Origin of the sequence: Kitasatospora sp. NPDC089509 (assembly GCF_044749365.1) — a bacterium.
Classification (GTDB): Bacteria; Actinomycetota; Actinomycetes; order Streptomycetales; family Streptomycetaceae; genus Kitasatospora.
On record NZ_JBIVHS010000001.1, the window covers coordinates 1 to 57,671 of the forward strand.

The window sequence follows — 57,671 nt, forward strand, 5'->3', positions numbered from 1 at the left end:
CGGCGCGGGGCCCCGCCCCCCCCCCGGCGGGGGGGGGGGGGGGGGGGCCCCCGCGGGGGCGGGGGGCCGGTGGGGGGGGGGGGGGGGGGGGCCCCCCCCCCCGGCCCCCACCACAGCCGTGTCATCCGGCGGAAGTGCCGGAGCACGCGGAGAATGCGGCAGTGGATCGTCATCGAACCTCCTGGTGGAGCGGATTCGTCGAGTTGTGGTGGACCGTATCCGGTGCCACTGACAATCGACCTCCGACGGGCGATCCTCGCGATCCGGACAAGGTGCCCATCGGGAACCGGGAATGACGTACTGTCACATTAATTCGTAAATGAATTCCCAAAGCAGAATACGGGTGTTAGCGTGCGGCTCGCCGAACTCTCTCGGACCAGAGAAAGTGGGGGAAGGCCATGCGACACGAATTCTCCGGGCGGACGGTCCTGCCCGGCGATCCCCGTTACCGGACGCTGAGTCAGGGCTTCAACCAGCGCTGGCACAGCAGTCCCGCCCGGATCCGGCTGGTGGCCGACGAGGCCGACGCGGTGGCCGAGTTGAGCCGGGTGCTGGACGACGGGCTGCGCCCGACCGTGCGTGGCGGCGGGCACTGCTACGAGGGCTTCGTCGACAACGACCGGGGTGTGATCCTCGACCTCAGCACGATGCGCGGGGTGGCGGCCGCGACCGACAAGTTCGGTCGGCCCACGTACTGCGTCGAGGGCGGCGCCACCAACTGGGACGTCTACACCACGCTGTTCCGGGAGCACGCCGTCACGCTGCCCGCCGGGTCCTGCTACTCGGTCGGTGCGGGCGGCCACATCTGCGGCGGTGGGTTCGGGGTGCTCTCCCGCCGGCACGGGCTCACTGTGGACCACCTCGTCCAGGTCGACGTGGTCACCGTCCGGGGCGGTGCGGCGGTGACGCGGGCGCACCGGGACGACGCCGCCGGCTCGCCCGAGCAGGACCTCTTCTGGGCCCACACCGGTGGTGGCGGCGGCAACTTCGGGGTGGTGCTGCGCTACCACTTCGCGATCGGGGCGCCCGAGCCGCCGCCACGGGTCTGGATCAGCAGCGTCGCCTGGCCCTGGGCCGAACTGATCGACCGGCCGGGTGACTTCGAGACGCTGCTGACCAACTTCGGCGCCTTCCTGGCCTCGCACAGCGGACCGCGCGAGCCGGTCTACGACGGGTTGTTCGCGATCCTCAAGCTGACCCACCGCAGCAACGGGAACGTGGTGCTGTTCAGTCAGTGGGACGGCGACGACCCGGCCCCGCTGGACGACTTCGTGGCCGCCGTCGAGCAGGGGATGGCGACGCGCTCCAGGGCCCAGACCCACAGCGTCGCCGGGCTGTTCCTGCCGTACCCGGAGAAGCGGCGGCAGATGCCCTGGTTCCAGGCGACCATGACGCTCAACCCCTCGGGCGACAACCAGCGCGGCAAGTACAAATCGGCCTACCACCGCGAGCCGTTCGACCAGGACCGGATCGCCACCTTCTGGGACTGGCTGACCAGGGACGTCCCGGGGGTGGACCTCACCAAGACCCTGGTGCAGATCGACTCCTACGGCTGCCGGATCAACGCCCGCCGGCCCGAGGAGACGGCCGTGGCGCAGCGGGACTCGATCATGAAGCTGCAGTACCAGACCTACTGGACCGATCCGGCCGAGGACGCCGACCACCTGGAATACCTGAGCGGGCTCTACCAGGAGGTCTACCGGGACACGGGCGGTATCCCGGAGATCGACACCACGACGGACGGCGCCTACGTCAACTATCCGGACATCGATCTGGGTACGGCCGACCAGCCCGACCCGGCCTACCCGAGGCTCTACTACAAGGGCAACTATCCGAGACTGCAGCGCACGAAGGCGCATTGGGACGGAGAGGAGGTGTTCCACCACGCCCAGTCGATCAGACCGCCCCGGACCTGAGCCGCGACCGACGGTGCGTTGAGCCGCGACCGGGAGCGCGACCGACGTCGCGACCCGGCGCCGCGACCGTAGCCGCGACCGGGAGCGCGACCGACGTCGCGACCCGGCGCCGCGACCGTAGCCGCGACCGACGGTGCGTTGAGCCGGAGAAGGCGCGGAAAGGCGGGGAGTCCGTCCCCGCCTGGCCCGCCCTCCCCGGCCCGCCGTCGCTACGCCGCCTGCTCCGCTACGCCGCCTGCTCCGACTCCGTCTCCACGATCCGACCGTCGTGGAGCTCGATCACCCGGTCGGCGAGCCCCATCAGCGTCGGGTCGTGGGTGGCGACTAGGACGGTGACGCCCTCGCTGCGGACCACCGCCCGCAGCAGCTCCATGATCGAGCGGCCGGTCTCCGAGTCCAGCTGGCCGGTGGGCTCGTCGGCGATGATCAGTCCGGGGTCGTTGGCCAACGCGCGGGCGATCGCGACGCGTTGCTGCTGGCCGCCGGAGAGCTCGCCGGGTCGCTGGTTGGCGTGGTCGGCCAGGCCGACCAGGGCCAGCAGGGTGTGGGCACGTTCCTCGCGCTCGGCCGGCGCGACCTTGCGCAGCCGCATCGGCACGCCGACGTTCTCGGCGGCGGTGAGCATCGGGATCAGTCCGAAGGACTGGAAGACGAAGCCGATCCGCTCCCGCCGCAGGGCGAGCCGGCCGTCCTCGTCCAGCCCGCCGAGGTCGATGCCGTCCAGGACGATGCTGCCGCTGGTGGGCGCGTCCAGGCCGCCGACCAGGTTGAGCAGGGTGGTCTTGCCGGAGCCGGACCGGCCCTTGAGCGCGGTGAGTTCACCTCGCTCGATCGAGAAGTCGATGCCGCGCAGGGCGTGGACGGTCCGCTCGCCGGTGCCGAAGCTGCGCCGGAGATCGGTCACGGCCACCATCGGGCCGGTGGTCGTCAGGGTGGTGTCGGCGGCCTGGTGTTGCGTCATGCGGCGTCCCCCTGTGGGCGGTGACGGTCCGGTTCTGTCCGGGCCAACGGATGTGATGGCTTCACGGGTTCAGTTTCCCGATCGGAGAATTCACGGAAAGGAAGTTCCCAGGTCAAAGGAGTGCGATGAAGCCTGAATCGTGAAGTGTGCATGGCATTTCAGAGGCTCTTCCCCGGGTGGGGATGCTACCAATGCAAGGAATTTGCTCATTGCTTACTTGATTCGCGCAAGTCCCTTCCGTTCGCCGATCGAATCTGACAGCATCGTCCGCTATCCGGCGACCGAATGCCGGTGATCAATGCGCCGGTGTACCCGTGGGGTGTCCGTCCGTGGCCTGTCCGCCCGGATCGGTTCGATGGGTGGGGCCGGGATGCGACCGGGGACGCGACCGGGGGAGGAATTTGATGCTCGGCTTCGTCGTGCGCAGGCTGCGCGGGCGACTGCCGCTGGCTGCTGCCGTCCTGTTGACGGTGCTGGTCACCACGGCGGTGCTGACCGCCTTGGTGACCTTCAACAGCAGCGTCGGTAAGGCCGGTCTGCGGCAGGCGCTCCAGGGGGCGGGCCATGCCCGGACCACCGTGGTGGTGACCGCCGAACACGGCCTCGACCAGCGGCAGAAGGACGAGGAGGCACTCGCCTCCTACCGGCAGAAGCTCTTCGGCGATCTGCCGGTACGCACCGACAGTTTGCTGCGCAGCCGCTCCTACGGTCTGCCGGGTGGCGACGCCACGGCGGCCGGAGGCTCGGCGGCCGGAAGCCCGACGGCCGGATCCTCGGCCGCCGGAGCCCCAGCCACCGGGGCCCCGGGGAGCGGTCAGTCCGGTTCCGCCAAGGCCGACTTGACGGTGCTCGCCGACCTCGACCGGTCCCAGGTGCGCCTGATCGCCGGGGCCTGGCCGGGTGCCGTCACCGGGCCGGTCCGTTCCGCGGCCCCGCAGGTCGCCGTCCCGCAGACCACGCTGACCCGGCTCGGCCTGACCGCCGAGGCGCTGCCCGTGGAGGTCCGACTCGCCGACCGGTTCGACGGCTCGCCGCTGACCGTCCGGATCACCGGCGCCTACCGGGCCGTGGACCCGTCCGCCCCGTACTGGCGCATCGACCCGGTCGGCGGCCACGAGGTCCAGACCGGAGGCTTCACCACCTTCGGCCCGATGCTGGTCGACCAGAGCGCCTTCACCGCCGGCGGTCTGCCGCAGAGCAGCCGCGGTTGGCTGCTCGACGCCGACTTCGCGGGCGTCGACCAGGACAAGGCCGAGGCCATCGGTGCCCGGGCCCGGGGCCTGGGCGACGATCTGCGGAAGACTGCCGGTCTCGCCGCCACCACCGAACTGCCGGACCTGGTCAGCGAATTGTCGGCCAGCCTGATGGTCGCCCGGTCCACCCTGCTGATCGGTGCCCTGCAACTCGCCGTGCTCGCCGCGGCGGCCCTGCTGCTGGTGGTCCGACTGATCGCCACCCGCCAGGAGCGGGAGAACGAACTGCTCGCCGCCCGGGGCGCCTCCGGGGCCCGGCTCGGTGGCTTCACCGCCCTGGAGTCGGTGCTGCTCGCCCTCCCGGCCGCGGTGCTCGCGCCCCTGCTCACGCCCTTCCTGGTCCGCGTGCTGGCCGGCCTCGGCCGCTCCCACCAGGTCGCCCTGGACACCCAACTGCGCTGGACGCTCTGGCCGGTGTCCGTGCTCTGCGCCCTCGGCTGCATCGTGCTGGCCACCGTGCCCAGTCTGCTGCGCGGCGCCGGCGCCGCGCTGAGCCGCCGGGCCGGCCGCCGCCAGGCGCTGGTCTCCGGCATCGCCCGCAACGGCGGGGACCTCGCCGTGCTCGCCCTGGCGGTGCTCGCCTACCAGCAACTCGCCCAGTACGGTGGCGGGCTGTCCACCGATTCCGCCGGCAAGCTCGGCGTCGACCTGCTGCTGGTCGCCACCCCGACCCTCGCGCTGTGCGCGGGCACCCTGGTGGTGCTGCGCCTGCTGCCGCTGGTCGCCCGGCTGGGCGCCCGGGTCGCGGCCCGCGGCAGCGGTCTCGGCCCGGCCATGGTCGGCTGGCAGCTGGCCCGTCAGCCCGCCCGGGCCACCGGGCCGGTGCTGCTGCTGGTGATGGCCGTCGCCACCGGGGTGCTGGCACTCGGTCAGCACGCCACCTGGACGACTTCGCAGCGCGACCAGGCCGCCTTCGACACGGCCGGCGGCCTGCGGATCTCCGGCTCGCACAGCGCGTTGATGGGTCAGGGCGGCCGCTACGGCGCCCTGCCCGGTGGCGACCGGCTGGTTCCGGTGAACCGCGAGGACCAGGCGCTGGCCAACGGCACCGGGCAGGTGGTCGCGCTGGACACCGCCGCCCTGGTCGACCGGGTCCCGCTCCGCGACGACCTGCTCGGCGGGGCCGACCGGGCGAAGACCTTCGGCACGCTCGCCGGGTCGGCGCCGACCGGTGCGAACGCCGGAGTGCCGCTGCCCGGCCGCCCGCTGCGGATCGACGCCGACCTGAGCGTCCGACAGGACTTCAACACCACGCCCCAGTTCCCCGGCATGCCTCCGGTGGCCGTCGTCCCGCCGGAGCTGACCCTCCTGCTGCAGGACCGGTTCGGCTACGTCCACAAGGTCGCGTTCGCCGCGCTGTCGGCCACCGGTGGGGAGCAGCACGCCTCGGCCCCGCTGAGCGCGCTGGTCGATGCGCCGACGGGCTCCGTCGCCGCACCGCTGCGCCTGATCGGAGCGACCGTCACCTTCAGTGACCGGGCCTCGGGCGAGGTGGCCGTCCACCGGCTGGCCGTCTCGGACACCGCCGACGGACCCGCGACCGACGTCCCGGTACCGGCCGGACTCTCCTGGCGGGGCGGCGTGGTCGACGGACCGCCGCCCGACCCCGGCACCCTGCCGCTCGCCACCGTCCGGCCCGAACCGGCCGACACCGGGCGGCTGTTCACCGTCGGCTACCGGCTGGGGAGCAGTACCGACACCTCCTGGCGGGCCGTCCTCCGCATCTCGGGGCCGGTCGTTCCGGACGTCCTGGCCGGTGTCGCCACCCAGGACTACCTGAACCTCGTCGGTGCCCGGGTCGGGGACGTCATCCGGGCGCCGTTCGCCGCGACGCTGCTCCAGGTCAAGATCACCGGGGTGGTCCAGGCCGTGCCGGCGACCGGGCGCAACGCCCTGGTGATCGATCTGGCCACCACCGCACGGCTGTTGGCCGAGCAGGGCCGAGTGCTGCCCGCCCGCGCCGAGTGGTGGCTGCCGGCCACCGGGCCGGGCGACCGCGTCCCGGCCCAGGCGGCCGCCGCCCTGCGGGACGCCCCCGGTTCCCAGGACGTCCAGCTCGACCAGGAGGTCTCCGAAGGAATGCTCCGCGATCCGGTGGGCGCCGCCCCGCAGAACGCGCTGATGGCCATCGCCGTGGTCACCGCCCTGCTCGCCGCGATCGGCTTCGTCGCCGCCGTGGCCGGTTCCGCCCACGAACGCGCTCGGGACTCCGCGTTGCTGCTCGCCCTGGGCGCACCGCGCAAGCAGGTCGCCCGGACCGTCGCGGCCGAACAGGCCCTGCTGGTCGGGCTCGGCGGGACGGTCGGGCTCGCCCTCGGAGCCCTGCTCGTCCACCTGATCGTCCCCTTCGCCGTGCTGACGCCCGCCGCCCGTCGACCGATGCCCGAGGCCCTGATCGAACTGCCCGTCGGCCAGGCCGTCCTGTTCGCGGCCGCGATCGCGGTCGCCCCGCTGCTGTCGGCCTTCCTGATCGGACGCCGCCGTCGAGACGTGGCCAGCCGGCTGCGCCACGTGGAGGAGATGTGACCACCCAGGCCGGCACCCGCGTGCCCACCCCCGATTCCGCCCACCGCCCCGGTCCCGCCCACCGCCCCGCGCGCTGGGTCCGCACCAGGTTGCGGGCGAACCCGCTGGCCGCGGTGCTGATGGCGGCCCTCGCCCTCGTCACCGTGTTCCTGGCGGCGGCCTTCCCCCGTCTCACCGACCGGGGCGCGGACACGGCGCTCCGGGAGTTCGTCAGCCAGGCCGGTCTCAACGCGGCCAGCCTGCAGACCACCTCCAAGACCATGGAGGACGACAAGGCCGTCGACCTCGACCGGGTGCAGCAGCAGGTCACCGAGACGGTCGGCCGGCAGCTGCCGATGGCCCCGTCGGGTCAGGCCTACGGAGCCCGCGCCCTGGTCGAGCGGGGCATGGCCAATCCGGAGTACCTCCGGATCGCGGAGAAGCACACCGATCCGACCCTCGGCCTGCTCTACCTGCACGACCTGGCCGCCCGGGCCACCCTCACCGACGGCACCTGGCCGACCCCCGGCAAGGCCGGCGGGCAGCTGCCGATCGTGATCAGCAAGTCGGCCGCCGAGGCCATCCACATCAAGCTCGGTGACGTCATCGACAACGGCTTCGAGGGGTCGGGCACCCCGCGGACCACCGTGGTGGTCGGCCTCTACCGGGTCAACGACCCCCAGGACCCGTTCTGGGACGACCTCGGCTGCCCGGCCCGCGCCTGTCTGCGCACCGACCCCGAGCACGAACACCTGATGACCAGCGGATTCGTCGACGGCGGCAGCCTGCCCGCGCTCGCCCGGTGGGGGTCGAACGCCGAGAACTTCTGGCGGCTGCCCGTCGACACCACCTCGCTGCACGCCGATCAGCTGGACCGCACCCGGGGCATCCTGAGCTCCTTCCTGACCGGGCGCGACGCCACCGCCATGGCCAACGACACCGGCCGCCTCGACCTGCACACCACCTCGCTCCTGCCCGACCTCCTCGGCCGGGCGGACGACCGCTACCGGGCCTCGCTGCCGCTCAGCACGATCGGCCCGGCCGGTGTCGCGGGCGTCGCCACCGTGGTGCTGTTCCTGGCCGCCGCTCTCAGCACCGACCGGCGCAGTGCCGAGATCCGGCTGCTCCAGGCCCGCGGCGGCTCCCGCACCGGGGTGCTGGGCCGGCTGATCGGCGAGGGCGCGGTCACCGTGCTGCCCGCCGCCGTGCTCGGCACGGTGCTCGCGCTGGTGCTGCTGCCCACCGCCCGGTGGGACCGCGCGGTGCTGGCGGCCCTGGTCGCGACCCTGATCGCGTTGCTGGCCTTCCCGGCCCGCGCGGCCCTGTTGTGGTCGCGTCGCCGGACGGTCGGCGGGCGGCGCCGACTGGTCGGCGAACTCGCCGTGCTGGCGGTCACCGCCGCGGCCGTGGCGGAGGTCCGTCGCCGGGGCGTCGGCACCGGCGCCGGGCTGGACCCGCTGCTGGTCGCCGCCCCGCTGCTGCTCGCCGTCACCGGCGGACTGGTGCTGGCCCGGGTCGAACCGGTGCTGGTCGGCTGGCTGTCCGCGCTGGCCGGCCGGGGCCGCGGCCTGATCGGCTTCCTCGGTCTGGCCCGGGCGGCCCGGGACAACTCGGGCCGCCGCAGGCCTTCGGTACTGCCGCTGCTCGCGCTGCTGATCGCCGTCACCACGACCGGCTTCGGCGCCACCGTGCTGGACACCGTCGAGCACGTCCGGGCCCGCGCCGCGCGCATCGCCACCGGCGGGGACATCAGCGTGTCCCTCCCGGACTACAGCACCCTGTCCGAGTCGTTCACCAAGGCCGCCGCCGCCCTGCCGGGCGTCCGGGCCTCGACCGGGGCCTGGGTCGAGCCCAAGGCCCGCTTCGTCGGCGCCGACCAGGACTACACCGAGGCCTACCTGGTGGTGGTCGAGCCGACGGCCTACGCCGAGATCGCCCGGACCCTCGGGGTCGGCGAGTTCGACCCGGCGAAGCTGGCCGGCACGCCGGGCGGCCAGGACACCCCGGTGCCCGCCCTGTTCAGCCGCGACCTGGCCAAGCGCCTGGCCGCCGGCCCGGCCGCGGTGCGCACGCCCAACGGCAACGACCTGCACACCACCGTGGCCGGGATCGTCGCCGCCACCCCGGCGCTGCCGGACCCGGGCAAGCCCTTCGTCGTCGTCCCGGCCGGTCCCGCCTGGGAACGCCTGCCGGACGTCAAACGGGCCAACAAGTGGTTCGCCGTCGGCGACGTCGACCCCGATCAGGTCCGGGAGACCTTGCGGAACAACGGCGGTGCCCAGCCGACCGGCCTGGCCAAGCTGATCGCGGAGAACGCCGCGGCGGCGGGCAAGGCCACCCACGGGCTGCCTGCCGGATACACGGTGCACAGCAGCCGGGAGACCACCGCCCAGCTCGCCGACGACCCGCTGCAGCACGCCGCCGAGCGGCTGTTCTGGTACGCGGCCGCCGCCGGGGCCGGGTACGCCCTGCTCGCCGTGCTGCTGACGCTGTTCCGGGCCGCGCCCGACCGAACGGCCGTGCTCGCCCGGCTGCGCACCATGGGGCTGCGGCCCCGTCAGGGGCTCGCGCTGATCGTCACCGAGGCGCTGCCGCAGACCCTGGCGGCGGCGGTCGGCGGCGGCCTGGTCGCGGCGCTGGCGGTCGCCCTGCTGGGCGGCGCCTTCGACATCTCGACGCTGGTCGGCGCCAAGGTCGGGGACGCGGTCACGCCCACGCTGCTGCCGGTGCTGCTGCCCACCGCGGGCCTGGCCCTGCTGGTCGGACTCGGGGTGGTGGTGGAGACGCTGGTCGCCGGCCGGCGCCAGATCGCCACCGAACTGCGGGCGGGGGAGCAGGCATGACAGCGGGACCAGTGGCACGGGCCGTGACCGTGCCGACCAGCCGGGCCGGCCGAACCGGCCGTACCGTTCACCTCGTTCACACCGTCGAGACAGGAGACCAGCGGTGAAGAGCATCTCCCAGGAGCAGCCGACCGCCGAGGCCCCCAGCCTCCAGGAACTCCGGCAGCGGGCCCTCGCCGCCGCCTCGCCCAAGGCGTACGGAGCGGGCGCGGCCATCGTCTGCGACCGGCTGGTACGGATCTTCAGCGCCGAGGGGATCGAGGTCCAGGCGCTGCAGGGCCTGGAGTTGACCATCCAGCAGGGCGACCTGGTCGCCCTGGTCGGCGCCTCCGGCAGCGGCAAGTCCACCCTGCTCACCATCCTCGCCGGGCTGGACGTACCGACCGCCGGCACCGCCACCGTCGCGGGCTGCGACCTGCTGGAGATGTCCGCCAAGGAGCGGCTGCGCTACCGGCGAGAGGTGGTCGGCTTCATCTGGCAGCAGACCGCCCGCAACCTGCTGCCGTTCCTGACCGCCGCCGAGAACATCGCCCTGCCGATGCAGCTGCGCGGCCGCCGCTCCGGGGCGCTCGGCTCCAAGCAGCAGGCCGTCCGGGTGGCCGAGCTGATGGAGGCGCTGGAGATCGGGGACCTCGCCCACCGGCGACCCAGCGAGCTCTCCGGCGGCCAGCAGCAGCGGGTCGCGATCGCGGTGGGGATGGCCAACAACCCGCCGGTGCTGCTCGCCGACGAGCCCACCGGTGAGCTGGACTCCGAGACCGCGGGGGTGATCTTCGAGTCCTTCCGCACCGTCAACCGGGAGCTCGGCACCACGGTCGTGATCGTCACCCACGACCCGATGGTCGCGGGCGAGGTGCGCCGCACGGTGGCCATCCGGGACGGCCGGACCAGCAGCGAGGTGCTGCGCCGCACCGTGACCGACGAGCACGGCGAGGAATCGGTCAACGAGCGCGAGTACGTGATGCTGGACCGCACCGGGCGGGTGCAGCTGCCGGTCAAGTTCCTGGAGGCGCTCGGCATGGAGCACCGGGTGGCGGTCGACCTCGCGGCCGACCACATCGAGGTCCGCCCGGACGACGTCACGGAGGGCTGAGGCGCCCTCAGCCGTCGCCGCCCGTCCGCTGGAAGAGGCCGCTGCCCTCGGCGTCCTTCCGGAGGTCGGGCGGCGTGCCCGCGGAGGAGCGCTCCCCCCGGGCGGTGGCGGTGCACAGGGCGAAGACGAGCAGGGCACTGGCCGCCAGGGCGAGGATGCCCAGTGCGGTCAGGACGCGGAGCCAGGTCAAGGGAGTGCCTCCTGGGGACGGTGCGAGGGAGCGCCGCCGGGTGTATCGGCAGCTCGGCCCGCACGGTCGAGTGCCCACGGTCGGTATGCCCGCCGGTCGCGGTGCGACAGGTGGCCCGAGTGGGCGCTCGAAGCAGCGGAGGGGCGTGTCATGCTCCCTTGCGCGCCCCCGTGGGGGTCGCGGTGGCGGCGTGCTCGTCGGCCCGCTCCGCGGCCAGGGCGCGGAGGGCCCGCAGGTCCGGCTTGCCGAGTCCGTCCAAGGGGATCGCCGGCAGGACCAGGACGCTGTCCGGGGTGCACCGGGCGTCCCCGTGCTCCCGGGCCCAGTGGCGCAGCTGGTCCGCCGTCACCCGGGAGTGCGGTCCGACGGTCACCGCCGCGTGCACGCGTTCCAGACGGTCCGGGTCGGCGGTGGCGAACATCACCGCGTCGCGGACGTCCGGGTGGCTCCGCAGCGGTTCCTCGACCTCATGGGGGAACACATTGTGCCCCTCGATGATCGCCATCGGGTCCCGCCGACCGGCCACGGTCAGATAGCCCGTCACATCGAGGCTGCCCAGGTCGCCGGTGTGCAGCCAGCCGTCCCGCAGCACCCGCTCGGTCGACTCCGGGTCGCGCCAGTAACCGGCCATCGCGGTCGGGGTGCGGACGCAGATCTCCCCGGTCCGCCCCGGCGGCAGCGGCACGCCCTCCTCGTCCAGCACGCGCACCTCGGTGTCCGGGTACGGGCGCCCGGCGGTGGTCAGCAGCCGCGGGTCCAGGTGCTCGTCGGGGCTCAGCCGGGAGACCGGCCCGCACTCCGTCAGGCTGTAGGTCTGGTGCAGCACCCGGCCCAGCCGCCGGGTCGCCTCCGCCAGCCGGCGCGGCGAGGGCGGACAGCCGGTGTAGCCGACCCGGCGCAGGCTCCCGGTGTCGGTCGCGGCCAGCAGCGGGTGGTCCAGCAGGCGGTAGAGCAGGTGCGGCGGCAGGTACGCCCGGGACACCCGGTGCCGCTCGACGGCCGCCAGCACCTCCTCGGCGGCGAAGCCCTCCTGCAGCACCACCGTGCCGCCCGCCGCCAGGGCGAGGTCGGCGCTGGTGCCGCCGCCGTGGCTGAGCGGGGTGCAGAGCAGGAAGCAGGACCCGGACAGCAGGGCGGGCCGGGGCGGCCGGGCGAAGCGGCGCAGCACGCCCTTCGGTCGCCCGGTGGTGCCGCTGGTGAACCGCACGGCCATCACGTCCTCGGGGCGGCAGCGCGGCTCCAGCGGGGCGGGGGAGCAGGCCGCGGCGAGCTCCAGCAGATCGGTCCCGAGGGTCGGCCCGCCGAACGGGGTCGGGCCGGGGTAGGGCGCCGTCGGGCCGAGGGGGAGCAGGCCGACGGACGGGAGCGCGACGGCCACCGCCCGGGCCGCTGCGGCGCAGCGGACCGGATCGAACACCAGCGCCGTGGTGTCCGCGAACGCGGTCAGCGCCACCAGGTCGGCGACGGGGGCGTCCGGGTGCGGCATCGCCACCCGGCAGCCCAGCAGGTTCGCGGCCAGTCGTACCAGCAGCGCCTCCGGGGTGTTCCCGGCGAACACGGTGACCCCGTCGCCGCGCCCCAGCCCGGCCCGGTCCAGGGCGCGGGCCATCCGGTACACCGAGTCCAGGCACTCCTGGGCGGTCAGCGCCGTCCCGCCGTGATGGAGGGCCGTCCGCCCGGGATCCCGGGCCAGCCCGTCCAGCACCAGTTCGGTGTACGTCCGCCCAGCCTCGGCCATGCCCGCGCTCCCGCTCGTTTGACGACGCGTCAGCCTAGTGGTCGGCGGCCACCGGGCGGGTGGGCGGGGGCGGTCAGTCCGTCCGGGTCGCCGCGTAGGCGTGGGCGACGGCGGTGAAGGCGGCCTTGGGCGTGGTGCGTCCGTCCGGCCAGGAGCGGACCAGGCCGTAGCCGACCGTGTCGAGGTCCGCCGCCGGATCGTCGGTGGTGGGGTAGGCGGGGGTCACATAGGTGAAGACGAACGCGCCGGCCAGTCCGGCGGCGGTGAACAGGTCGAGCAGCGAGGACAGTTCACGGGCCTGGGCGTCCTCGTCACGGACCAGGCCGGCGCGCGGCCGACGCGTTCCGTCCGAGCGGTCGACCAGCGTCCAGGCGGCGCTGCCGTGGGCCTCCGCGCCGGCGAAGGTGGCGCAGCCGAACTCGGCGGCGACCACCGGCTTTCCGTGCCGGTGGAGCTCTTCGAGGGCCGTGCGGAGGGTGTCGGTGTTGCCCGCGTCCCGGTAGGCGTCCACCGCCACCAGGTCGAAGGGCGTCCAGTCGACGTCCTCCCAGAGTCCGGCGGCGTAGGCGACCGGGCCGGTGAAGTGCTGCCGGGCCGTCGCGACCGCGGTGGCCAGCAGGGCGTTGAACCGGACCGGCGGCGGGCCCGCCGCGAAGAACTCCGGCGGCCAGCCCGTCGGGTCGGCGAGTGCGGCCAGTCGGGCGGCGACGTCGGCGCCGGGGACCAGGCCGGCCATGAAGACGGTCAACTCGCAGCCGACGACCAGGGTGACGTCGCCGCCCGCGCGGTGGAGCTCCCCGGCGACCTCGGCCGCGGCGGTGATCGTCGCCAGGGTGGTCGCCTCGTCGGCGTTCGGCGCCATGGGGGAGAGCCACACCGCCAGGCCCAGCCCGATCGCCGTCCGCGCGGCCAGCCGCAGCCCGGGCAGGTCGTCACCGGTGATCCGTACCGCGGTGCAGTGCAACTCCTCCGCGATGGCGGTCAGTTCCCGCTCGATCGTGGCGGCGGCGAGGTCCGGTCGGGTGACCGAGCCGTCGACGGTCGGGGTGCCGATGTCGTAGGTGACGCCCTTGATCTTCACCGCCCCAGTTCTACCAGGACGATGATCGTCCCGGACGGCGGATCGGCATACCTGCGTACCGGCCGATCCGCCCGCCGACTGTCAGTGCCGGGCGGCATGATGGCCCGGACGGGGAAGGACCGAACGCGGGAGGAGGGAGCGGGCGGATGACGGACGAGGCGGAGCGTGGCGTTCCCGCCGGGGTGGCGGCGGCCGAGCGGCTCGCCGCCCGGCTGGGCTTCGGCAAGAGCTGCACCCGGGAGGTCGGCCGACTGCTGGCGCTCGCCGCCGCGGCCAAGCCGGGCGGGACGGTCGCGGAGAGCGGTACCGGCGCGGGGGTCGGCACGGCCTGGCTGCGCAGCGGCCTGGGCCCGGGCGGTCGGCTGGTCACGGTCGAGCGGGACGGACAACTGGTGCGGGTGGCGGCCGAGTTGTTCGAGGACGACGCACGGGTGCGGCTGCTGCACGGGGACTGGCGGCTGCTGGACGCGTACGCGCCGTTCGACGTGTTCTTCTGCGACGGCGGCGGCAAGCGCGACGACCCGGACCACGTGGTCGAGTTGCTGGCCCCCGGCGGTCTGCTGGTGCTGGACGACTTCACGCCCTCGCCGCACTGGCCGCCCCGCTACGGCGACGAGGTGGACCGGCTGCGGGTGCACTATCTGACGCACCCGGCGCTGGAGGCGAGCGAAGTGCTGACCACGCCGGGCAGTTCGGCCGTCCTGGCGGTGCGGCGGGCATGACGGCGGCGGGCACGAGGAGCAGATGAGCAGGGCCGAGGCGGTACGGGCCGCCAACGCGTTGGGGGAGCGCTGGGTCGGACAGGCCGACCACCGGCAAGGGACGGTGCTGATGCCGGCCGGGATCTGGCCGCTGCTCGGGCTCCTCGCCCCGGCCGGGAGCCCGGCCGTCCAGGGCGAGTTGGCGCAGGCGCTCGGGCTGCCGGGCGAGGCCGCCGCCGAGCGCGCCCGCGAACTGCTCGCGCTGCTGGGCGGCATCCCGGCGGTGCGGTCCGCGCTCGGCGTCTGGAGCGACGACCGGCTGCGGCTGCGCCCGGAGTGGCTGGCCCGCGTCCCGGCCGACCTGGTCGGCCGGCTGACCGGCGAGGCGGAGCGGGACCGCGCCCGGCTGGACGCCTGGGCGGCCGAGCGGACGGACGGCGCGATCGAGGAGCTGCCGATCGCGCTGGACCAGGACACCCGCCTGGTGCTGGCCGCGGCGCTCACCGTCCGGACGGACTGGATCAAGCCGTTCGAGGACCTCGGCGGCTACCGGGAGGTCGATCCGGCGGGCTGGGGCAGGCGGGTCCACCAGCTGTCCCGGGCGACGCGCCTGCTGGACCGCGCCGCGCTGCTGGAGACGCCCGACGGGCCGGTGACCGAGCTGCGGGTGCTCGGCCACGGCGACATCAGCGTGCACCTGCTGCTCGGTGAGCCCGACGCCGCGCCCGGCGCCGTGCTGGCCGCCGGGATCGGCGTGCTCTCGCAGCGGCACCGCCGCACTACCGCCGACCGCCTGCCCGTCGGCACCCCGGGCCCGGGGCTGACGATCGGGACGCACCGGCGCTTCACCCCGGAGGACCTCCTGATCGTGGGCGTCCCGCGGTTCACCGTCGACGCCGACCACGACCTGCTCGCCCGCCGCGGGCTCTTCGGCCTGCAGACCCTCGGCACGGCGTCCGGGACCGAGGACCGGCTGCCCGGACTCGCGGACGGCGGGCCGCCGTTGTCCGTGAGCAGCGCGCGCCAGCGGGCCACCGCGACCTTCGGTGCGCGCGGCTTCCGGGCGGCTTCGGTGACGGCCATGGGGGTCGCGGCCGCCGGCGCCGACACCCGCAAGCCGCCCTACCGGCAGCGGATCGTCGGAGTGGACTTCCACCGTCCCTTCGGCTTCCTCGCCGTCCACCGGCTCTCCGGGCTGGTCCTGGCGGCGGGGTGGGTCACCGAGCCGGACACCGGAGTCGACCCCTGGGAGGCCCTGCTGAACCGTGCGGCGGGGGACTGAGCACAGCTGGATCGCAGCGGCGGCGCGCGGCCGGGGCGGCCGGGGTGACCGGGGGCGGCAGGGCCGGGTGATCCAGGTCGCAGGCCGTACCCGTCCCCGGCACGGTGGCCGCACTGCGAGACTGGGGTGAGCAGAGTCCGTCACGGAGAGAGGTCACACCCCGCATGCCCAGCAGCGCAGCCGTCGACAACCCGTGGTTCCGCCGGTTCAACCCGTCCGACTTCGCTCCCGCCCGGATCGTGATCTTCCCGCACGCCGGGGGCTCGGCCGGCTACTACATGGAGTACGCCAAGGCGCTGGCGCCGTACGCCGATGTGCTCGCCGTCCAGTACCCGGGCCGGCAGAACCGCTTCGCGGAGCCGGCGATCGACTCGGTGCCCGAACTCGCCGAGCAGATCTACCGGGAGCTGCGGGAGTGGGTGGACCGGCCGATCCACTTCTTCGGGCACAGCATGGGCGCGGCGGTCGCCTTCGAGACTGCCCGCTGCTTCGCCCGCGACGGCCTGGCCGGGCCCGAGCGGCTCTTCGTGTCCGCCGGCCGGGCGCCCTCGATGCCCCGGGACACCGCGGTGCACACGCTGTCGGACGACGGCATGCTGGACGAGATCATCCGGCTCGGCGGGACGGACGAGCGGATCCTCGACGTGCCCGCCCTGCGCGAGCTGATCATCCCGGCGCTGCGGGCCGACTACACCGCCATCGAGACCTACCGGGCCGCGCCGGACGCCGTCGTCCCCCAGCCGATCACCGCCCTGGTGGGGGAGAGCGACGTCAACGCCACGGTCGAGCACATGGCCCCGTGGGAGCAGCACACCACCGGCGGCTTCACCCTGCGGGTCTTCCCGGGCGGGCACTTCTACGTGGCGGAGCAGCTGGACTCCGTGGTGCGGCTGCTCACCTCGCACCTGCGCGGCTGAGCGCCCGGGCCGACGGCGCCCGGGTGGATCTCGCGCCCGGGTGCCGCCGATCCGGTCGGGCCCCTGCCCGTGGCCCGGCGACTCGGCTAGTGTGCGTGCTTGACGCGCTCTCACCACACTCTCCGACCACCGGGAGGCCGCCGTATGCGCCGGATCGCCGTCGTCGGAGCGGGCCAGGCCGGCCTGCAACTCGCGCTCGGGCTGGTGGCCGACGGGTACGAGGTGACGTTGGTCGCCGAGCGCACTCCGGAGCGGGTGCGGGGCGGGCGGGTGCTGTCCACCCAGGCGATGTTCGGTCCGGCACTGCGGATCGAGGCGGCGGCCGGGCTGGACCTGTGGGCGGGCGACGCCCCGGCGGTGGACTCGGTCGAGGCGACGCTGGTGGCCCCGCCGGCCACCCGCGCGCTGGAGTTCACCATGACCCTGGACGAGCCCGCCCAGTCGGTGGACCAGCGGATCAAGCTGGCCCGCTGGCTGGAGCTGCTCGCCGAGCGCGGCGGGCGGGTCGAGTACCGCTCGCTGGACCGGGCCGGGCTGCACGAACTGGCCCGGCGGCACCAGTTGACCGTGGTCGCGGCCGGGCGCGGCGACCTGGCCGGGATCTTCGAACGCGACCCCGCCCGCTCGCCCTTCGACCGGCCGCAGCGCGCGCTGTCCTGTCTGTACGCCCACGGCGTCGGCGCGCCCGACCCGGCCGCCGGGCCCCGGGCCCGGATGCACGCCCTGCCCGGCCTGGGCGAGCTCTACCTCCAGCCCGCCCTGACGTTCTCCGGCCCCTGCGACATCCTGCTCTGGGAGGCGCTGCCCGGCGGCCCGCTGGACGTGTTCGGCGACGGGCCCGCCGTCGGCGCCCAACTCGACCGGATCCGAGCCCTGTTGGCCGAGTACCTGCCCTGGGAGGCGGAGCTCTGGCGGGACGCCGAGCCGACCGACCCCGGTGCCGGGCTCTCGGGCGCGGTGACCCCGACGGTCCGCCGCCCGGTCGCCGAACTGGGCTCCGGCGTCGACGCCGTGCACGTCCTGGGCCTGGGCGACGCAGTGGTGGTCAACGATCCGATCACCGGTCAGGGGGCCAACGGCGCCGCCCGGGCGGCCGAGGCGTACCGGCGGGCGATCCGTGAACACGGCGACGCCCCGTTCACGGCGGACTGGATGTGCCGCACCGCCGAGCGGTTCTGGCAGCAGCACGCCCGCCACACCGTCGAGTTCACCGCCGCCATGCTCACCATGCCGGACCACCTCCAGGGCGTCTTCGCGGCCGCCGCCGAGCACCCGGCGGTCGCCCGCCGCCTCGCCAACACCTACGCCGAGCCCGGCGACCACGCCGCCTGGCTGGCCACGCCCGAGCTGACCACCGCGTACCTGTCGTCCCTCTGACCGCCGTTCTACGGTCGGCGAGCCCGGCGCTGGGGGGCTCCGAGGTGGGTGAGGACCGCGAGGACGCGCCGGTCGCCGCTGTCCTCGGGCGGGAGGTCGAGCTTCACGAAGATGTTCCCGACGTGCTTGTGCACGGCCCGTTCGGTGACCACCAGGCGATCGGCGATCTCGGAGTTCCCGTACCCCTGCGCCATCATCGCGAGCACCTCGCGTTCGCGTTCGGTCAGCCGGGACAGCAGGTTGCCGCGGGTGGCGAGCAACTGCCGGACCACGTCGGGGTCCAGGGCGGTGCCGCCGGCCGCGACGCGGTGGAGCGCCTCCAGGAAGTCGTCGACGCGGGCGACCCGGTCCTTGAGCAGGTAGCCGACACCGGCGCCGTCGTCGAGGAGTTCCCGGGCGTAGGTGTCCTCGACGTACTGGGAGAGGACGAGGATCGGCAGGCCGGGGAGCCGTTCCCGGGCGCGCAGCGCGGCCCTGATGCCCTCGTCGGTGAAGGACGGCGGGAGCCGGACGTCCACGATCGCCACGTCCGGCCGGTGGTCGACGGCGGCCGCCACGAAGGACTCGGCGTCCCCGGTGGTGGCGAGCACCTGGTTCCCCAGGGCCTCCAGCAGCGCGGTGAGCCCCTGCGCGAGCAGCGCGTTGTCCTCGGCGATCACGATCCGCACGGGCACTCCACGGTGATCAGGGTGGGGCCGCCGGGCGGGCTCTGGACCCGCAGCGTGCCGTCGACCGCCTCGACGCGCTGCCGCATGCCGCGCAACCCGGTGCCGCCGCCCTCGGCCGCGCCGCCGCAGCCGTCGTCGGTGATCTCCGCGCGGAGCGTGTCGCCGGTCCGGGCCAGGGTGACGGCGACGGATCCGGCCCCGGAGTGCTTGGCGGCGTTGGTGAGCGCCTCGGTGATGGCGAAGTACACGGCCACCTCGGTCCGCGCCGGCACGTCGCCGAGTTCGCCGAGTGTGCCGAGTTCGACGGTGGCGGGCACCGGGCAGCGGGCGACGACCGCCGCGATCGCACCGGCGAGGCCCCGGTCGGCGAGGATCGGCGGGTAGACCGAGCGCAGCACGTCGCGCAGCTCGACCATCGCCTCCTCGGCGCCCTCCCGGGCCCGGGTCAGCAACGGGCCGACGGCGGTCGGGTCCTTGCCCAACGTCCGTTCCGCGAGCCCGAGTTGCATGGCCAGCGTGACCAGCCGGGCCTGGGTGCCGTCGTGCAGGTCACGCTCGATGCGGCGCAGTTCGTCGCCGTGCGCGTCGAGCGCCCCGGTACGGGTCCGGTCCAGCGTCGACACCCGCTCGGCGAGCACCGCGGCGGCCGACGGGGCGAGCAGCCACCGGCTCACGGAGGCCGCCAGCCGGGCGAGCAGCGGCGGGCCGAACAGCGCGAGCAGCACGCTGAGCAGCAACTGCGGCACACCGGCGTAGACCGCCGATCCCCAGCTGTCGATCGGGATGTTCAGGATCAGCCTGATCGGATCGTCCGCGGGGAACAGCCACCACAGACAGCCGAGCACGAGCACGGCCGCCGGGAACAGGAACAGCGCCGTGCCGAGCAGCCCGAGCGCCGTGCCGACGACCACGGTGGCGGCCGCCCACCGCAGGTCCCGGCCGGTCGCCGGATCCGACAGCACCGCCGTCAGGCGCCGGCGCGCGTGCGTTCCGGCCGGTGGCGTGGCCGGCGCCCACCGCCCCAGCCGGGTGCGTTCGCGGTCGGCCAGCCGACGCAGCAGCCGGAGTTCGTGCGGCAGGACGAGCAGTCCCGCACCGACCAGGCAGAGGACGGCCGAGTAGACCAGGACGGGCACCAGCACGGCCAGGGCCAGTGCCTGGCCGAGCACGGTCGCGCAGTACCCGGCGGCCCGGGCGGAACGCGCCGCCCGCGCCCACGTTGTCGACGATTGGTTCACGCCGACCAGTCTTGCCGCTCCGCGGGCCCCGACGCAGTGGAGCGTGCTACACCATCGATCGACGGGCCTGCGCGATCGCCCGGGTCGGCCCGCGGTTCGTAGCGTCACGGCCATGAAATCGACGAGTACGACGAGTTCGGCGGGTTCAACGAGTTCGACGAGTGCGACGGGCTCCACGGGACGTCCCCGCGTCGAGCTCCCGCTCTTCCTGACGATCAGTTTCGTCGGCGCCTGGATCACCATGGTCCGCTCTGGGCGGACGGCCTGCGCCGGACCAGCGCCGGGCAGGGGACGCCCCGGCTCGCCGCGCTGTGCATGGTCCTGATGATGCTGGTGCCCGCACTGACCGCGTTCGGCCTGAGCGCGTTCGGACCGACGGCGCGCGGCCGGGGGCCGCGCCGGGCCGCGCGGGACCTCGGGCTCGCCAGGGTCAACCCGTGGCGGCACGAACTCCGCTCGGTCGCGGTCGCGTTGACGATCCCGCTCGGCCTCACCGCCGCCGGTCTGACCCTGGCCGCGCTGGTCGGCTGGTACGACCCCGCGCACCTGCCGGGGCCGGCCGAGGTGCTGCCGCTGGTGCTGAGCGCGGTGCTGTCCGTCCCGCTGTACTTCGGTGAGGAACTCGGCTGGCAGGGCTACCTGTTGCCGCGACTGCTCCGGTTCGGCAGGATGCGGGGCCTGCTGCTCGGCGGCGCGATCTGGGGGGCATGGCACGTGCCGATGACGGCGCTCGGTGGAAGCTATCCGGGCCATTCGGTGCTGCTGGGCGTGCCCGTGGCCGTGGTGACCGCCATGCTGCTCGGAACGGTGATCGCCTCGATCCGGTTGTCCACCGGATCGGTGTGGGCGGCCGTCGCGGCGCACCTGTCGCTCAACGAGTTCACGCTTCCGCTCACCCGGGTGGTGTCGGGCCGGGTGGTCGACCCGCTGCTCGCGGGCCCGCTGTCCGCCTCGACCTGGCCGGTGACCGGGCTGGCCGTGCTGGGCATCTGGCTCGCCCACCGACGGAGTGCCGGCCGCGCCCCGATGCCGACCGTGCCCCGGTCCTGATCGCCGCCGGTCCCGATCGTCCCTGATCCCGGTTGCCTCCGGCCCGGTCGCGGGACCAGGCTGGAGGGAGGACGGCAGGGGGTGCGGGAGGCGTCGGTCGTGGACGGTCCCCGGCCCGCCGGGCGGTCCGGGCGCGGCCACCGGAGTGTGCCGCACACGGCGGACCTGCGGGTGGAGGCGTGGGCGCCGACGGCCGAGGGCTGCATCGGCGAGCTGGTGCACGCCGTGGTCGGCGGCTTCGCCGACCTGTCCGGGGCGCGGGTCGTCGGCGAGCGCGCCTGTACCGTGCTCGCGGCGAGCGGGCCGGACCTGCTCGCGGGCGTCCTGGAGGAGGTCATCTACCGGATGGACGCCGACGGCGAACTGCCCCTCGCGCTCGCGCTCGGACCGATCCGGGGCCTGGACGGCGCCCTCGGCGTCGAGGTGCGCTTCCGGATGGTCGACACCGCCACCGTCGCGCCGGTCGGCTCGGTGCCGAAGGCCGTCTCGCTGCACGGCCTGGAACTGGCCGAGGGGCCGGGCGGCTGGGCCTGCGCGGCCACCATCGACGTCTAGCCGACGTGAGCCGAGGTGAGCCGGGGTGAGTGGGGTGAGCGAGGTGGAGATCGCACTGGTCGAGGCGGGTCGCTGTCGCTGGCGGATCGAGCCGCGCCCGCCGATGCGGGTGCCGGGCGTGGTCTTCGCGACCGCTGCGCTGCTGCCGCAGGACACCGGGGACCGCGCGCTGGAGCAGGTCGCCAACGTGGCCGCGCTGCCCGGGATCGTCCGCGCCTCCTACGCGATGCCGGACGTGCACTGGGGCTACGGCTTCCCGATCGGCGGGGTCGCCGCGACCGACGTCGAGCGGGGCGGGGTGGTCTCGCCGGGCGGGGTCGGCTTCGACATCTCCTGCGGGGTCCGGCTGCTCGCCGCCGGGGTGGCCCGGGAGGAGCTCGACGCCGAGCGGATCCGCCGCCTGATGGACCTGTTGGACCGGACCGTCCCGCGCGGGCTCGGCCGCGGCGGCCTGTGGCAGCTGTCCGGGCCGGAGGAGCTGGACGAGCTGTTGCTCGGCGGGGCCCGGTACGCCGTCGAGCACGGCCATGGGGTGCCGCGCGACCTGGAGCGCTGCGAGGACCGCGGCGTGCTGCCCGGCGCCGCCCCCGGTGAGGTGAGCACCCGGGCCGTCGAGCGGGGTCTCCACCAGGTCGGCAGCCTGGGCTCGGCCAACCACTTCCTGGAGGTGCAGGCCGTCGACCGGGTGCACGACCCGGCCACCGCCGCCGCGTTCGGGCTGCGGGCGGGCCAGGTCTGCGTGATGATCCACTGCGGCTCGCGCGGCCTCGGGCACCAGATCTGCACCGACCACGTGCGGGCCATGGACCGTGAGCTGCAGCACCACCGGATCGAGCTCCCGGACCGCCAACTCGCCTGCACCCCGGTGGACTCCGCGCGCGGCCGGGCCTACCTGGGGGCGATGACCGCCGCGGCCAACTACGGCCGGGCCAACCGGCAGCTGCTCTCCGAGGCCGCCCGGCGGGCCTTCGCCACCGCGCTGGGCGTCGGGCTGGAGCTGGTCTACGACGTCTCGCACAACCTCGCCAAGCTGGAGACCCACGAGGTGGACGGCGCGCCTCGCAGGCTCTGCGTGCACCGCAAGGGCGCCACCCGCGCCCTGCCACCCGGGGACCCGGAGCTGCCCGCCGACCTGGCCGGGGCCGGGCAGCCGGTGCTGGTGCCGGGGACGATGGGCACCGCCTCGTACGTCATGGTCGGGCTGCCCGGAAACGAGGCCTTCCGCTCGGCCTGCCACGGTGCCGGACGGGTGTGGAGCCGCCACCAGGCGTTGCGCACGGTGCGTGGCGAGCGGCTGCGGGAGGAGTTGGAGGCGCGCGGGGTCGCGGTCCGGCCCGCCTCGCTGCGCGCCCTGGCGGAGGAGACGCCCGAGGCGTACAAGGACGTGGACGCGGTGGCCGTCACCACCGAGGCGGCCGGCCTGGCCCGGCCGGTCGCCCGGTTGGTGCCGCTCGGGGTGTGCAAGGGCTGACCGAGGGTGGGGAAGGGTGGGGCGTGGCGGGGCGTGGCGGGGCGGGCCCGGACCGGCTTCGACCGGTCCGGCCCGCCGACGGGGCTCAGGTCAGGTCGAAGGCGGTCGGCCCCTGGCCCGCCCAGATGGTGCGGGAGGCCTGTTCGGGGTAGCGGACGGTCTCCGAGGGCGCGTCCAGGACCCGGGTGAGCTGCTGCTGCGGCTCGTACCGGGCCCAGCCGGGGTCGCCGGTGGTGACGAAGTCGATCCAGGCCTGCCGGAGTTCCCGGGAGACCTCGACGGTCTCCGGGGTCACCGGCTCGCCGAGGAAGGGCCGGGCCGCCGGGCTGTCCAGGGTGCCGAAGGCGAGCGGGATGTCCAGGCCGTGGCAGGGGCCGAACAGCCCGTCCATGCCGGGGGCGGGGAAGGCGAGTTCGAAGAGGTACGAGGTGCCGCCGGCCGCCGCGTTGCCCTCGGCGAGGTGCAGCGAGGGCATCCGGAACAGGGCGTCGGAGGTGACGGCCGTGAGCAGGTCCTCGGGGGTGGCGCCGGGGAGGGCGGCGCGGTAGGCGTCCGGGCCGGCGGGGCGCGGGGCGAGCTGGTCGAGGGCGGTGCGGGCCTCCGGCTCGGTGAAGCCGCCGTGCCGGCCGGCCAGCACCGCGAACAGCCGGAACTCGTCCCGGGTGTGGCCGACCAGCAGCTCGGTGCCGGCGGCCCGTCCGGCGGCCAGGGCGGTCCAGGGCTCCTCGGTGAGGACCTCGCCGTCGACCACCGGGACGGTGGTGACACCGGTCTGGGCGAGCCGCCCCCAGCGGGGGAGCTGCTCGGGCAGGGTGGCGTTCAGTTCGGTGACCGCGGCCGCCAGCCGCCAGGGGTCGATCTCGGCGAGGGCGGCGGCGGTGGGGGCGGTGCCGACCTGCTTCGCCAGGGCGGCGGTGACCTCGGCGGCCAGCGCGGGGGTGGCGAGGTTGCCGCCGACGGAGTGGGCGACGGCCCGTCGGAACAGGCCGCGGGCCCGGTCCATGGTGAGCAGCGCGGCGACCGAGGAGGCGCCGGCGGACTGACCGGCGACGGTGACCCGGTCGGGGTCGCCGCCGAACGCGGCGATGTTCCGCCGGACCCACTCCAGGGCGGCGACCTGGTCGAGGAAGGCCCGGTTGGCCGGGACGCCGTCGAGGAGGGCGAAACCCTCCGCGCCCACCCGGTAGTTGACGGCCACCACGACCAGCCCGGCCCGGGCCAGCTCGGTCGGGTCGTACAGCGGGTCGCCGGCGGTGCCGGCCATGAAGCCGCCGCCGTGGATCCAGACCAGCACCGGCAGGCCGGCCGTGCCCGGGTCCGGGGTGCAGACGTTGAGCGTCAGCCAGTCGGTGCCGGTGGTCGGTTCGGCGGTCAGCGGCCCGGACTGGGGGACGACGGGGCCGAACTCGAAGGCGTCGCGGACGCCGTCCCAGCGTTCGGGCGGGACGGGTGCGGCGAAGCGGAGCGGGCCGACCGGCGGGCGGCCGTACGGGACGCCGCGGAAGACCGCGAGTCCGCGGTCGAGGCGGCCGCGGAGGGTTCCTTCGGTGGTGTGGGCGACGGGCTGCACGAGCATGTGGGCACTCCTCCCTCGGAATGCCCCCAGCGTTATCGGTCACCTGTATTATGTCAAGTGTATGGGGAAACGCCGGGAGAGCCGGAGGAGTCTGGGAGGAGGGCCGGGCCATGCCCAAGCAGGTGGACCACCAGGAGCGGCGCGAGACCATCGCCCGCGCGCTGTGGCGGGTGGTGGAGCGGCGCGGGGCCCGGCACCTGACGCTGCGCGAGGTGGCGCAGGAGGCCGGGATCTCGCTCGGGCAGCTGCAGCACTACTTCGGCTCCCGGGCCGAGCTGCTCGGCTTCGCGATGGACCTGGCCGGGGAGCAGAGCGGGCGGCGGGTGGAGCGGGCGCTGGCGGAGCTGGGCGAACGGCCGCACCCGCGCGCGGTGCTGCGCGCGCTGCTGGTCGAACTGCTGCCACTGCACGCCGACTCCCGGGTGACCAGCCGGATGAGCGCCGCCTACGTGCTGGAGGCGCTGCACGACGAGGAGGTCCGCGCCCGGGCCCGGAGCGGTCTGCTGCAGGGCCGCGGGACGGTCGAGCAGGTGGTCCGGCAGGCGATCGCCGACGGGCTGATCGGGGCCGACCGGGATCCCGTGGTGGAGACCGACCTGCTGCTCGCGCTCACCGGGTTCACCACCCTGCTGGAGCTGAGCGTGGTCGGGCCGGAGGCGGCGCTCACGGCCGTCGACCGGCACCTGGACGGGCTGTTCGCGGGGGAGGGCGGGTCGGCGGTCCGGTGACGGCGTGGCAGGCTGGGCGGGCCGCACCAGAGCAGCACAGCAGCACAGCACCGCAGAAGGCGCCGCCCGCCGGCCCCGTGACCAGGAGCACCAGCATGGACCGACCCGCCGCCCTCCGCCTCGACGCCACCGCCTCCGGGCACCCGGCCGGCATCCTCGACGCCGCCGAGCAGGCCGAACGCCGGGGCATGGACCGGCTGGTGGTCGCCGAGACCGCGTACGACCCGTTCCTGCAGCTGGCCCGGGCCGCCGACCGCACCGAGTCGATCGAACTGGCCACCGGCATCGCGGTGGCCTTCGCCCGGACCCCGATGACGCTGGCCTACCAGGCCTGGGGGCTGCACGCGGCCTCCGGCGGCCGGGCCGTCATCGGGCTGGGCTCGCAGGTCAAGCCGCACATCGAGAAGCGCTTCGGGATGCCCTGGGACCGCCCGGCGGCGCGGATGGCCGAGTACGTGCACGCGGTGCGGGCGATCTGGCACAGCTGGCAGACCGGTGAACGGCTGCGGTTCCGCGGCGAGTTCTACCGCCACACGCTGATGACACCGGTCTTCTCGCCCGACCCCGTCCCGGGCGGGGTGCCCCGGATCCTGCTGGCGGGGGTCGGGCCGCTGATGACCCGCACCGCCGGGGCGGTGGCGGACGGCTTCCTCAACCACCCGTTCTCCTCCACCGCCTACCTCACCGAGCAGGTGCTGCCCGGGTTGGCCGAGGCGCGCGGGCGGTCCGAGGCGGAGGGGGCCGAGTGGACCGGGCGGCCGTTCGAGATCGTCGGCAACGTGCTCACGGCCACCGGCCGGACCGAGGAGGAGCTGGCGGCCAACCGGGCCGGGGTGCGGGAGCGGCTGGCGTTCTACGCCTCCACCCCGGCCTACCGTCCGGTGCTGGCCCAGCACGGGTGGGAGGGGCTGCAGGAGGAGCTGCACACCCACTCGGTGCGCGGGCGCTGGGCGGAGATGACGGCACTGATCTCCGACGAGGTGTTCGACGCCTTCGCGGTGTCCGGCACGGTCGAGGAGGCCGCGCGGGAGATCCACCGGCGGTACGCGGGGCTGGTCACCCGGCTGTCCGTCAACCTGCCCGAGGACGCGGACCCGGCGCTCGGCCTCGACGTGCTGGCGGCGGTGCGGGCGCTGGGCTGAGCGGAAGCGGTCCGGAGCCATTGCCGCAGGGGCGCTAATCGGTCAGAGACTGATCAAGACCGGGCACATTCGCGCAAGCGGTTCCCCGGCGGTCAGCCCGGGCGGCAGGATCGCGCTGAGCAGGAGGATCGCGCCGGGAGCGGCGCGGGACTGTCATGTCTTGGCCACTCGATGTCGATCACGGGGGTGCCCGGGTGTCCGTGTCCGACGACCGCAGCGCAGCAGGACCGCCGGAGGAACCGTACCGCGCGGACGACCCGTCGGAGCCGGCCGCCGAGGAGCCGTACGGTCCCGCGTACCCGCACCTCGCTGACTACTCGCACACCACCGAGGACCCGTACGGGAGTTGGGGGACCGTCGAGGACGACGAACTGGCGGACCTCGACGACTTCCTGCGCGTCTGCGCCGAACTGACCGGCTTCGACGTCCCCGAACTGCGGGCCACCGGCATGGCGGACGAGCACCACCGCACCGCCCTGTCCCACCGGGTCCGCGACGAACACGCCCTGGTCCACCTCTGGTACGTCGGCAGCTGGCCCGGCGAGGCCCCCTCCTCCGCCCGCGCCCACGACCGGGGCCTGGTCTGGCGCACCTTCCGGGCCGTCCCGCCCGGCTCCGCCGCACCCGGCCACGGCAGTTGGGCCGAGGCGCCGGGCGGGGCCGAGGCCCGGAGGGAGGGCGAGGAGCGGTGAACGGATCCGCGGACACCCCGCACTGGGACGCCGTCGTGGTCGGCGCGGGCTTCGCCGGCAGCCTGGTCGCCCAGCGGCTCGGCGCCCAGGGCTGGCGGGTGCTCGTCCTGGAGGCCGGCCGGACCGCGCCCGGCGCCGCCGAGACCGCCGCCGCCCACCGCGCCGCCGGCGGCGGCCCGCCCACCGCGCCCTACCCGCACAGCCCCGACGCGCCGTCACCCGACGTCACCGACCTCACCGGCCTCCCCGAGGGCGGCTTCACCGTCACCGGGTACCTCCGCCAGTACGGACCGCTGCCCTACGCCAGCGGCTACCTGCGCGCCAACGGCGGCACCGGACTGCTCTGGACCGGCCTCGCCCCGCGGATGCACCCCGAGGACTTCCGCACCGGCGACCTCGGCCACGGCCGCAACTGGCCGATCGGCTACCACGACCTGGAACCGCACTACCGCGAGGCCGAACGGGAACTCGGCGTCGCCGCCGACGCCGAGGAACAGCGCCGGGCCGTCGGACTGCCGATCCCGGACGGCTACGCCTACCCGATGCGGGCCGTCCCGGCCAGCTACCTCGACCGGCAGCTGGCCCGCGCCCTGGACGGCCGCACCGTGCGCGACCCCGCCGCACCCGACCCGGCCCGGCTCGCCGTCACCGCCACCCCGCACGCCCGCAACGGCCTGCCCACCCGGCCCGGCGCCGACCACGGCCCGCCCTGCGCGGGCAGCGCCAGCTGCGTCCCGGTCTGCCCGACCGGCGCCAAGTACACCCCGCTGCGCACCCAGGCCCGCTGGGCGCCCACCGTCGAGCTGCGCACCGAGGCCGTGGTCGGCCGGGTGCTCGCCGACCCGGTGACCGGCCGGGCCACCGGGGTCGAGTACCTGGCCGACGGCACCGCCCACCGGGTCACCGCGGAGCTCGTGGTGCTCGCCGCGCACGCGATCGAGAACGCCCGACTGCTGCTGCTGTCCGGCCTGGCCAACCGCAGCGACCAGGTCGGCCGGAACCTGATGGACCACCCCGTGCTGCTCACCTGGGGCCTGATGCCCGGCCCGGTCGGCCCCTACCGGGGGCCCGGCTCCACCAGCGGACTGGAGGCCTTCCGCTTCGGCGGGGCGCGCCGTCGGCGGGCGCCGTTCCGGATCGAGATCGGCAACTGGGGCTGGTCCTGGGCCGGCGGCGGCCCCGAGGCGGAGACGGCCGCGCTGCTCGCCGCCGGAGTGCGCGGCAAGGAGCTGCGGGAACGGCTCGGCGACCGGCTGGGGCGTCAGTTCTCGTTCCAGTTCGAGCTGGAGCAGACCGCCGACCCGACCAACCGGGTCACCCTCGACCGGGAGCGGCGCGACCCGCTCGGCCTGCCCGTCCCGGCGATCCACTACGACCTGGACGGGTACGTCCGCGAGGGCATGGCCTCCGCCCGGGCCGTCTCCGACCAGATCTTCACCCTGCTGGGCGCCGAGGACCACACCGCCTACCCGGGCGGTGATTGGCCCGGCCGGCTGGAGCACCGCGGCCGGGTGCACGGCTACCGGGGCGCCGGGCACGCCGGCGGCACCCACCTGATGGGCGACGCCCCCGGCACCTCCGTGGTCGACCACTGGCAGCGCAGCTGGGACCATCCCAACCTGTACGCCGTCGGCTGCGGCTCGATGCCCTCGCTCGGCACCTCCAACCCCTCGCTCACCATGGCCGCCCTCGCCCTGCGCAGCGCCGAACGGATGCACCGGGACCTGCTGGAGCTGCGGCGGCCGGCCACCCTCGGTTCCCCCTCCTCCCCCTCCTCCCCCTCCTCGTCCTCGGAGTCCTCATGACCGGTCTGCCGTTGCCGCCCGTCCCGGAGCCGTACGTCCTGCCCTTCCAGTACGGCGCGCTGCACAACATCGGCGTCGACTACCTGGTGGAACCCGAGCGGGCCCGCCGGCTGCTCGCCAAGCGCCACCCCGGGCTGACCGCGGCCGTCTTCGACGGCGGGGCCTGCGTCTCGCTCAACTACCAGCTGTACTTCGCCCAGTACCCCAACGGCGGCGGCATCACCGAGGAACTGGAGATCAACCTGATCGCCCACCCGGCGTTCGCCGAGGAGCGCATCCCGGCGGTCAACTACGGCCAGTACGCCCGTGGGTACGACCAGACCAAGCTGCTCGGCATCGCCCGGCTGCACGTGCTCTGCGACAACCCGCTGGCCATCGACGCCGGGCGCCGGCTGTACGCCGAGCCCAAGCACCCGGGCTGGTTCGAGACCACCCTGCCCTCGCTCAACGCGCCCGCCGTGCGCGAACGGTGGAGCGTCTCCTGCCGCCGGGCCGAGCTCGGGCCGGACGGGCTGCGCCGGCACCAGGAGGAGATCCTCGCCCTGGACGTCGACCTGGTCGGCCTCACCCCGGAGTCGGTGAACAACACCCCGATCACCGGCTACGGCACCGACGACGAGGGCAAGTTGCTCGCCGGACCGCTCACCGTCCACCAGCCGTACCGCTACTACGCCCTGGACGACCGCACCGCCGAACGGGTCCGGCTGGACCTCGGCAACCCGGCCGAGGAGGCCGCCCGCGACCTCGCCCAACTCCTCGGCGACGCCCCGGCCGCCGGCGTCTGGACCTACCAGTCCGCCCCGGTGGCCGCCCACCACCGCCCCTACTACGTCCGGTGACGGTCGAACCGGGACCGACGGTGCGCTGAGCACCCGGTCCGGCTGGGGCTAGAGTTCCCCCTCGATACGGACGAGGGGGCGGGATGGACGCGGTGGACCTGCCGGAGGCGGCCTACGGGGTCGAGGCGCTGGGGCGGTTGCACGAGCCCGGGGACCACCGGCGGCTGGCCGAGCGGACCGCCGACCCGGAGGTGCTACGGGTGCTGGCCGGTGGCGACTACCCGTTCGTCTGGCGCGTGATCGCCCGGAACGCCGCCACGCCGGTCGAGGTGCTGGCCGCACTCGCCGAGCGGCGGCACTCCAGCTGGGACGACAACGACCGGCTGAAGCTGGTCGCGGCCCGCCAGGACCTCACCGTCGAGGCCCTGGACGGGCTGGTCGAGGTGGTTGCCGAGCGGCTGCGGGAGGGCGAACGGCCGTACGCGGCGGTCCTGTTGCTGGCCCGGCGGCCGGAGGTGCCGGTCGAGCGGGTCACCCGGCTGGGGCACCTGCCGGGTGCCTCCAGGCGGTTGCGGCGGGGGATCGGCCGCGCGCTGGCGGCCCGCCCGTCGGGCTGAGGTCCGAGATGCCGTGGGCCACGGCCGCGCTGAACGCCGGGTGGACGACCGGCAGGATCGAGCCGCGGCCGTTGTTCTCGAAGTGGTCCCGGTTCTCGGAGCGGCCTCCGCCCCTGAAGTGGGTCCCGCCTCGGGCCGCGCCCGCCGTCGGTGGGGCGGGACCGGCGCGGCCCGGCGCTCACACCGTCACGTCCACGCGCCCGCGGGAGCGGGCGATGTTCTGCTCCAGGAGTTCGGTGGACTCCCGCACACCGACCGGCCGGACCTCCCCGGCGGTGGCGGGCAGCCGTCCGTCGTCGCCCTTCAGCTCGGTGAGCGCCTGGTCGATCGCCCGGTGGGAGGCGAACAGGCAGGGCGTGCTGTAGATCGCCACGTCCACCCCGAGGTCGGTGAGCTCGGTGAGCGACAGCCGGGGGGACTTGCCGCCCGCGATCTGGTTGAACAGCAGGGGCTTGTCGCCGACCTCCTTGCGGATCCGGCGGATCCACTCCTCGCTGCGCACGCCGTCGACCAGCACCACGTCGGCGTCGGTCTCGGCCAGCGCGCGGGCGCGGCGCAGGATGTCCTCCTCCTCGGTGGCGTCGGTGCGGGCGACCACCAGGAGGTCGGTCCGCTCGGCCAGGACGAGTTCGAGCTTCGCCAGGTACTCCTCCAGCGGGAGGACCTGCTTGCCGTCGGCGTGGCCGCAGCGGCGCGGGCGCTTCTGGTCCTCCAGGATGACGCCCGAGGCGCCGATGCGTTCGAGCCGGCGCACCACGTGGCAGGCGACCTCGGGATCGACGTAGCCGTCGTCGATGTCGACCAGCAGGTGGTGTTCGGGGAAGGCGCCGCGCAGTCGCTCGACGAAGGCCACCATGTCGGGCCAGGCGATGAAGCCGATGTCCGGCAGGCCGTAGTAGGAGGCGGCGAAGCCGAAGCCGGAGACGAACATGCCGTTGTAGTGCCCGGCGGCGATGGTGGCCGAGTACATGTCGTGAACGCCGATCAGGGGGGTGGTGCCGGCGTCCGCGATCTCGGAGCGGAGGCGCTGACCAGGGCCCGAAGCGTTGGAACCGTGCAACAAGGGTCTCTCCCTACTCGCGACGGAAAGGCCTCAACCCGGCCCTTGCGGGGCCGAGTTGGCATGTACACACTATGCATTCTTTAAGGTTCCATGGGCAAGTCTTTACGGTGGATCCACTCGCGCAGGCGGGGGAGCATGCGGTAGTGCGTCCATCGTATGACATGCACACGCCGTGTGACGCACGGTCAGGAAGTCCGGTCGGGAAGCCCGGTCGCGACGCGAGAGGGCCCCGGTGCTCCAGGGGTCGGAGCGCCGGGGCCGGGGGGCAGGGTGCCGGTGGGTCAGGCGTTCGGGGTGGGCCGGACGGCGCGCCGCTCGCGCAGCGTCCGCAGCACCCGGCGGGTCGCCCGGGTGGCGACCGGCGGGAGCAGGTCCAGCGCGAGTCGGCGCGGGGTGGAGCGCTGGAGCTGCGCGGGCGTCTTGACCTGGTAGTTGAGCCGCAGCACCCGGCGCCCGGCGATGGTGTCCTCGTCGACGGTGTAGCCGTCGGCCCGCCAGTCGCGCTCCAGCAGGACCTGCCGGGCGGCGTCGGCGTCGCCCCAGGTCCCGTAGAACTTCATCGGGGTGAGCAGCACCGGCCGCAGTCCGCCGGTGAAGACCGCCTCCCAGACGGCCGCCGAGACGCCCGGGGTGTGCTCGGAGCGGTAGTCGTCCAGCGAGACCAGGCCGTTCTCGCCGAGCGCGGCCCGGGCCACCAGGATGTCCCCGCTGACGTGCTCGTACAGGTGCGAGGCGTCGACGTGGACGAAGCGGCAACTGCCCGCCGGGATCCGGCCGTCCGCCAGGACCGAGGTGGGCGCCTGCACGATCTCGGGCAACTCGTCGTGGAAGGCCAGGTAGTTGGACTCGAAGGCGCTGCGGGTGAGGGTCTTGCGGTAGGACATCGCCATCTCGGCGGCGTTGTCGGCGTCGCCCGCCTCGGAGTCGAACAGGTCGCAGACGGTCAGCCGTTCGCCCGGCCGCAGGTGGTCGCCGAGCAGCACCGCGCTGCGGCCGAGGTAGCTGCCGAGCTCCAGGACGTCCCCGGTGACCCCGGCCGCCGTCTGGGCGGACAGCAGGTGGGCGAACGCGGCCCGGTCCAGGCCGAAGAACCAGCCGGGGATGTCGTCCCGCCGCTGCGGGGCGGCGGTGGCGGGGGCGGTCACTTCGCTGGGCACGGCTGCCTCCAGGACGGGCGGGGCGCGGTGGTGGGTCACGCCGCGGAGGGGCGCCGTGGTCGTGTGGCAGGTCATCATAGCGAGGGCCGGGGGGTGCGGCGCGAGCTGCGGTGATGCGCAATTCCGGTTCGTCGGCGTGTTGTTCGAAGGGGTGCGCGGACCGGTCGTACGCGCCCGGCGGTCCTCCCCGGTTCGGCGGCGTTCCGGGGTTCGCCGGCCGTCCCCGGCTCAGCCGGCCGCCGGGTCCTCCAGGGCGGCGAGGGTCTCCGTCAGCCAGGCCCGCTCGGCGGCGCCGGAGGCGCGGGCGACCAGCAGCATGCCGCGCCGGAACGGGTTCGGCTCCCGTTCGGCGGTGACCGGGTGGCCGTCCCCGTCGTGGAAGAAGCTGCTCGGCGCCTCCAGGAAGGCCAGTCGGCGGCGCAGCACCGCGGCCTGCCGGGGCGGGTCGGCCAGCTGGTGGAGGAAGGCCGCGAGGGCGAAGAAGCGGATCTGGTCGGTGATCTCGCCCTGCTCCGGATCGGCCAGCCGGCGGAGCAGTTCGGCTCGGCCCGCCTCGGTCAGTTCCAGGGTCTGGCGCGGCGCGGCGCCGCTGCCGGGCTCGGTGCGGCGGTGCAGCAGCCCGCCCTTCTCCAGCCGGGTGATCGCGGGGTAGAGCGCGCCGTCGCTGACCGGGCGGACGTGACCGGTCAACCCGGTGATCCGGGACTTGAGTTCGTAGCCGTGCAGGGGCTGGTCGTACAGGAAGCCGAGGATCGCGAGGGTCAGCACGGTCGGAGCCCTTTCGTCGGAATGCGCCCCATGATGCGCCCTGGAGCGCGGTTCGTGCTACCTCTTGTCGATGTACCTCGGATCGATGTTCATCCAGCTGGTGGGGCCGGCGGAGACGGTGGGGCCCCGGGGGCGGGTGTCGGCGACAGCCGGGTGAGGGCGCGTCGCCGACCCGCGTCGGCGCTCAGGAGGCGCTGCCCGTCCGGGCGGTGAGGGCGGCGGCGAAGGTGTGGGCCGCCGCCAGGTCGCGGGCGTCGGGGCGGTTCTTGTTGATGCCGCCGATCGGCTTGAAGGGGAGCCAGGTGTCGTGGCCGCGGGCCGTGAAACCGTCGATCACCTCGAAGCCCTTCGCCGCCAGCCGGCGCTCCAACGGGCGGGTGAACGGGCGGAAGCCCGGCTCCGGGAGGCCGCTGGTGGCGAACACGAAGGCCCGGCAGGGCTGTCGGGTGGCCGGGAGGGCGTGCACGAAGCGGCGCAGGCGCGGGTGGAGGCGGCCGGTGAAGACCCCCGAGCCGAAGCCGACCAGGTCGGCTTCGGCGAGGTCGGTCGGGTCGAGCTCCTCCGGTTCGACCACCTGGGCGGCCAGCGGCCGGGCGATGGCCTCGGCGATCCGCCGGGTGTTGCCGTGGGACACCGAGACGCACACGATGACGGCCTTCATGATGCTGCTCCCTTCGCTCCGCGGGTGCGGGGGGTGCGGAACGTCCGCGCCCACCAGAGGGACCGGGTGGCGCGGGGGAACGTGACATCGCCGACCGGAGCGGGCCCGGGCGGGGCGGGGAGCCGAACCGAACAGGGCGGGACGTCGGCCGGCCCCAGGCGCATCCCTTTTCCCGGTGGCATCTCCCGTCACATTTCCGCACACCCGCCCCGACCGTCATTCCGGTCACTCCGGCGCACCTGCGAAAATCTGGTATCGGCCAGCCGGAGGCGGACTGCCACGGTTTCGGCCAACCAATTCACATCCGTCATCAGGGGTTCCGCCCGTGGTCGGGAGCCACACCAGGGTTTTTGCCGGTCCGATTCCTATGAGAATTGCTTTCCGTTCAATCGGAAGGGGTTGCGAGCGGGTGATCGGCCGTGAAGACTGTTCCGCGTTCGACTTTCGGATCGTTCGAGCCGTGTTCGGGTCGCCAAGGATTGCGCCGGTTCCCCGGCTGTTGCGGCGGGTTCCGTTCGGTGGCCCGGGGAAGGGCGTAGGGGGGATCACGATGCCGGATGGGGCTACCGCTCGGGGTGCGGGCCGAGAGGGCCGCAGGCCGGTGTGTTCGGGGTGGCCGTCCGGTCCGGCGGGCCGGGCGCGGGCATTCGGTTGCCCGGAGTTTGCCGAGTAGCGGGGAAATCGGGTCGTATTCGTGCCACCCGGCCGTGGCACGACGTCGTGGCCCGGAACCGCTCCGCGTGCGCCGTTGTCGCGCAGTGTCGCGCCGGTAGCCGACTCCATTCGTGTTCCTGCCGTACCGGCCCCGGTCGGGACGGCGTCCGGTCATTCCCGTTGTTCGCGCGGTCTTTGCGCCGTTGCGCGCCGGGGGCCGGAAATTTGGCAAGGCGTTCCTCAGTAATCCGGAAATTCATCCGCGGGCGCCGGCAGCAGCCCGCGGCCGAGAACCACTCAACGGGAGCTACCGCCCATGCCGTACCCCGCCTTGGCGCCGGTCCGCGAGCGCACGCCGCAGCTGTTGCGGCGGGCTTTGCAGGAGCGGCTCGACACGCTCGCGCGCCGCCACCGGGTGCCCGGTGCCCAACTGGTGCTGGACACCGGGTCGGAGGTGCTGGCCCTGCACACCGGTGTGGCCGACGCCGCCACCGGCGCCCCGTTCACCGAGGACACCGCCGTACCGGTCGGCTCGCTGACCAAGCCCTACACCGCGGCCCTGGTGCTGCTCCTCGCCGACGACGGGGACCTCGACCTCGACGACCGGGCCGCCGCCCACCTGCCCGAACTCCGGCACCTTCCCGAAGTAACGATTCGCCAGCTGCTCAGCCACACCGGCGGGCTGCCCACCGGCCCGGACTCCGACGCGGCCGCCCGGACCACCGCGGCGCACTACCTGACCTCGGTCTGCACCGCGCAGGACGCGCTGTTCCGGCCGGGCACGGGCTTCTCCTACTCCAACGCGGGCTACGTCGCGGCCGGACGCCTGGTGGAGGCGGTGACCGGGATGCCGTGGCCGGAGGCAGTCGCAGCCCTGTTGCTGGAACCGCTCGACACCGTGCCCGCCTTCGTCGACACCGTCACGACCGGCGCCGCGCCCGCCCGCCCGGTCGCCGCCGGGCACGCCCGCAACGCCGCGACCGGGCGGGTCCGGCCGGTCCGGCAGAACCTCGCCCCGCTGGAGGCGCCGGCCGGAGCGCTGCTGGTGAGCGCCGCGGACCTCGCCGCGCTCGGCGCCGCCGCGATCGGGCGCTCCAAGGTGCTGCCCCCGGACGCCGCCGAGGAACTGCGCCGCCCGCAGCCCGGCGCCCGGCCGGGCGCCCTGGCCGACGGTTGGGGGCCGGGCCTGGCGCTCTACCGCCAGGACGACCGGCTGTGGTGCGGCCACGACGGCAACGCCATGGGCACCTCCTGCCATCTGCGGGCCGAGCCGGACGGCGGCACCGTGGTCGCCTTCACCGGCAACGCCGGTTCGGCCACCGCGCTCTGGCGCGAACTCGCGGCGGACCTGCGCGAGTTGACCGGGATCGCGGTGCCCGCCGCGATCGCCCCGGTGGCCTCGGGCGAGCCGGTGGTGCCGCCCGGGTGCGTCGGCGGCTACGCCAACGGCGGCATCCGGTACCGGGTCGAGCCGACCCGCGACGGAGGGCTCACCCTCTCCGTGGACGGTGACCTGCCGCTCCCGCTGCGCTGCTACGCCGACCTCAGCTACGACCTGCTCGACCCGGAGACCGGCCGCCCCGAGCCCGGCGGGTGGTTCCACCGGGACCCCGACAGCGGGGTGGTCGACCGGGTGCAGGTGTCCGGGCGCACCGCCCGCCGCGTCGAGCCCGCCTGAGCGGCGCCGCACCCGGCGGGCCGCACCCGCCGTACGGAACCCGCACCACCCGTCGTACGGAACCCGCACCACCCGCCGCCCGGCTCACCCCGGCGGACCCGCACCACCTGTTCTGCCGTCACACCCGCACCACCGCACCACCGTCACACGCCCCCCGCAGCACCGGGGCCTGGTCCCCGCCCGTTCCGGTGCCCGCGTCGTGCCCTCCCCGTCCGGAAGGACCTTCGCCATGTCCGCCCAGCCCGCCCAGCCCGCGCGTCCGTCGGGCGCCCCGCCGCAGCCCCGGTGCGCCGCCGGGGTGCCGGAGGGTGCCGTCGACCCGTCCCCGGCCGGGCGGACGCTCCACGGACTGTTCGCCGCCCGGGTGGCCGAGGCGCCGGACGCGCCCGCGCTGACCGACGGCCGACGCACCTGGAGCTACCGGGAGTTGGCCGACCGGGTCGACCGGCTGGCCCGGTCGCTGCGACTGCGCGGCGCCGGTCCCGACCGGACGGTGGCGTTGGTGCTGCCGCGCTCGATGGAACTGGTCGCGGCGGAGCTGGCGGTGGCCCGGGCCGGTGCCGCCTTCCTGCCCGTCGACCCCGGCTACCCGGCCGAGCGGCGGGCGATGATGCTCGCCGACGCCGCGCCCGCGGTGGTGCTGGACGATCCGGCCCGGGTCCGCGCGGTCCTGGAGACGGCCGACACCGCCGAAGCCGCCGAAGCCGCCGAAGCCGCCGAAGCCGCCGACGTCGCCGAAGCCGAAGCCGAAGAGACGGTGGAGGTGGGCCCCGACCACGCGGCGTACGTCATCTACACCTCCGGCTCCACCGGGACGCCCAAGGGCGTGGTGGTCACCCACCGGGGCATCGCCGGGTTCACCGCGGCGGCCGTCGAGCGCTACGCGATCCGGCCCGGGGACCGGGTGCTGCAGTTCTCCTCACCGAGCTTCGACGCCTCCGTCCTGGAACTGTTCAGCTCCGTGCTGGCCGGGGCCACCCTGGTGGTCCCGCCGGACGGCCCCTGGCTGGGCGCCGAACTCGCCGCCGTGCTGGACGAGCACCGGATCACCCACGCGCTGATCCCGCCCGCCGCCCTGGCCACCGTGCCGGCCGGCACCGGCCGGCAGCTGCGCACCCTGATCGTCGGCGCCGAGGCCTGCCCGGCCGACCTGGTCGACCGCTGGGCGCCCGGCCGACGCATGATCAACTCCTACGGTCCGACCGAGGCCACCATCGTCGCCACCTGGACCGGCCCGCTCACCGCCGGCAGCGGCACCCCGACCATCGGCGGCGCGCTGCCGCACACCCGGGTGTACGTCCTCGACGCCGCCATGAACCCGCAACCGGCCGGGACCGACGGCGAGTTGTACATCGGCGGCGAGGGCGTCGCCCGCGGCTACCTGGGCCGCCCGGGCCTGACCGCCACCCGCTTCGTACCGGACCCCTTCGGGCCGCCCGGCGCCCGGCTCTACCGCACCGGCGACCGCGCCCGGTGGACCGCCGACGGGCAGCTGGAGTTCCTCGGCCGCCTCGACCGGCAGCTGAAGCTCCGCGGCTTCCGGATCGAACCCGGCGAGATCGAGGCCGCGCTGCGGGCCCACCCGGCCGTCGACCAGGCCGTCGTGGTGGTCCGCGAGGACGAGCCCGGCCGGCCCCGGCTGGTCGGCTACGCCACCCCCGCCGACCAGGGGAACGCCCCGGACCCGGCCGCCCTGCGGACCGCCCTGGCCGCCGCGCTGCCCGCCCACCTGGTGCCCGCCGCCGTGGTCGTGCTGCCCGCGCTGCCGCTCACCCCGCAGCTCAAGATCGACCAGCGCGCGCTGCCCGCGCCCGTCCGCGCCGAAGCCGGCGAGCCGGTCGCCCCGCGCACCGACGCGGAACGCGCCCTGGCCGCCGTCTGGGCCGAGGTGCTCGGCGTCGACCCGGTCGGCGTCGGCGACGACTTCTTCGAGCTGGGCGGCGACTCCATCCTCGCCGCCCGCACCCTGGCCCGGACCGCCGAACGGCTGGGCGTCCGGCTCACCCTCCGGGACGTCTTCACCGCCCGGACCGTCGCCGCCCTGGCCGCGCTGCTGGACGACCGCCCCTCCGCCGCCCCGCCCGCGCCGATCCCGCCCGCCCCGGCCGACCGACCGGCGCCCGCCTCCGCCGCCCAACGCCGGCTCTGGTTCCTGAACGACCTCGACGCCGGCGGCACCGAGTACAACACCGGGGTCGCCCTGCGGCTGCGCGGCACGCCCGACACCGAGGCGCTGCGCCGGGCCCTGCACCGGCTCGCCGAGCGCCACGACTCGCTGCGCACCACCTTCGGCACCGTCGACGGACGGCTCGTCCAGCACGTCGCCGCGGCCGTCGAACTGCCGCTGCGCAGCGCCGACCTGGGCGCGCTGCCCGCCGAGGAACGGGAAGCCGCCGCCGAACGCCTGCTGACCGAGGAGCTCGGCCGCCCGTACGACCTCGCCGGTGGTCCGCTCACCCGGGCGCTGCTGGTGCGCCTCGCCGACCGGGACCACCTGCTGCTGCTCGGGCAGCACCACATCGTCACCGACGGCTGGTCCGTCGGCGTGCTCACCCGCGAACTCGCCGCGCTCTACCGGGCGGAGGCCACCGGCGAGCCGGACGGACTGCCCGCATCCGCCCTCCAGTACCCCGACTTCGCGCACTGGGAGCAGCACCGCGCGGACCCCGGGACGGCCGCCGACCTCGGCTACTGGAAGCACTGCCTGGCCGACCTCCAGCCGCTCCAACTGCCCACCGACCGGCCCCGGCCCGCCCTGCGCACCACCGCCGGCGCCGCCCACCGCCACCACCTCCCGGCCGAACTGGTCGCCCGGCTGCGGCACTTGGCGGCCGGGCGGGGCACCACCGCGTTCACCCTGTTCGCCGGCGCGGCCGCGCTGCTCTTCGCGCGCTACTCCGGCCAGCGGGACATCGCCTTCGGCACCGTCACCACCGGGCGCGAGCGGCGGGAGCTGGAGGAGGTCACCGGCTTCTTCGTCAACACCGTGGTGCTGCGCGCCGACGTGGACGGCCGGGCCACCGTCGACCGCTTCACCGAGACCATGCGCACCACCCTGCTGGACGCCTTCGCCCACGCCGCCGCGCCCTTCGACCGGGTGGTCGAGGAACTGGCGCCGCCCCGCGACCCGAGCCGCACCCCGCTGGTGCAGGTGCTGGTCGTCCAGCAGACGCCCGTCGCCACGCCGTCCGGCGGCGGCCTGGCCTTCGCGGAGCACCCGCTGCCCCGCCCGGCCGCCCGGTTCGACCTGGTGCTGGAGTTCACCCCGGACAGGGCCGGCGGCTGCGCGCTGACCGTGGAGTACAACACCGACCTGTACGACCGGCGCACGGTCGCCCGGATGGCCCGGCACCTGCACCGGCTGCTCGCCGGGATGGCGGACGGCCCGCAGCGCACCCTCGCCGAACTCCCGATCCTCTCCGAGGAGGAGCAGCGCACCCTGCTCGACTCCTGGAACCCGCCGGTGGGCGGCGGACCGGACACCCCCGGCGCCGTGCTGCCCGGGCTGTTCGAGGCGCGGGCCGCCGAGGCCCCCGGGCGCACCGCCGTCGTCCACGGCCCGGTGCGGCTGGACTACGCGACGGTGAACCGTCGCGCCAACCGGCTGGCCCGGCTGCTGGTCGCCCGGGGTGCGGGCCCGGACCGGCTGGTCGGGATCTGCCTGCCGCGCTCGGCCGAACTCCCGGTCGCGGTCTGGGCGGTGCTGAAGTCGGGCGGGGCGTACCTGCCGGTGGACCCGGGGTACCCGGCCGAGCGGATCCGGCTGATGCTGACCGACGCCGACCCGGCGATCGTGCTGGCCACCCGGGAGACCGCGGCCGCGCTGCCGCCGGGGTTCCCGGTGCTGCTGCTGGACGAGCTCCCGGAGCCGGACGCCGACGTGACGGATGCCGATCCGACGGACGCCGACCTGACGGACGCCGACCGGATCGAGCCGCTGCTGCCCGACCACCCCGCCTACGTCATCTACACCTCCGGCTCGACCGGCCGCCCCAAGGGCGTCGTGGTCACCCACCGCACCGTCGCCGTCCTGGCGGACTGGGCCGCCGAGCGCTTCGGCCCGGACCGGCTGGCCCACGTGCTCGCCGCGACCTCGCTCAACTTCGACGTCTCGGTCTTCGAACTGCTCTGCCCGCTGCTGGTGGGCGGTTCGGTCGAAGTGGTCGCCGACCTCACCGTGCTCGCCGAGACCGACGGCGCGCAGCCGCGCCCGGTCGGCCTGCTCAGCGGGGTGCCCTCGGTGGTGTCCCGGCTGATCGCCGGGGGAGCGGCCCCGGTCGACCCGGAGACCGTGGTGCTGGCCGGCGAGGCCGTCACCGCCCGGGCGGTGCGGGACCTGCGGCAGGTGCTGCCCGGCAGCGCGGTCGCCAACCTGTACGGCCCCACCGAGGCCACCGTGTACGCCACCGCCTGGTTCGCCGGTGACCGGCTGCCGGAGCAGGCACCGCCGATCGGCCGGCCGATCGGACTGACCCGGGCCTATGTGCTGGACGCCGGGCTGCGCCCGCAACCGACCGGAGTGGTCGGCGAGTTGTACCTCGGCGGCGGTGGCCTGGCGCGCGGCTACCTGCGCCGCAGCGGGCTGACCTCCACCCGGTTCGTGGCCGACCCGTACGGCGAGCCGGGCGGCCGGATGTACCGCACCGGGGACCTCGCCCGGTGGAACGCCGACGGCGACCTGGAGTACGTCGGGCGGATCGACCAGCAGGTCAAGGTGCGCGGCTTCCGGATCGAACTGGGCGAGGTGGAGGAGGCCCTGCGGCGCTGCCCGGGCGTCGCCGAGGCGGCCGCCGCGGTCGTCGACGGCGACGGCAACCGGCGTCTGGTCGGCTACGTGGTGCCCGCCCCGGACGCCGGCCCGACGCCCGAGGAGGTGCGCCGCGCGCTCGCCCTGACCCTGCCCGACCACCTGGTGCCCGCGACCGTCCTGCTGCTGCCCGCCCTGCCGCTCAGCCCCAACGGCAAACTCGACCGCAGCCGGCTGCCCGACCCCGGGCCGGCCGAGCGGACCGTCCGCCACGTCGCCCCCCGTACCCCCGCAGAGCACGCGCTCGCCGCGATCTGGACGGACGTCCTGCGGCTGGACCGGGTCGGCGCCGACGACAACTTCTTCGACCTCGGCGGCGACTCCATCCTCGGCATCCAGGTGGTGGCCCGGGCCCGGCAGGAGGGGCTGCCGCTGACCTCCCGGGACCTCTACCGGCACCAGACGGTGGCCGCGCTGGCCCGCTGCGCCGACGCCGCCGAACGCCCGGCCGCCGTCCCCGCGGTGGCCGCGAGCGGCCCGGGTGTGCCCACCCCGATCCAGCGCTGGTGGTTCGAGCAGTCCGCAGGCCGGGCCGGGCACTTCAACCAGGCGCTCTCCCTGCTGCTGCCCGCCGACCTCGACCCGGCGGCGCTGGAGGAGGCGCTGAACGACCTGGTCGGGCACCACGACGCCCTGCGCTCCTCGTTCGAGGGCGGCGAACCGGACACCGTGCGCTGGCGGGTCGAGGACCGGACCGCCCGGCTGCGGCTGGGCCGGCACCACGGACCGGACGAGGACACCCCGCACTTCGGCCCGTTCGACCTGGGCGGCGGAGCGCTGCTGCGCGCCGTGCTGCACGAGCGTGGCGCGGGCCGGCCGCCGGTGCTGCACCTGGCCGTCCACCACCTGGTGGTCGACGGGGTCTCCTGGCGGGTCCTGCTGGAGGACCTCGACACCGCCTACCGGGCCCGCCGCGCGGGCCGGGACGGTGCGGGCGCGCTGCCCGCGAAGTCCTCGCCGCTGCGTCAGTGGTCCCAGCGGCTGGCCGAGTTCGCGGCCGCGGGCGGCTTCGAGGACGAGGCGGAGTACTGGGCGCGGGCCCTCCCGCGGGGCGCCGAGTCCGGCCTCGGTCCCGACTCCGACTCCGACTCCGACTCCGACTTCGGCATCGGCTCGGAGTCCGCTCTCGCCGCCGACCCCTTCCCGGCCGACGACCCGACCGGCGCCGACGACTACGCCTCGGCCCGCGAGGTGACCGTCCGGCTGACCCCCGCCGACACCGCCGTCCTGCTGCGCACCCTGCCCGACACCTACCGCACCCAGGCCAACGACGTGCTGCTGGGCGCCCTCGGCCGCGCCCTGTGCGGGGCGAGCGGCCGGGACCGGGTGCTGGTCGAGGTCGAGGGGCACGGTCGCGAGGAACTGTTCCCCGAGCTCGACCTCGGCCGCACCGTCGGCTGGTTCACCACCCGCCACCCGGTCGCCCTGGCGGTGCCCGCCGGGGCCGACTGGGACGCCGTGCTCAAGCAGGTCAAGGAGCAGCTGCGGGCCGTCCCCCGGCGCGGCCTCGGCTTCGACGCGCTGCGCCACCTCGGCCGCCCCGGGACGGCACCGGCCGCCCCGGCCGCCCGGATCAGCTTCAACTACCTGGGCCGGATGGACGTTTCGGACGGCACCGGCGACACCAGCGACACCGAGGACACGGACGGCACGGGCCGGCCCGGCGGGCTGCTGCGCGGCACCTTCCGCCCGCTGGAACTGGACGCCGACCCGGCCGCCCGGCGCCCGCACGCCCTGGAGGTGATCGGCCGACTCGTCGACGAGAGCCTGGAGTTCACCTTCTGCTACGCCGGTTCCCGGCACCGCCCGGCCACCGTCGAGGCACTGGCCCGGCGCTACGCGGAGGAACTCGCCGACCTCGCCCGCTTCGCCGCCCGCCCCGACGCGGCCGGCCGGACCCCGTCCGACTTCCCGCTGGCCCGGCTCGACCAGCCGGCCGTCGACCGGATCGCCGGGGACGACCCGGGCGCGATCGAGGACGTCCTCCCGCTGACGCCCACCCAGGCCGGGATGCTCTTCCACGGCCTCGCCGAGGAGGACAGCGGCGCCTACTTCCAGCAGCTCGACTTCGTGCTGGACGGAGTGCCCGACCCGAGGCGGCTGGCCGAGGCCTGGCAGTGGGTGAGCGACCGCACCGAGGTGCTGCGCGCCGAGGTCCGCTGGCAGGGCGTCCCCGAGCCGGTGCTGGTGGTCCACCGCCGGGCCGAGCTGCCGGTCGCCCGGCTGGACTGGCGCGCGGTGCCGGAGCCCGACCGCCCGGCCCGGCTGGCCGAACTGCTGGACCGCGACCGGGCCCGCGGCCTCGACCTCGACCTGGCCCCGCTCCAGCGGCTGGTGCTGATCCGCCTCACCGACGACCGGGTGCGGGTGCTGTGGTCCTTCCACCACCTGGTGCTGGACGGCTGGAGCCTGTTCCAGGTGCTCTCGGACGTCTTCGCCGTGCACGCCGCGCTGGCCCGGACCGGAGCCGGGGCGGACGTCCCGTACGGCACCGTGCCGGAGCGTCGGCCCTACCGCGACTTCGTCGCCTGGCTGCGCGAGCGCGACACCGCCGAGGCCGAACGGCACTGGCGGGAGCGGCTGGCCGGGGTCACCGAGCCGACCCCGCTGCCCTACGACCGCGAACCGCGGCAGAGCCACCGCGCGGAGTCCACCCGGGCGGTGCCGTTCACCCTGCCCGCCGCCGCGACCCGGGCCCTGGAGGAGCTGGCCCGGGGCGCCGGACTCACCCTGAACACGGTGGTCCAGGGCGCCTGGGCGATCCTGCTCGGCCGCCAGGCGAACCGCGCCGACGTGCTGTTCGGCACCACCTCCTCGGGGCGGCCGCCCGAGCTGCCCGGCGTGGAGACGATGACCGGGCTGTTCATCACCACCCTGCCCACCCGGACCGCGGTGCCCGCCGACGGCACCCTGCTGGACTGGCTGCGCGCCCTCCAGGAGGCGCAGAGCGAGGACCGCCGACACGGCTTCCTGCCGCTCACCCGCCTCCGGGCCGGTACCGGACTCCCGGAGCAGAGCGCCCTGTTCGACAGCCTGGTGGTCTTCGAGAACTACCCCGTCGACGAGGACGCGGCCGCCGCCCACGGCCTGCGGCTGCGCGAACTGGACGGCATCGAGACCACCAACTACCCGCTCGCCCTGCTGGCCTACCCGGGGCCGGAGCTGGCCCTGCGGCTGTGCTACGACCCCCGGCTGTTCGACGCCGCCACCGTCCGGCGCACCGCCCGGCAGCTCACCGCCCTGCTGACCGCCCTGCCCGGGGCGGCCGGGCGCCCGCCCGCGCGGATCCCGCTGCTGGCCGCCGAGGAGCGCCGCCGGGTGCTGGTCGACTGGAACGACACCGCGGTCGAGCGGCCCGAACGGGACATCTCGGAGCTGTTCGCCGAACAGGTCCGGCGCGTCCCCGGGGCGATCGCCCTGGAGGCGGGCGAGGAGAAGCTGAGCTACCGCGAACTCGACGCCCGCGCGGCCGGGTTGGCCGGGCGGCTGGCCGCGCTCGGGGTCGGCCCGGAGCGCCCGGTCGGGGTCCTGATGGACCGTTCCGTCGCGCTGGTCGTGGCCCAGCTGGCCCTGGTCCGGGCCGGCGGGGTGTACGTCCCGCTGGACGGCCGGGCGCCGCGCGAGCGGCTGCACCGGATGCTCGCTGCGGCCGGCGCCGAACTGCTGCTCACCGACGCCGAGTGGGCCGCGACCGCCGGTGAACTGCTCCCGGCGGACCGGGTGTTGCGCGCCGACCGGCCCGAGCCGACCGGACCGGCACCGGAGGCCGTGCCGGTCCACCCCGACCACCTCCAGTACCTGATGTTCACCTCCGGCTCCACCGGCACCCCCAAGGGCGTCGCGGTGCGCCGCCGGGACGTCGCCGCGCTCGCCCTGGACCGGGCCTTCGCCGGGCACGATCGGGTGCTGGTGCACTCCCCGCACGCCTTCGACGCCTCCACCTACGAACTCTGGGCGCCGCTGCTGCACGGCGGCACCGCCGTCCTCGCCCCGCCCGGGGACCTGGACGCCGCCGCCGTCCGGCACGCCGTCCGCGAGCAGGGCGTGCGCCACCTGTTCCTGACCATCGGGCTGTTCCGGCTGATCGCCCAGGACGACCCGGGCAGCCTGCGCGGCGCCCGGGAGGTGTGGACCGGCGGCGAGGCGGTGCCCGGCGCGGTGGTGGGCCGGGTGCTGGAGGCCTGCCCCGAGCTCACCGTGGTCGACGTCTACGGTCCGACCGAGACCACCACCTTCGCCACCCGCCGGCCCTTCCGCGCCGGCGAGCCGCTGCCCGCCGTGCTGCCGATCGGCCGCCCGCTGGACAACACCCGGGCGTACGTCCTGGACGGCGCGCTGCAGCCGCAACCCCCGGGCATCACCGGTGAGTTGTACCTGGCCGGGGCCGGACTGGCGCGCGGCTACACCGGCCGGCCGGGGGAGACCGCGGCCCGGTACCTGGCCGACCCCTACGGTCCGCCCGGCAGCCGGATGTACCGCACCGGGGACACCGTCCGCTGGAGCGAGGACGGCGAACTGCACTTCGTCGGCCGTGCGGACGACCAGATCAAGATCCGCGGCTTCCGGATCGAACCCGCCGAGATCGAGGCCCGGCTGACCGCCCACCCGGCCGTCGCCGAGGCCGTGGTCTCGCTGAACCGGGACGGCGGGCGCAAGCGGCTGGTCGCCCACCTGGTGCTGGTGCCCGCCGAGAGCGCCGGGGCCGCCGGGGCCGCCGGTCACGCGGCACCGCCCACCGCCGCCGAGCTGCGCGCCCACCTGGCCGCCGACCTGCCCGACTACATGCTGCCCGCCGCCTTCGTCACGGTGCCCGAACTCCCGCTGACGGCCAACGGCAAGCTGGACCGCGGCCGGCTGCCCGCCCCCGACTGGTCCACGGCCGGCGGCGCCGCCCACCGCGCGCCGCGCACGGAGGCCGAACGCGCCCTCGCCGGGATCTGGGCGGACCTGCTCGGGGTGGCACGGGTCGGCGTCGACGACGACTTCTTCCTGCTCGGCGGGGACTCCATTCTGAGCATCCAGGTGGTCTCCCGGGCCCGCGCCGCCGGCCTGGCGCTGTCCCCCCGCGACCTGTTCCGGCACCCCACCGTCGCCGCGCTGGCCGCGGCCGCCGGCACCGCCGTCACCGTCCTCGGCACCGAGGCGGTCAGCGGCGAGGTCGCCCTGACGCCCATCCAGCACTGGTTCCTCGACCCGGGCCCGGCGCAGGCCCAGCACTTCAACCAGTCCCTGGTGGTGGAGGCGCCCGGCGCGGTCGACCCGGCGGCGCTGCGCCGCGCCCTGACCGCGTTGTGGGCCCACCACGACGCCCTGCGCTGCCGCTTCACCCCCGGCCCCGACGGCGACTGGCAGCAGCACTGCGCCCCCGCCGACGCCACCGCCCCCGAGCTGCTGGAGGTCCACCCGGGGGACGACGAGGCGGCGGTGACCGAGGCCGCCCAGGCCGGCTTCCGGCTGGACCGCGGGCCGCTGTTCACCGCCCGGCTGTTCACCGGCGGCGACCGGCCCGACCGGCTGCTGCTCGCCGTCCACCACCTGGTGGTCGACGGCGTCTCCTGGCGGGTGCTGCTGGAGGACCTGGAGACCGCCTACCGACAGGCCGTCGAGGGCCGCCCGCTGCGGCTGCCCGCCCGCACCAGCTCCGTCCGGGAGTGGACCCGCCGGCTGCGCGCCCACACTACGGACGGCGGCTTCGCCGACCAGCGCGCCCACTGGGCGGCCGCCGCCGCGGCCTGCGCCGCGCCGCTGCCGGTGGACGGCAAGGGCGGCAACACCGCCGCCGACCTGCGCAGCGTGACCGTCCGACTGGACCGCGAGCGCACCGAGCGGCTGCTCCGCCAGGTGCCCGCGGTCTACCGCACCCGGATCGACGACGTGCTGCTCACCGCCCTCGGCCGGGCGCTCGCCGACTGGACCGGGCGGCGCACCGTCGCCGTCGGCCTGGAGGGGCACGGCCGCGAGGAGGAGCTGTTCGAGGGCGTCGACCTGTCCCGTACGGTCGGCTGGTTCACCTCGCTGTACCCGGTCGCCCTGGAGATCCCGGACGTGCCGGACGTGCCGGACGTGCCGGACGCCCCGGACGCCTCGGACGGCGACTGGGGCGCCGCGCTGAAGTCCGTCAAGGAGCAGCTGCGCGCGGTGCCGGACCGCGGCCTCGGCTACGGCGCGCTGCGCCACCTCGCCCGGGACGCGGCGCTCGCCGACGCCCCCGCCCCCGGGATCAGCTTCAACTACCTCGGCCGCTTCGACTGGTCCGCCGCCGACGCCGCCCTGGTGCGGGCCGTCCCCGGCGGCCTCGGCGGCGCGGAGGCGCCCGGCACCGAGCGCCCGCACCTGCTGGACGTGGTCGCCCGGGTCGAGGACGGGCGGCTGGAGATCGGCTGGCACTACAGCGCGGGCCGGCACACCGAACGGACCGTCACCGACCTGGCCGAGGCGATGCTCCGCGCGCTGGAGGGGATCCTCGCCCACTGCGCCCGCCCGGGGGCGGGCGGCCGCACCCCGTCCGACTTCCCGCTGGCCCGGCTGGACCAGGCCGCGGTGGACCGGATCGCCGGGGACGGCCGGAGCGTCGCCGACGTCCTCCCGCTGACGCCGATGCAGGCGGGCATGCTGTTCCACAGCCTGCTGGAGCCGGACGGCGGCACCTACGTCAACCAGGTCCAGCTGCTGCTGACCGGGGTCACCGACCCGGGGGCGCTGGCCGAGGCCTGGCAGCGGACCGCGGACGCCAACCCGGTGCTGCGCACCCGGCTCAGCTGGCAGGACACCGCCGAGCCGGTGCAGGTCGTGCAGCAGCGGGTGGTGCTACCGGTGGCCCGGCACGACTGGAGCGAGCGGTCCGCCGAGGAGGTCGAGCGCGACACCGCCCGGCTGCTCGCCGCCGACCTGGCCGCCGGCATCGACCTGGCCGCCGGGCCGCTGCTGCGGCTCTCGCTGATCCGGCTCGCCCCCGACCGGGTCCGGCTGGTGTGGACCTTCCACCACGTGCTGCTGGACGGCTGGAGCGCCGCCCAGGTCTTCGACGAGGTCTGCGAGCGCTACGCCGCGCTGACCGCCGGACGCCCGCCGCAGCTCGCCGAGCGCGCGCCCTTCGCCGACTACCTGCGCTGGCTGTCCGAGCAGGACCAGGCGCGGGCCGAACGGTACTGGCGGGACACCCTGGCCGGCTTCCCCGCTCCCACCGAACTGCCCCGGGACCGCCGCCCCGCCGGGGCCCACCAGGCCGCCGCCTCCGCCAAGGTGCGGATCGGCCTGGGCACCGGGCTCTCCGAGCGGCTGCGCGACACCGCCCGGCAGGCCGGGCTCACCGTCAACACCGTGCTCCAGGGTGCCTGGGCGTTGCTGCTCTCCCGCTACGGCGGCGGCGAGGACGTGGTGTTCGGCACCATCGTCTCCGGCCGACCGGCCGAACTCCCCGGCGTCACCTCGATGGTGGGGCTGTTCATCAACGCGCTGCCGACCCGGGCCCGGATCGACCCCCGGCGCCCGCTGCGGGACTGGCTGCGGGAGCTCCAGGACGCCCAGTCCGAGGCCCGCCGGTACGACGCCGTCTCGCTGGCCCAGCTCCAGACCTGGAGCGAACTGCCGGGCGGCACCGGCCTGTTCGACAGCATCCTGGTCTTCGAGAACTACCCGTTCGACGCCGGGGCGCTGAGCCGGTACGGCCTGTCGGTGGCGACCGAACACGTCCTGGAGCCGACCAGCTACGCGCTCAGCGTGGTGGTCAACCCCGGCGAGGCCGTCGAGATCGACCTGGACCACGACCCGGCCGCCTTCGACACCGTCACCGTCGAGGGGCTCGGGGCGAGCCTGCGCACCCTGCTGGCGGCGCTGGCCGACGGCCTCGACCGGACCGCCGGGGACCTGCCGCTGGTGGCCCCGGAGCAGGGCCGCGCACTGGTCGAACGCCTCGGCGGGCAGCGGCTCGCGCTGCCGAACGGCACCCTGCCGGAGGCCTTCGCCCGGCAGGCCGCCCGCACCCCCGACGCCCCGGCCGTCCGCTGCGGCGACACCCTGCTGAGCCACCGGGAGCTGGACGAGCGCTCCAACCGGCTGGCCCGGCTGCTGATCGCGGCCGGCGCGGGCCCCGAGCGCTTCGTCGCCCTCGCGCTGCCGCGCACCGCGGAGCTGGTGGTGGCGCTGCTCGCGGTGCTCAAGAGCGGGGCCGGCTACCTGCCGGTCGACCCCGGCTACCCGGCCGAGCGGATCGCCTACCTGTTCGAGGACGTCCGCCCCGACGCCGTGATCACCGGCACCGGGGCCCAGCAGCGGCTGCCGGAGGGCCCGTTCACCCGGATCGTCCTGGACGACCCGGACTGCGCCGCCCGGCTGGCCGCGGCGTCCGCCGAACCGGTGGACGTGCAGGAACGATCCGCCCCCCTGCTGCCCGGCCACCCCGCGTACGTCATCCACACCTCCGGCTCGACCGGCCGCCCCAAGGGCGTGGTGGTCGCCCACGCCTCCGTGCTGGCCCTGACCGACTGGGCGGAGCGGGAGTTCGGCGACCGGGGCCTGGCCCACGTGCTCGCCTCGACCTCGCTCAACTTCGACGTGTCGGTGTTCGAGCTCTTCGCGCCGCTGCTCGCCGGCGGCTGCGTGGAACTCGTCCGGGACCTGCTGGCCCTCGCCGAACGGCCCGGCCGCTGGGAGGCCGGACTGGTCAGCGCCGTGCCCTCCGCCCTCGGCGGGCTGCTGGCCGAGAACACCGTACGGCTCGGCGCGCAGACCGTGCTGCTGGCCGGCGAGGCCCTGCCCGCCCGCACCTTGCGACAGGTCCGGGAGGCCGTCCCCGGCTGCCGGGTGCTCAACGTCTACGGCCCCACCGAGGCCACCGTCTACGCCACCGCCGCCCTCTGCGACCCCGCCGACCCCGACCGCGATCCGCCGATCGGCCGACCGGTCGGCGGCGCCCGCGCCTACGTCCTGGACGAGCGGCTGCGCCCCGTGCCGGTCGGCGCGCCGGGGGAGCTGTACCTGGCCGGCACCGGCGTGGCCCGCGGCTACCTGCGCCGCCCCGGCCTGACCGCCGCCCGCTTCCTGCCCGACCCCTTCGGCCGGCCCGGCGCCCGGATGTACCGCACCGGGGACCTGGTGCGCTGGACGGCCGGCGGTGACCTGACCTACCTCGGCCGCGCCGACGACCAGGTCAAGGTCCGCGGCTTCCGGATCGAACTCGGCGAGCTGGAGGCCGCGTTGGCCCGCCACCCGCAGGTCGCCGCGGCCGCCGCCCGGGTGCTGGAACAGGACGGCCACAAGCGGCTGGTCGGCTACGCGGTGGCCCGCGACGGCGACCTGCCGGACCCGGCCGAGTGGCGGGCCTTCCTCGGCCGCACCCTCCCCGACCACCTGGTACCCGCCCTGGTGGTGCCGCTGGAGCGGCTGCCGCTCGGCGCCACCGGCAAGCTCGACCGGCGCGCCCTGCCCGTACCGACCTGGCACACCCCGGCCGCCGGCGGCACCACGCCGCCGCGCACCGACGCCGAACGCACCCTGGCCGCAATCTGGGCCGAGGTCCTCAAGGTCCCCGACGTCGGCGCCGAGTCCAACTACTTCGCGCTCGGCGGCGACTCCATCCTGGGCCTGCAGATCGTCTCGGCGGCCCGCCGGGCCGGCCTCACCCTGACCCCGCGCGACCTCTTCGCCCACCAGATGCTGGCCGAACTCGCCCGCGCCGCCGAGCAGTCGCCGGTCGCGCCGGGCGCCGACGACCAGGGCCCGGTGACCGGCGACGCCCCGCTCACCCCGATCCAGCACTGGCTGTTCGACACCCTCGACGGGGACCCGGCCCGGCTCACCCAGTCCGTCGCCTTCCGGCTCGCCCCCGACACCGACGAGCGGCTGCTGCGGGACGCGCTGGCCGCCGTCCTGACCCAGCACGACGCGCTGCGCCTGCGCTACCGGCCGCTCGCCGACGGCCGGTGGCACCAGCACTTCGCCGAACCCGCCGAGGACCCCGGGCTCAGCAGCCACCGGCCGCGCAGCGCCGAGGAGTTGGACCGGCTGCGGGAGGAGCTCGCCGAGGGCTTCGACCTGGCCGCCGGGCCGCTGCTGCGCGCCGCGCTGTGCCACCTCCCGGACGACCCGCACCCCGTGCTGCTGCTGGCCGCGCACCACCTGGTGGTGGACGCGGTGTCCTGGCGGCTGATCCTGGAGGACCTGGACACCGCCCACCGCGCCCTGCGGGCCGGGCGCCGGCCCGACCTCGGCGCCAGGACCTCCTCCTACCGGGCCTGGGCCGAGCAGCTCACCCGGGCCGCCGCCGAGGGCGACTTCGACGGCCAACTCGCCCACTGGCAGGGCCAGCGGACCGAACCGCCGACCGTCCTGCCGACCGACCTCGCGGGCGCCAACACGGCCGCCGAGGAGGAGACGCTGACCGTCGCCCTGGCCGCCGACGAGACCACCCGGCTGCTCCAGGACGTGCCGGAGGCCTACCGCACCCGGGTCAACGACGTGCTGCTCTGCGCCCTCGGCCGGGTGCTCGCCCGCTGGACCGGACGGGACACCGCGACGGTCGCCCTGGAGGGCCACGGCCGCGAGGGCCTCTTCGGCCTCGACCTCTCCCGCACCGTCGGCTGGTTCACCGCGATGTACCCCGTCGTCCTGGACGTCCCCCGCACCGCCGACACCGGCACCGTGCTCAAGGCCGTCAAGGAACGGCTGCGCGCCGTCCCGTCCGGCGGCATCGGCTACGGCGCCCTGCGCTACCTGAGCGACACCCCCGACCTGCCCGGACTGCCGCAGATCGGCTTCAACTACCTCGGCCGACAGGACTGGAGCGCCACCCCGGGCGGCCTGCTGCACTCCCCGTACGGGCCGCTCACCGGCGGCCTGGACCGCACCGCGGAACGGCCGCACCTGCTCGACGTGCTCGGCCGGGTCACCGACGGCCGACTGGAGTTCAGCTGGTCCTACTCCCGCGAACGGCACCACCGGGCCACCGTCGCCCGGCTCGCCGCCGAACTGCTCGACGAACTGCGGGAGATCACCCGGCACTGCACCGCACCCGGGGCCGGCGGCCGCACCCCGTCCGACTTCCCGCTCGCCCCGCTCGACCAGGCCACCGTCGACCGGCTGGTCGGCGACGGGCGCGAGGTCGCCGACCTCCAACGGCTCACCCCCACCCAGACCGGCATGGTGCTGCACGGCCTGGACGAGGCCGGCAGCGGCCTCTACGTGGAGCAGCTCACCTTCGTGCTGGACGGCGCCCGCGACCCGGGGGCGCTGGCCGCCGCCTGGCAGCACGTGGTCGACCGCACCCCCGTGCTGCGCACCGCCGTCGCCCTGCGCGACGTCCCGGTGCCGCTGCAGGTGGTGCACCGGCGGGCGGCCCTCCCGGTCACCCACCACGACTGGAGCGCCCTGCCCGAGGCGGACCGCGGCACCCGGCTGGACCGGCTGCTCGCCGAGGAGCGGGCCCGCCCGCTCGCCCTGGACCGCGCCCCGCTGCTGCGGCTCCACCTGATCCGGCTCGGCCCGGACGCCGTCCGGGTGGTGTGGACCTTCCACCACGTGCTGCTGGACGGCTGGAGCGTCTTCCACGTGCTCGCCGACGTCCTGGCCGCGCACGCCGCGCTGGCCGCCGGGGAACGGCCGGACCTGCCCGAACGCCGGCCCTTCGCGGACTACGTGGGCTGGCTCGCCGCCCGCGAGCGGACCCGCGACACCGCCCGGGCGGCCGGCGCCGACCCCGCCCCCGAGCACTGGCGCACGGTGCTCGCCGACCTCGCCGCGCCCACCCCGCTGCCCTACGACCGCCGGCCCGCCCCCGGCGCCACCACCCGCTCCGGACAGTGGCTCTCGCACCGGCTCGACCCGGCCGCGACCGACCGGCTGCGGGACTTCGCCCGCCGCCACCGGGTCACCCTCAACACCCTGGTGCAGGGCGCCTGGGCGCTGCTGCTCGCCCACCGCAGCGGCGAGGACCGGGTGTGCTTCGGCACCACCGTCTCCGGGCGCCCGGCCGACCTGCCCGGCGCCGACGCCATCGTCGGCCTGTTCATCACCACCCTGCCCGCCCGGGTCGCCGTCGACGGCGACCGCGGCTGCGCGGACTGGCTGCGCGCCCTTCAGCAGGAGCGCGCCGAGGACCGCCGGTTCGAGCACGTGCCGCTGGCCGAGATCCAGGGCCTCAGCCAACTCCCGCCCGGCACCCCGCTGTTCGACAGCCTGGTGGTGATGGAGAACTATCCGGTCGACGAGTCGACGGCCGGCGCCCACGGCCTGCGGATCCGCGAACTGGACGCCCGGGAGGCCACCAACTACCCGCTCACCGTGGTCGTCTCGCCGGGGGAGCGGCTCGCCGTCGAACTCGGCCACGACCCCCGCTACCTGGACCGGGAGACCGCCCGCGGCCTGGCCGACCAACTGCTGCACATCCTGGACGCGCTGGCCGCCACCGACGGCACCGTCCGGCTGGCCGAACTCGACCTGCTGCCGCCCGGAGAACGGGACCGGCTGCTGCGCGGACCGGCCCGCCCCGAGCCCGACCCGGCCGCCCCGGTCGTCCCGGTGAGCCTGCCCGCCCTGGTCGAGGCCGCCGTCGACCGCCGGCCGGACGCCGTGGCACTGAGCGCCGACGGCCTGGAACTGACCTACGCCGAACTGGAGGCCCACGCCAACCGCCTGGCGCACCGGCTGATCGCCCGCGGCGCGGGCCCCGGCCGACTCGTCGCCCTGCTGCTGCCGCGCTCGGCGGACATGCTGCTGGCCGAGCTGGCGGTCGCCAAGACCGGCGCCGCCTTCCTCCCCGTCGACCCCACCTACCCCGACGAGCGGGTGGAGTCGATGCTGCGCGACGCGGCGCCCGCGCTCACCCTGGACGCCAAGGAGACCGCCGCCCTGCTGGCCGCCGCACCGAACGGCACCGCCGCACACCGCCCCACCGACGCCGACCGGACCCGCCCGCTCGACCTCGACGACCCCGCCTACGTCATCTACACCTCCGGCTCCACCGGCACCCCCAAGGGCGTCGTGCTCACCCACCGCGGCCTGGCCGGCTTCGCCGCCGCCGAGGCCGCCCACTACCGGGTCGCCCCGGGGGACCGGGTGCTGGCCTTCGCCACGCCCAGCTTCGACGCCTCCGTGCTGGAACTCTGCCTGGCCCTGCCGCACGGCGCCCGGCTGGTGGTCCCGCCGCCCGGGCCGCTGCTCGGCGCCCAGCTGGCCGACCTGCTGCGGGCCGAGCGGATCACCCACACCCTGCTGCCGCCCGCCGCCCTCGCCACCCTGCCGCCCGACACCCCCGGCACGCTGCCCGAACTGCGGACCCTGATCGTCGGCGCCGAAGCCTGCGGCGCCGACCTGGTCGCCCGCTGGGCCCCGCACCACCGGATGGTCAACTCCTACGGCCCCACCGAGGCCACCGTGGTCGCCACCTGGTCCGCGCCGCTGACCGCCGACGGCGCCGCCCCGCCGATCGGCCGCCCGCTGCCCGGCACCGGCGTCTACGTGCTGGACGCCCGGCGGCGCCCGGTGCCCGACGGCACCCCGGGCGAACTCTGGCTGAGCGGACCGGCGCTCGCCCGCGGCTACCTCGGCCGCCCGGGCCTGACCGCCGCCCGGTTCACCGCCGACCCGTACGGGCCGCCCGGCGGCCGGATGTACCGCACCGGCGACCTGGTGCGCCGCGACCGCCACGGCGAACTGCACTACCTGGGCCGCACCGACCACCAGCTGAAGCTGCGCGGCCACCGGATCGAGGCGGGCGAGGTCGAAGCCGCCCTGGTGCGCCACCCGGCCGTGCTGGACGCCGTGGTGGGCATCCGGGAGGACGAACCCGGACAGCCCCGGCTGGTCGCCCACCTGCTGGCCGCCCCCGGCGCCGAACCGCCGACCGGCGCCGAACTGCGGGCGCTGGCCGCCCGCTCACTGCCCGGCCACATGGTCCCGACCGCCTTCGCCGTCCTCGACCGCTTCCCGCTCACCCCCGGCGGCAAGACCGACCGCGCCGCGCTGCCCGCACCCGAGCCCGCCACCGGGCACGCGCTCGAAGGACTGGCCCCGCGCACGCCCACCGAGGAGGCGGTCGCCGAGCTGTGGGCCGAGGCACTGGGCACCGCCGTCGGCGTGACCGACGACTTCTTCCTGCTCGGCGGCGACTCCATGCGGGCCCTGCTGATCGCCTCCCGCGCCAACGACGCCTTCGGCGTCACGCTCACCCCCCGCGACGTCCTGGTCTCCCGCACCGTGGCCGACCTGGCCGAACTGGTGGAGGACCTGGTGCTCAGCGAACTCGAAGACGCCGCGTCCGGCGACCCCGACGATGACGAACGGTGAGGATCCGACGACCATGACGCCTTCGAAGCGAGACCGCGCGGCCGCGCTCCCCGCCGACCTGCGGGAGGCGCTCCGGCTCCGGCTGGCCGGACGGTCCGGCACCACCGCGGCCATCCCGCGCGCCGACCGGACCCGACCGCTGCCGCCGTCCTCGGTCCAGCAGCGGCTGTGGTTCCTGGACCGGCTGCGGCCCGGCGACCCGCGCTACAACAGCGCGCTGGCCGTCCGCCTCACCGGGGCGCTGGACGGCGCGGCGCTGGCCGGGGCGCTGGCCGCCGTGGTGGCCCGGCACGAGGCGCTGCGGACCGTCTTCGAGGAGGTCGACGGGCGCCCGGTGCCGACCGTCCGCCCGGCCGGACCGGTACCGGTGCGCGAGGCCGAGCCGGACCGGGCGGACGGCTTGGCGGCGCTGCTGCTCGCCGAGTACTCCCACCCCTTCGACCTGCGCCGGGGACCGCTGCTGCGCGCCCTGCTGGTGCGCGAGTCGGAGCACTCGCACGTGCTCCAGCTGACCGCGCACCACATCGTCACCGACGGCTGGTCGATGGGCGTCGTCCTGGACGAACTGTGCACCGCCTACGCGGCCCTGGCCCGGGGCGCCGAACCGGAGCTCGCACCCGTCGCCGTCCAGTACCCGGACTTCGCGGCCTGGCAGCGGGAGCAGCTCTCCGGCGCCCGACTGGACGCCCAACTCGCCCACTGGAAGGGCAAACTGGACGGCGCCGTGCCGCCCGAACTGCCGCTGGACCACCCCCGGCGCGGCGAGGAGGCCGGCCCCGGCGCCGTGCACGCCTTCACCGTCCCCGCCCCGCTCACCGCCCGGCTGCGCGCCCTCGCCGCCGAGCGGCACGGCACCCTCAACACCGCCCTGGTGGCGGGCGTCCAGGCGCTGCTGGCCCGCTGGTCCGGCCGGCAGGACATCACCGTCGGCTCGCTGACGCCCGGCCGCTCCCGCACCGAACTGGAACGCGCCGTCGGCTGCTTCGTCAACACCGTGGTGCTGCGCACCCGGGTCGACCCGGCCGACTCCTTCCGCACCCTGCTGGCCGCCGCCGCCGAGACCGGCAACGACGCCCTCGCACACGGCGACACCCCCTTCGAGCGGATCGTCGAGGCGGTGGCCGCACCCCGCGAGGCGGGCCGCAACCCGCTGTTCGACGTGCTGGTGCTGCTGCACCCCGCACCGCCCGCGGCCGCCGCCCCGGAGGGCACCGCGATCACCCCGGTCGAGGTGCCCCGACGGGCCGCCACCTTCGACCTGAGCGTCGAGTTCGTGCCGACCGGCGAGGAGGGCGAGGAGCTCACCGGCCTGCTGGAGTACCGCGCCGACCTCTTCGACCCGGCCACCGCCCGCCGCGCCGCCGACCAACTGCTGCGCCTGCTGGCCGGCGCCGCCGCCGAACCCGACCGCCCGCTCGGCACCCTGCCGCTGCTCTCCCCGGAACAGACCCGGCAGGTCACCCGGGACTGGAACGCCACCGAGCTGCCCGTCGAACCCGCCCTGTACCCCGAACTGCTGCGCCGCCGGGCCGAGTCGACCCCGCAGGCCCCGGCCCTGACCGCCGGTGACACCGTGCTCGACTACGCGGCGCTCAACACCCGGGCCAACCGGCTGGCCCACCGGCTGATCGCCCGCGGCATCGGCCCCGAGCGGCTGGTCGCCCTGCACCTGCCGCGTACCGCCGACATGATCACCGCGATCCTCGCGGTCTGGAAGACCGGCGCCGGCTACCTGCCGCTGGACCTCTCGCTGCCCGCCGAACGCGTCGACCACCTGCTGGAGGACGCCCGCCCGGCGCTCGTCCTGGACGAGGCGGCGCTGCGTGCCCTGGCCGCCGACGGGCCGGACACCGACCCCAGCGCCACCGACCCCACCGATGCCGACCCCACCGCCACCGACCCCACCGACGCCGACCGGACCGCCCCGCTGGACCCCGAGCACACCGCCTACGTGCTCTACACCTCCGGCTCCACCGGCCGCCCCAAGGGCGTCGCCGTCCCGCACCGCGCCCTGGTCAACCTGCTGGCCGCCCACCGCGCCGGCTTCGTCGCCGACGCGGGCGGCGGCCCGCTGCGGGTCGCGCTGACCGCCTCGTTCTCCTTCGACACCTCGCTGGAGGGCGTGCTGCTGCTGGCCGACGGCCACCCGCTGCACCTGGTGGACGAGACCACCCGGATGGACCCAGCCGCCCTGGTCGAGTACGTCGTCCGGCACCTGATCGACTTCCTCGACCTCACCCCCTCCTACCTGCGCCAACTGCTGCCCGCCGGGCTGCTGGACGACCCCCGGCACCGCCCCCGGGTGCTGATGCTCGGCGGCGAGGCGGTCGGCCCCCGGCTCTGGCGCGAACTCGCCGCCCACCCGGACACCGCCGCGTACAACTACTACGGGCCCACCGAGTGCACCGTCGACGCGCTGGCCCAC

At 75.5% G+C, this 57,671-nt stretch carries 31 protein-coding genes (1 of these 31 running past the window's edge); 20 read left to right on the forward strand and 11 right to left on the reverse strand.

Annotated elements, in window-relative coordinates; all coding sequences use genetic code 11:
* The first annotated feature begins 398 nt into the window (after positions 1–398).
* Positions 399–1,916, forward strand: coding sequence for an FAD-dependent oxidoreductase (locus ACIP4P_RS00005; RefSeq protein ID WP_400913021.1), 1,518 nt, complete (start codon positions 399–401; stop codon positions 1,914–1,916).
* A 226-nt stretch (positions 1,917–2,142) separates the two neighbouring features.
* Here the strand turns inward: ACIP4P_RS00005 and ACIP4P_RS00010 are convergent, their stop codons facing one another.
* Positions 2,143–2,877 carry an ABC transporter ATP-binding protein gene (locus tag ACIP4P_RS00010; protein WP_400913024.1) on the reverse strand — a complete coding sequence of 245 codons (735 nt, stop codon included), beginning with the start codon at positions 2,875–2,877 and terminating at the stop codon, positions 2,143–2,145.
* Between the two features lie 404 nt (positions 2,878–3,281).
* Between ACIP4P_RS00010 and ACIP4P_RS00015 the strand changes: the two genes are divergently transcribed.
* The 3 genes from ACIP4P_RS00015 (at position 3,282) to ACIP4P_RS00025 (ending at position 10,571) form a co-directional block, all read left to right on the forward strand.
* Entirely contained in the window at positions 3,282–6,656 is a 3,375-nt protein-coding gene (locus ACIP4P_RS00015) for an FtsX-like permease family protein (protein WP_400913025.1), read from the forward strand.
* Positions 6,653–9,478, forward strand: a complete 2,826-nt coding sequence (locus tag ACIP4P_RS00020) for a hypothetical protein (RefSeq protein ID WP_400913027.1) — start codon at positions 6,653–6,655, stop codon at positions 9,476–9,478. Before ACIP4P_RS00015 ends, ACIP4P_RS00020 begins: the two co-directional genes overlap by 4 nt.
* 103 nt (positions 9,479–9,581) lie before the next feature.
* On the forward strand, positions 9,582–10,571 hold the full coding sequence (locus ACIP4P_RS00025; protein WP_400913030.1) for an ABC transporter ATP-binding protein: 990 nt from the start codon (positions 9,582–9,584) through the stop codon (positions 10,569–10,571).
* Positions 10,572–10,578: 7 nt separating this feature from the next.
* Here the strand turns inward: ACIP4P_RS00025 and ACIP4P_RS00030 are convergent, their stop codons facing one another.
* The 3 genes from ACIP4P_RS00030 to ACIP4P_RS00040 form a co-directional block, all read right to left on the reverse strand.
* Positions 10,579–10,761, reverse strand: coding sequence for a hypothetical protein (locus tag ACIP4P_RS00030; protein ID WP_350512138.1), 183 nt, complete (start codon positions 10,759–10,761; stop codon positions 10,579–10,581).
* 148 nt (positions 10,762–10,909) lie between these two features.
* Positions 10,910–12,499: an AMP-binding protein gene (locus ACIP4P_RS00035; RefSeq protein WP_400913033.1), complete on the reverse strand. Its 1,590-nt coding sequence runs from the start codon at positions 12,497–12,499 to the stop codon at positions 10,910–10,912.
* Positions 12,500–12,572: 73 nt separating this feature from the next.
* The gene (locus ACIP4P_RS00040) at positions 12,573–13,580 is read right to left on the reverse strand and encodes a hypothetical protein (protein WP_400913036.1); all 1,008 of its coding nucleotides are present in this window, start codon (positions 13,578–13,580) and stop codon (positions 12,573–12,575) included.
* A gap of 146 nt (positions 13,581–13,726) precedes the next feature.
* On the opposite strand from ACIP4P_RS00040, the gene ACIP4P_RS00045 reads away from it, so the two are divergent.
* The 4 genes from ACIP4P_RS00045 (at position 13,727) to ACIP4P_RS00060 (ending at position 17,857) form a co-directional block, all read left to right on the forward strand.
* Positions 13,727–14,302 (forward strand): O-methyltransferase, encoded by a 576-nt coding sequence (locus ACIP4P_RS00045; RefSeq protein ID WP_400913038.1) that lies wholly within the window; start codon positions 13,727–13,729, stop codon positions 14,300–14,302.
* Positions 14,303–14,324: 22 nt separating this feature from the next.
* The gene (locus ACIP4P_RS00050; protein WP_400913040.1) at positions 14,325–15,563 is read left to right on the forward strand and encodes a serpin family protein; all 1,239 of its coding nucleotides are present in this window, start codon (positions 14,325–14,327) and stop codon (positions 15,561–15,563) included.
* Between the two features lie 164 nt (positions 15,564–15,727).
* Positions 15,728–16,480, forward strand: a complete 753-nt coding sequence (locus tag ACIP4P_RS00055; RefSeq protein ID WP_400913042.1) for a thioesterase II family protein — start codon at positions 15,728–15,730, stop codon at positions 16,478–16,480.
* A gap of 144 nt (positions 16,481–16,624) precedes the next feature.
* Complete coding sequence (locus ACIP4P_RS00060; protein WP_400913044.1) at positions 16,625–17,857, forward strand: styrene monooxygenase/indole monooxygenase family protein; 1,233 nt, start codon at positions 16,625–16,627, stop codon at positions 17,855–17,857.
* An 8-nt stretch (positions 17,858–17,865) separates the two neighbouring features.
* Here ACIP4P_RS00060 and ACIP4P_RS00065 read toward each other — a convergent pair whose 3' ends face one another.
* The gene (locus ACIP4P_RS00065) at positions 17,866–18,525 is read right to left on the reverse strand and encodes a LuxR C-terminal-related transcriptional regulator (RefSeq protein WP_400913047.1); all 660 of its coding nucleotides are present in this window, start codon (positions 18,523–18,525) and stop codon (positions 17,866–17,868) included.
* On the reverse strand, positions 18,513–19,763 hold the full coding sequence (locus tag ACIP4P_RS00070; RefSeq protein ID WP_400913049.1) for a histidine kinase: 1,251 nt from the start codon (positions 19,761–19,763) through the stop codon (positions 18,513–18,515). Before ACIP4P_RS00070 ends, ACIP4P_RS00065 begins: the two co-directional genes overlap by 13 nt.
* A 327-nt stretch (positions 19,764–20,090) precedes the next feature.
* Here ACIP4P_RS00070 and ACIP4P_RS00075 point away from each other — a divergent pair, with 327 nt between their 5' ends.
* The 3 genes from ACIP4P_RS00075 (at position 20,091) to ACIP4P_RS00085 (ending at position 22,839) form a co-directional block, all read left to right on the forward strand.
* On the forward strand, positions 20,091–20,813 hold the full coding sequence (locus tag ACIP4P_RS00075; protein WP_400913052.1) for a lysostaphin resistance A-like protein: 723 nt from the start codon (positions 20,091–20,093) through the stop codon (positions 20,811–20,813).
* A gap of 99 nt (positions 20,814–20,912) precedes the next feature.
* A complete protein-coding gene (locus ACIP4P_RS00080) occupies positions 20,913–21,368 on the forward strand; it encodes an archease (protein WP_350512130.1) in 456 nt (151 codons plus the stop codon).
* A 25-nt stretch (positions 21,369–21,393) separates the two neighbouring features.
* The gene (locus tag ACIP4P_RS00085) at positions 21,394–22,839 is read left to right on the forward strand and encodes an RtcB family protein (protein WP_400913054.1); all 1,446 of its coding nucleotides are present in this window, start codon (positions 21,394–21,396) and stop codon (positions 22,837–22,839) included.
* An 85-nt stretch (positions 22,840–22,924) separates the two neighbouring features.
* Here the strand turns inward: ACIP4P_RS00085 and ACIP4P_RS00090 are convergent, their stop codons facing one another.
* Entirely contained in the window at positions 22,925–24,415 is a 1,491-nt protein-coding gene (locus ACIP4P_RS00090) for a carboxylesterase/lipase family protein (protein ID WP_400913056.1), read from the reverse strand.
* A 110-nt stretch (positions 24,416–24,525) separates the two neighbouring features.
* On the opposite strand from ACIP4P_RS00090, the gene ACIP4P_RS00095 reads away from it, so the two are divergent.
* The 6 genes from ACIP4P_RS00095 to ACIP4P_RS00120 all read left to right on the forward strand — a co-directional run bounded on the left by ACIP4P_RS00095 (position 24,526) and on the right by ACIP4P_RS00120 (position 30,178).
* Positions 24,526–25,143, forward strand: a complete 618-nt coding sequence (locus tag ACIP4P_RS00095; RefSeq protein ID WP_400913059.1) for a TetR/AcrR family transcriptional regulator — start codon at positions 24,526–24,528, stop codon at positions 25,141–25,143.
* Between the two features lie 95 nt (positions 25,144–25,238).
* Positions 25,239–26,285: a TIGR03617 family F420-dependent LLM class oxidoreductase gene (locus tag ACIP4P_RS00100; protein ID WP_400913061.1), complete on the forward strand. Its 1,047-nt coding sequence runs from the start codon at positions 25,239–25,241 to the stop codon at positions 26,283–26,285.
* Positions 26,286–26,479: 194 nt separating this feature from the next.
* Positions 26,480–26,977, forward strand: coding sequence for a hypothetical protein (locus tag ACIP4P_RS00105; protein ID WP_400913063.1), 498 nt, complete (start codon positions 26,480–26,482; stop codon positions 26,975–26,977).
* On the forward strand, positions 26,974–28,782 hold the full coding sequence (locus tag ACIP4P_RS00110) for a GMC family oxidoreductase (protein ID WP_400913065.1): 1,809 nt from the start codon (positions 26,974–26,976) through the stop codon (positions 28,780–28,782). The genes ACIP4P_RS00105 and ACIP4P_RS00110 overlap by 4 nt, the downstream gene beginning before the upstream one ends.
* Positions 28,779–29,621 carry a hypothetical protein gene (locus ACIP4P_RS00115; RefSeq protein WP_400913068.1) on the forward strand — a complete coding sequence of 281 codons (843 nt, stop codon included), beginning with the start codon at positions 28,779–28,781 and terminating at the stop codon, positions 29,619–29,621. The genes ACIP4P_RS00110 and ACIP4P_RS00115 overlap by 4 nt, the downstream gene beginning before the upstream one ends.
* Positions 29,622–29,704: 83 nt before the next feature.
* Positions 29,705–30,178: a hypothetical protein gene (locus ACIP4P_RS00120; protein ID WP_400913070.1), complete on the forward strand. Its 474-nt coding sequence runs from the start codon at positions 29,705–29,707 to the stop codon at positions 30,176–30,178.
* A gap of 178 nt (positions 30,179–30,356) precedes the next feature.
* Here the strand turns inward: ACIP4P_RS00120 and ACIP4P_RS00125 are convergent, their stop codons facing one another.
* The 4 genes from ACIP4P_RS00125 to ACIP4P_RS00140 form a co-directional block, all read right to left on the reverse strand.
* Positions 30,357–31,238 (reverse strand): oxaloacetate decarboxylase, encoded by an 882-nt coding sequence (locus ACIP4P_RS00125; RefSeq protein ID WP_400913072.1) that lies wholly within the window; start codon positions 31,236–31,238, stop codon positions 30,357–30,359.
* 284 nt (positions 31,239–31,522) lie between these two features.
* Positions 31,523–32,398 carry a class I SAM-dependent methyltransferase gene (locus ACIP4P_RS00130; RefSeq protein ID WP_400913075.1) on the reverse strand — a complete coding sequence of 292 codons (876 nt, stop codon included), beginning with the start codon at positions 32,396–32,398 and terminating at the stop codon, positions 31,523–31,525.
* A 228-nt stretch (positions 32,399–32,626) separates the two neighbouring features.
* Positions 32,627–33,166: a PadR family transcriptional regulator gene (locus tag ACIP4P_RS00135; protein ID WP_400913078.1), complete on the reverse strand. Its 540-nt coding sequence runs from the start codon at positions 33,164–33,166 to the stop codon at positions 32,627–32,629.
* A gap of 184 nt (positions 33,167–33,350) precedes the next feature.
* Positions 33,351–33,827, reverse strand: a complete 477-nt coding sequence (locus ACIP4P_RS00140; RefSeq protein WP_400913080.1) for a flavodoxin family protein — start codon at positions 33,825–33,827, stop codon at positions 33,351–33,353.
* A gap of 970 nt (positions 33,828–34,797) precedes the next feature.
* Between ACIP4P_RS00140 and ACIP4P_RS00145 the strand changes: the two genes are divergently transcribed.
* The 3 genes from ACIP4P_RS00145 to ACIP4P_RS00155 all read left to right on the forward strand — a co-directional run.
* Positions 34,798–36,159: a serine hydrolase domain-containing protein gene (locus ACIP4P_RS00145; protein ID WP_400913082.1), complete on the forward strand. Its 1,362-nt coding sequence runs from the start codon at positions 34,798–34,800 to the stop codon at positions 36,157–36,159.
* A gap of 229 nt (positions 36,160–36,388) precedes the next feature.
* Entirely contained in the window at positions 36,389–55,246 is an 18,858-nt protein-coding gene (locus tag ACIP4P_RS00150) for a non-ribosomal peptide synthase/polyketide synthase (protein ID WP_400913083.1), read from the forward strand.
* A 13-nt stretch (positions 55,247–55,259) separates the two neighbouring features.
* Positions 55,260–57,671, forward strand: partial view of a non-ribosomal peptide synthase/polyketide synthase gene (locus tag ACIP4P_RS00155; RefSeq protein ID WP_400913085.1) — the beginning only. Its footprint extends 17,514 nt past the window's final position; only the first 2,412 of its 19,926 coding nucleotides appear in the window; its start codon is at positions 55,260–55,262; the stop codon falls past the right edge of the window.

What these genes read in the sequence shown, in the direction of transcription:
- ACIP4P_RS00035 (WP_400913033.1), bottom strand. Translation starts at nt 12,499, where the DNA reads ATGGCCGAGGCTGGGCGGACGTACACCGAACTGGTGCTGGACGGGCTG.
- ACIP4P_RS00050 (WP_400913040.1), top strand. Translation starts at nt 14,325, where the DNA reads ATGAGCAGGGCCGAGGCGGTACGGGCCGCCAACGCGTTGGGGGAGCGC.
- ACIP4P_RS00075 (WP_400913052.1), top strand. Translation starts at nt 20,091, where the DNA reads ATGCTGGTGCCCGCACTGACCGCGTTCGGCCTGAGCGCGTTCGGACCG.
- ACIP4P_RS00045 (WP_400913038.1), top strand. Translation starts at nt 13,727, where the DNA reads ATGACGGACGAGGCGGAGCGTGGCGTTCCCGCCGGGGTGGCGGCGGCC.
- ACIP4P_RS00095 (WP_400913059.1), top strand. Translation starts at nt 24,526, where the DNA reads ATGCCCAAGCAGGTGGACCACCAGGAGCGGCGCGAGACCATCGCCCGC.
- ACIP4P_RS00120 (WP_400913070.1), top strand. Translation starts at nt 29,705, where the DNA reads ATGGACGCGGTGGACCTGCCGGAGGCGGCCTACGGGGTCGAGGCGCTG.
- ACIP4P_RS00015 (WP_400913025.1), top strand. Translation starts at nt 3,282, where the DNA reads ATGCTCGGCTTCGTCGTGCGCAGGCTGCGCGGGCGACTGCCGCTGGCT.
- ACIP4P_RS00140 (WP_400913080.1), bottom strand. Translation starts at nt 33,827, where the DNA reads ATGAAGGCCGTCATCGTGTGCGTCTCGGTGTCCCACGGCAACACCCGG.
- ACIP4P_RS00150 (WP_400913083.1), top strand. Translation starts at nt 36,389, where the DNA reads ATGTCCGCCCAGCCCGCCCAGCCCGCGCGTCCGTCGGGCGCCCCGCCG.
- ACIP4P_RS00010 (WP_400913024.1), bottom strand. Translation starts at nt 2,877, where the DNA reads ATGACGCAACACCAGGCCGCCGACACCACCCTGACGACCACCGGCCCG.
- ACIP4P_RS00055 (WP_400913042.1), top strand. Translation starts at nt 15,728, where the DNA reads ATGCCCAGCAGCGCAGCCGTCGACAACCCGTGGTTCCGCCGGTTCAAC.
- ACIP4P_RS00060 (WP_400913044.1), top strand. Translation starts at nt 16,625, where the DNA reads ATGCGCCGGATCGCCGTCGTCGGAGCGGGCCAGGCCGGCCTGCAACTC.
- ACIP4P_RS00115 (WP_400913068.1), top strand. Translation starts at nt 28,779, where the DNA reads ATGACCGGTCTGCCGTTGCCGCCCGTCCCGGAGCCGTACGTCCTGCCC.
- ACIP4P_RS00145 (WP_400913082.1), top strand. Translation starts at nt 34,798, where the DNA reads ATGCCGTACCCCGCCTTGGCGCCGGTCCGCGAGCGCACGCCGCAGCTG.
- ACIP4P_RS00100 (WP_400913061.1), top strand. Translation starts at nt 25,239, where the DNA reads ATGGACCGACCCGCCGCCCTCCGCCTCGACGCCACCGCCTCCGGGCAC.
- ACIP4P_RS00090 (WP_400913056.1), bottom strand. Translation starts at nt 24,415, where the DNA reads ATGCTCGTGCAGCCCGTCGCCCACACCACCGAAGGAACCCTCCGCGGC.
- ACIP4P_RS00005 (WP_400913021.1), top strand. Translation starts at nt 399, where the DNA reads ATGCGACACGAATTCTCCGGGCGGACGGTCCTGCCCGGCGATCCCCGT.